The organism is Candidatus Villigracilis saccharophilus (assembly GCF_016711665.1).
The window spans coordinates 1-56321 of the sequence record NZ_JADJSO010000055.1 but is presented as its reverse complement, the minus strand read 5'-3'; the positions used below and the strand labels follow the sequence as shown (position 1 = coordinate 56321).

General features: G+C 49.5%; 66 protein-coding genes and 1 tRNA gene (1 of these 67 running past the window's edge). 57 read left to right on the top strand and 10 right to left on the bottom strand.

Translation table 11 applies throughout. From position 1 onward, the window contains the following. The 3 genes from IPL17_RS17670 to IPL17_RS17660 all read right to left on the bottom strand — a co-directional run. On the bottom strand, positions 1 to 240 hold the 5' portion of the coding sequence (locus tag IPL17_RS17670) for an ABC-2 family transporter protein (protein ID WP_345308408.1). 546 nt of this gene lie to the left of the window's left edge; 240 of the gene's 786 nt are visible here — the first part of the coding sequence; the start codon lies at positions 238 to 240; its stop codon lies off the left edge, out of view. Positions 241 to 243: 3 nt separating this feature from the next. After that, positions 244 to 1041, bottom strand: coding sequence for an ABC-2 family transporter protein (locus IPL17_RS17665; protein WP_345308407.1), 798 nt, complete (start codon positions 1039 to 1041; stop codon positions 244 to 246). Positions 1042 to 1115: 74 nt separating this feature from the next. Next, positions 1116 to 2096, bottom strand: coding sequence for an ATP-binding cassette domain-containing protein (locus tag IPL17_RS17660; protein WP_345308406.1), 981 nt, complete (start codon positions 2094 to 2096; stop codon positions 1116 to 1118). Positions 2097 to 2228: 132 nt separating this feature from the next. Here IPL17_RS17660 and IPL17_RS17655 point away from each other — a divergent pair, with 132 nt between their 5' ends. Continuing rightward, positions 2229 to 2636, top strand: a complete 408-nt coding sequence (locus tag IPL17_RS17655; protein ID WP_345308405.1) for an META domain-containing protein — start codon at positions 2229 to 2231, stop codon at positions 2634 to 2636. Positions 2637 to 2703: 67 nt separating this feature from the next. Here IPL17_RS17655 and lysS read toward each other — a convergent pair whose 3' ends face one another. From lysS to IPL17_RS17640, 3 genes are all read right to left on the bottom strand, one after another. Next, positions 2704 to 4239 (bottom strand): lysine--tRNA ligase, encoded by a 1536-nt coding sequence (gene lysS / locus IPL17_RS17650; protein ID WP_345308404.1) that lies wholly within the window; start codon positions 4237 to 4239, stop codon positions 2704 to 2706. A gap of 76 nt (positions 4240 to 4315) precedes the next feature. Continuing rightward, positions 4316 to 4786 (bottom strand): transcription elongation factor GreA, encoded by a 471-nt coding sequence (gene greA, locus IPL17_RS17645; protein WP_345308403.1) that lies wholly within the window; start codon positions 4784 to 4786, stop codon positions 4316 to 4318. 160 nt (positions 4787 to 4946) lie between these two features. Beyond that, a complete protein-coding gene (locus IPL17_RS17640) occupies positions 4947 to 5672 on the bottom strand; it encodes a PIG-L family deacetylase (RefSeq protein ID WP_345308402.1) in 726 nt (241 codons plus the stop codon). A 59-nt stretch (positions 5673 to 5731) separates the two neighbouring features. Here IPL17_RS17640 and IPL17_RS17635 point away from each other — a divergent pair, with 59 nt between their 5' ends. From IPL17_RS17635 to IPL17_RS17525, 23 genes are all read left to right on the top strand, one after another. Further along, on the top strand, positions 5732 to 6124 hold the full coding sequence (locus tag IPL17_RS17635; protein ID WP_345308401.1) for a PilZ domain-containing protein: 393 nt from the start codon (positions 5732 to 5734) through the stop codon (positions 6122 to 6124). A 107-nt stretch (positions 6125 to 6231) separates the two neighbouring features. Next, positions 6232 to 7248, top strand: a complete 1017-nt coding sequence (locus IPL17_RS17630; RefSeq protein WP_345308400.1) for a zinc-binding alcohol dehydrogenase — start codon at positions 6232 to 6234, stop codon at positions 7246 to 7248. Continuing rightward, positions 7229 to 7573: a hypothetical protein gene (locus IPL17_RS17625; RefSeq protein WP_345308399.1), complete on the top strand. Its 345-nt coding sequence runs from the start codon at positions 7229 to 7231 to the stop codon at positions 7571 to 7573. Before IPL17_RS17630 ends, IPL17_RS17625 begins: the two co-directional genes overlap by 20 nt. Continuing rightward, on the top strand, positions 7570 to 8247 hold the full coding sequence (locus IPL17_RS17620; protein ID WP_345308398.1) for a 2-phosphosulfolactate phosphatase: 678 nt from the start codon (positions 7570 to 7572) through the stop codon (positions 8245 to 8247). Before IPL17_RS17625 ends, IPL17_RS17620 begins: the two co-directional genes overlap by 4 nt. Before the next feature lie 37 nt (positions 8248 to 8284). Continuing rightward, positions 8285 to 8665 carry a 6-carboxytetrahydropterin synthase gene (locus IPL17_RS17615; RefSeq protein ID WP_345308397.1) on the top strand — a complete coding sequence of 127 codons (381 nt, stop codon included), beginning with the start codon at positions 8285 to 8287 and terminating at the stop codon, positions 8663 to 8665. Continuing rightward, positions 8662 to 9708, top strand: coding sequence for a glycosyltransferase family 4 protein (locus IPL17_RS17610; protein WP_345308396.1), 1047 nt, complete (start codon positions 8662 to 8664; stop codon positions 9706 to 9708). The genes IPL17_RS17615 and IPL17_RS17610 overlap by 4 nt, the downstream gene beginning before the upstream one ends. After that, complete coding sequence (locus IPL17_RS17605) at positions 9705 to 10589, top strand: DMT family transporter (protein ID WP_345308395.1); 885 nt, start codon at positions 9705 to 9707, stop codon at positions 10587 to 10589. Before IPL17_RS17610 ends, IPL17_RS17605 begins: the two co-directional genes overlap by 4 nt. 180 nt (positions 10590 to 10769) lie before the next feature. After that, positions 10770 to 12026: a DEAD/DEAH box helicase gene (locus tag IPL17_RS17600; RefSeq protein WP_345308394.1), complete on the top strand. Its 1257-nt coding sequence runs from the start codon at positions 10770 to 10772 to the stop codon at positions 12024 to 12026. 97 nt (positions 12027 to 12123) lie between these two features. Next, positions 12124 to 12708: a YiiX/YebB-like N1pC/P60 family cysteine hydrolase gene (locus tag IPL17_RS17595; RefSeq protein ID WP_345308393.1), complete on the top strand. Its 585-nt coding sequence runs from the start codon at positions 12124 to 12126 to the stop codon at positions 12706 to 12708. Between the two features lie 67 nt (positions 12709 to 12775). Then, a tRNA-Asp gene (locus IPL17_RS17590) sits at positions 12776 to 12849 on the top strand. 98 nt (positions 12850 to 12947) lie between these two features. After that, complete coding sequence (locus IPL17_RS17585) at positions 12948 to 13190, top strand: helix-turn-helix domain-containing protein (protein WP_345308392.1); 243 nt, start codon at positions 12948 to 12950, stop codon at positions 13188 to 13190. Between the two features lie 299 nt (positions 13191 to 13489). After that, entirely contained in the window at positions 13490 to 14047 is a 558-nt protein-coding gene (locus IPL17_RS17580) for a hypothetical protein (RefSeq protein WP_345308391.1), read from the top strand. 277 nt (positions 14048 to 14324) lie between these two features. Continuing rightward, complete coding sequence (locus IPL17_RS17575; protein ID WP_345308390.1) at positions 14325 to 15446, top strand: hypothetical protein; 1122 nt, start codon at positions 14325 to 14327, stop codon at positions 15444 to 15446. Positions 15447 to 15487: 41 nt separating this feature from the next. Beyond that, on the top strand, positions 15488 to 15736 hold the full coding sequence (locus tag IPL17_RS17570) for a hypothetical protein (RefSeq protein WP_345308389.1): 249 nt from the start codon (positions 15488 to 15490) through the stop codon (positions 15734 to 15736). Further along, a complete protein-coding gene (locus IPL17_RS17565; RefSeq protein ID WP_345308388.1) occupies positions 15736 to 16047 on the top strand; it encodes a hypothetical protein in 312 nt (103 codons plus the stop codon). The genes IPL17_RS17570 and IPL17_RS17565 overlap by 1 nt, the downstream gene beginning before the upstream one ends. Continuing rightward, complete coding sequence (locus IPL17_RS17560; protein WP_345308387.1) at positions 16047 to 16523, top strand: SH3 domain-containing protein; 477 nt, start codon at positions 16047 to 16049, stop codon at positions 16521 to 16523. The genes IPL17_RS17565 and IPL17_RS17560 overlap by 1 nt, the downstream gene beginning before the upstream one ends. Positions 16524 to 16532: 9 nt before the next feature. Continuing rightward, positions 16533 to 16838, top strand: a complete 306-nt coding sequence (locus IPL17_RS17555; protein ID WP_345308386.1) for a hypothetical protein — start codon at positions 16533 to 16535, stop codon at positions 16836 to 16838. After that, on the top strand, positions 16835 to 17587 hold the full coding sequence (locus IPL17_RS17550; RefSeq protein WP_345308385.1) for a ParA family protein: 753 nt from the start codon (positions 16835 to 16837) through the stop codon (positions 17585 to 17587). Before IPL17_RS17555 ends, IPL17_RS17550 begins: the two co-directional genes overlap by 4 nt. A 21-nt stretch (positions 17588 to 17608) precedes the next feature. Beyond that, on the top strand, positions 17609 to 18190 hold the full coding sequence (locus IPL17_RS17545; protein ID WP_345308384.1) for a hypothetical protein: 582 nt from the start codon (positions 17609 to 17611) through the stop codon (positions 18188 to 18190). Positions 18191 to 18473: 283 nt separating this feature from the next. Continuing rightward, positions 18474 to 20546 carry a DnaA N-terminal domain-containing protein gene (locus IPL17_RS17540; protein WP_345308383.1) on the top strand — a complete coding sequence of 691 codons (2073 nt, stop codon included), beginning with the start codon at positions 18474 to 18476 and terminating at the stop codon, positions 20544 to 20546. Between the two features lie 3 nt (positions 20547 to 20549). Continuing rightward, entirely contained in the window at positions 20550 to 22046 is a 1497-nt protein-coding gene (locus IPL17_RS17535) for an ATP-binding protein (RefSeq protein ID WP_345308382.1), read from the top strand. A gap of 3 nt (positions 22047 to 22049) precedes the next feature. Further along, complete coding sequence (locus IPL17_RS17530) at positions 22050 to 22457, top strand: GxxExxY protein (RefSeq protein WP_345308381.1); 408 nt, start codon at positions 22050 to 22052, stop codon at positions 22455 to 22457. Positions 22458 to 22491: 34 nt separating this feature from the next. Continuing rightward, the gene (locus IPL17_RS17525; protein ID WP_345308380.1) at positions 22492 to 22944 is read left to right on the top strand and encodes a hypothetical protein; all 453 of its coding nucleotides are present in this window, start codon (positions 22492 to 22494) and stop codon (positions 22942 to 22944) included. 440 nt (positions 22945 to 23384) lie between these two features. Here the strand turns inward: IPL17_RS17525 and IPL17_RS17520 are convergent, their stop codons facing one another. After that, a complete protein-coding gene (locus tag IPL17_RS17520; protein ID WP_345308379.1) occupies positions 23385 to 25004 on the bottom strand; it encodes an SIR2 family protein in 1620 nt (539 codons plus the stop codon). A 10-nt stretch (positions 25005 to 25014) separates the two neighbouring features. Continuing rightward, complete coding sequence (locus IPL17_RS17515) at positions 25015 to 25734, bottom strand: tetratricopeptide repeat protein (protein WP_345308378.1); 720 nt, start codon at positions 25732 to 25734, stop codon at positions 25015 to 25017. Between the two features lie 337 nt (positions 25735 to 26071). Here IPL17_RS17515 and IPL17_RS17510 point away from each other — a divergent pair, with 337 nt between their 5' ends. The 33 genes from IPL17_RS17510 (at position 26072) to IPL17_RS17350 (ending at position 53476) form a co-directional block, all read left to right on the top strand. Then, positions 26072 to 26623 (top strand): hypothetical protein, encoded by a 552-nt coding sequence (locus IPL17_RS17510; RefSeq protein WP_345308377.1) that lies wholly within the window; start codon positions 26072 to 26074, stop codon positions 26621 to 26623. A gap of 172 nt (positions 26624 to 26795) precedes the next feature. Next, complete coding sequence (locus tag IPL17_RS17505) at positions 26796 to 27284, top strand: hypothetical protein (protein WP_345308376.1); 489 nt, start codon at positions 26796 to 26798, stop codon at positions 27282 to 27284. Beyond that, positions 27281 to 27775, top strand: a complete 495-nt coding sequence (locus IPL17_RS17500) for a hypothetical protein (protein WP_345308375.1) — start codon at positions 27281 to 27283, stop codon at positions 27773 to 27775. The genes IPL17_RS17505 and IPL17_RS17500 overlap by 4 nt, the downstream gene beginning before the upstream one ends. 18 nt (positions 27776 to 27793) lie before the next feature. Beyond that, positions 27794 to 28489 (top strand): hypothetical protein, encoded by a 696-nt coding sequence (locus IPL17_RS17495; protein ID WP_345308374.1) that lies wholly within the window; start codon positions 27794 to 27796, stop codon positions 28487 to 28489. Beyond that, positions 28462 to 29115: a hypothetical protein gene (locus IPL17_RS17490; RefSeq protein ID WP_345308373.1), complete on the top strand. Its 654-nt coding sequence runs from the start codon at positions 28462 to 28464 to the stop codon at positions 29113 to 29115. Before IPL17_RS17495 ends, IPL17_RS17490 begins: the two co-directional genes overlap by 28 nt. Beyond that, on the top strand, positions 29112 to 29342 hold the full coding sequence (locus tag IPL17_RS17485; RefSeq protein ID WP_345308372.1) for a hypothetical protein: 231 nt from the start codon (positions 29112 to 29114) through the stop codon (positions 29340 to 29342). The genes IPL17_RS17490 and IPL17_RS17485 overlap by 4 nt, the downstream gene beginning before the upstream one ends. Beyond that, entirely contained in the window at positions 29339 to 29899 is a 561-nt protein-coding gene (locus IPL17_RS17480) for a hypothetical protein (RefSeq protein ID WP_345308371.1), read from the top strand. The genes IPL17_RS17485 and IPL17_RS17480 overlap by 4 nt, the downstream gene beginning before the upstream one ends. A gap of 139 nt (positions 29900 to 30038) precedes the next feature. Continuing rightward, positions 30039 to 31457: a hypothetical protein gene (locus tag IPL17_RS17475; protein WP_345308370.1), complete on the top strand. Its 1419-nt coding sequence runs from the start codon at positions 30039 to 30041 to the stop codon at positions 31455 to 31457. A gap of 30 nt (positions 31458 to 31487) precedes the next feature. Then, entirely contained in the window at positions 31488 to 34754 is a 3267-nt protein-coding gene (locus tag IPL17_RS17470) for a serine-rich protein (RefSeq protein ID WP_345308369.1), read from the top strand. Next, positions 34751 to 34948 carry a hypothetical protein gene (locus IPL17_RS17465; protein ID WP_345308368.1) on the top strand — a complete coding sequence of 66 codons (198 nt, stop codon included), beginning with the start codon at positions 34751 to 34753 and terminating at the stop codon, positions 34946 to 34948. The genes IPL17_RS17470 and IPL17_RS17465 overlap by 4 nt, the downstream gene beginning before the upstream one ends. Positions 34949 to 35023: 75 nt before the next feature. Further along, entirely contained in the window at positions 35024 to 35263 is a 240-nt protein-coding gene (locus tag IPL17_RS17460; RefSeq protein ID WP_345308367.1) for a hypothetical protein, read from the top strand. A 121-nt stretch (positions 35264 to 35384) separates the two neighbouring features. Beyond that, positions 35385 to 36338: an RcpC/CpaB family pilus assembly protein gene (locus IPL17_RS17455; RefSeq protein WP_345308366.1), complete on the top strand. Its 954-nt coding sequence runs from the start codon at positions 35385 to 35387 to the stop codon at positions 36336 to 36338. After that, positions 36338 to 37657 carry a ParA family protein gene (locus IPL17_RS17450; protein WP_345308365.1) on the top strand — a complete coding sequence of 440 codons (1320 nt, stop codon included), beginning with the start codon at positions 36338 to 36340 and terminating at the stop codon, positions 37655 to 37657. The genes IPL17_RS17455 and IPL17_RS17450 overlap by 1 nt, the downstream gene beginning before the upstream one ends. Further along, positions 37654 to 38886, top strand: coding sequence for an ATPase, T2SS/T4P/T4SS family (locus IPL17_RS17445; protein WP_345308364.1), 1233 nt, complete (start codon positions 37654 to 37656; stop codon positions 38884 to 38886). Before IPL17_RS17450 ends, IPL17_RS17445 begins: the two co-directional genes overlap by 4 nt. 2 nt (positions 38887 to 38888) lie before the next feature. After that, entirely contained in the window at positions 38889 to 39101 is a 213-nt protein-coding gene (locus IPL17_RS17440) for a hypothetical protein (RefSeq protein WP_345308363.1), read from the top strand. Next, complete coding sequence (locus IPL17_RS17435; protein WP_345308362.1) at positions 39098 to 40060, top strand: hypothetical protein; 963 nt, start codon at positions 39098 to 39100, stop codon at positions 40058 to 40060. The genes IPL17_RS17440 and IPL17_RS17435 overlap by 4 nt, the downstream gene beginning before the upstream one ends. A gap of 8 nt (positions 40061 to 40068) precedes the next feature. After that, positions 40069 to 40935 carry a hypothetical protein gene (locus tag IPL17_RS17430; protein ID WP_345308361.1) on the top strand — a complete coding sequence of 289 codons (867 nt, stop codon included), beginning with the start codon at positions 40069 to 40071 and terminating at the stop codon, positions 40933 to 40935. Between the two features lie 2 nt (positions 40936 to 40937). Then, positions 40938 to 41504 carry a methyltransferase gene (locus IPL17_RS17425; RefSeq protein WP_345308360.1) on the top strand — a complete coding sequence of 189 codons (567 nt, stop codon included), beginning with the start codon at positions 40938 to 40940 and terminating at the stop codon, positions 41502 to 41504. Next, entirely contained in the window at positions 41498 to 41773 is a 276-nt protein-coding gene (locus IPL17_RS17420; protein ID WP_345308359.1) for a hypothetical protein, read from the top strand. The genes IPL17_RS17425 and IPL17_RS17420 overlap by 7 nt, the downstream gene beginning before the upstream one ends. Before the next feature lie 134 nt (positions 41774 to 41907). Further along, positions 41908 to 42624, top strand: a complete 717-nt coding sequence (locus tag IPL17_RS17415) for a hypothetical protein (RefSeq protein ID WP_345308358.1) — start codon at positions 41908 to 41910, stop codon at positions 42622 to 42624. Further along, on the top strand, positions 42621 to 45440 hold the full coding sequence (locus IPL17_RS17410; protein ID WP_345308357.1) for an Ig-like domain-containing protein: 2820 nt from the start codon (positions 42621 to 42623) through the stop codon (positions 45438 to 45440). The genes IPL17_RS17415 and IPL17_RS17410 overlap by 4 nt, the downstream gene beginning before the upstream one ends. After that, complete coding sequence (locus tag IPL17_RS17405) at positions 45430 to 46005, top strand: hypothetical protein (protein ID WP_345308356.1); 576 nt, start codon at positions 45430 to 45432, stop codon at positions 46003 to 46005. The genes IPL17_RS17410 and IPL17_RS17405 overlap by 11 nt, the downstream gene beginning before the upstream one ends. A gap of 22 nt (positions 46006 to 46027) precedes the next feature. Continuing rightward, positions 46028 to 46432: a prepilin peptidase gene (locus IPL17_RS17400; protein WP_345308355.1), complete on the top strand. Its 405-nt coding sequence runs from the start codon at positions 46028 to 46030 to the stop codon at positions 46430 to 46432. A 67-nt stretch (positions 46433 to 46499) separates the two neighbouring features. Then, on the top strand, positions 46500 to 46685 hold the full coding sequence (locus tag IPL17_RS17395; RefSeq protein ID WP_345308354.1) for a hypothetical protein: 186 nt from the start codon (positions 46500 to 46502) through the stop codon (positions 46683 to 46685). Position 46686: 1 nt separating this feature from the next. Beyond that, positions 46687 to 47100: a TadE/TadG family type IV pilus assembly protein gene (locus IPL17_RS17390; protein WP_345308353.1), complete on the top strand. Its 414-nt coding sequence runs from the start codon at positions 46687 to 46689 to the stop codon at positions 47098 to 47100. After that, complete coding sequence (locus IPL17_RS17385) at positions 47097 to 47540, top strand: pilus assembly protein TadG-related protein (protein WP_345308352.1); 444 nt, start codon at positions 47097 to 47099, stop codon at positions 47538 to 47540. The genes IPL17_RS17390 and IPL17_RS17385 overlap by 4 nt, the downstream gene beginning before the upstream one ends. A gap of 31 nt (positions 47541 to 47571) precedes the next feature. Continuing rightward, positions 47572 to 48021 (top strand): hypothetical protein, encoded by a 450-nt coding sequence (locus IPL17_RS17380; protein WP_345308351.1) that lies wholly within the window; start codon positions 47572 to 47574, stop codon positions 48019 to 48021. A gap of 14 nt (positions 48022 to 48035) precedes the next feature. Next, on the top strand, positions 48036 to 49298 hold the full coding sequence (locus tag IPL17_RS17375; protein ID WP_345308350.1) for a hypothetical protein: 1263 nt from the start codon (positions 48036 to 48038) through the stop codon (positions 49296 to 49298). A 186-nt stretch (positions 49299 to 49484) separates the two neighbouring features. Next, positions 49485 to 50270 carry a hypothetical protein gene (locus IPL17_RS17370; RefSeq protein WP_345308349.1) on the top strand — a complete coding sequence of 262 codons (786 nt, stop codon included), beginning with the start codon at positions 49485 to 49487 and terminating at the stop codon, positions 50268 to 50270. A gap of 260 nt (positions 50271 to 50530) precedes the next feature. After that, the gene (locus tag IPL17_RS17365) at positions 50531 to 51688 is read left to right on the top strand and encodes a hypothetical protein (RefSeq protein ID WP_345308348.1); all 1158 of its coding nucleotides are present in this window, start codon (positions 50531 to 50533) and stop codon (positions 51686 to 51688) included. 328 nt (positions 51689 to 52016) lie between these two features. After that, a complete protein-coding gene (locus IPL17_RS17360; protein ID WP_345308347.1) occupies positions 52017 to 52142 on the top strand; it encodes a hypothetical protein in 126 nt (41 codons plus the stop codon). 235 nt (positions 52143 to 52377) lie between these two features. Next, entirely contained in the window at positions 52378 to 52995 is a 618-nt protein-coding gene (locus IPL17_RS17355; RefSeq protein ID WP_345308346.1) for a hypothetical protein, read from the top strand. A gap of 79 nt (positions 52996 to 53074) precedes the next feature. After that, the gene (locus IPL17_RS17350) at positions 53075 to 53476 is read left to right on the top strand and encodes a hypothetical protein (protein ID WP_345308345.1); all 402 of its coding nucleotides are present in this window, start codon (positions 53075 to 53077) and stop codon (positions 53474 to 53476) included. A gap of 985 nt (positions 53477 to 54461) precedes the next feature. On the opposite strand, the gene IPL17_RS17345 is transcribed toward IPL17_RS17350, so the two are convergent. Next, positions 54462 to 54833, bottom strand: a complete 372-nt coding sequence (locus IPL17_RS17345) for a hypothetical protein (RefSeq protein WP_345308344.1) — start codon at positions 54831 to 54833, stop codon at positions 54462 to 54464. A gap of 141 nt (positions 54834 to 54974) precedes the next feature. Continuing rightward, positions 54975 to 56003, bottom strand: a complete 1029-nt coding sequence (locus tag IPL17_RS17340; RefSeq protein WP_345308343.1) for a tyrosine-type recombinase/integrase — start codon at positions 56001 to 56003, stop codon at positions 54975 to 54977. Between the last annotated feature and the right edge of the window lie 318 nt (positions 56004 to 56321).

Below are 56321 nucleotides of genomic sequence, written 5' to 3'. Positions count from 1 at the left end.
CCATATCAGCGCGATCATCAACGTATTGACGAGACGGAAGACACCCAAAAGTGCGATCAACTCTCCCAGCCCCCAGCCGCCGAGAGTTGAGGTATTGCTAAAGATAATATTGAGGCTGAGCAATTCCCAGCCGAGCCACATCAAGTTGAGCAGGATATTGACGACCGTATCTGCACGATACGCAAGCGACATTTGAATATTAACTTTGAGAAATGAAGAGAGCAGTTTCAAGGTATGCATGGATCATGCTCCAACCGCAGAATAGCGCTTCACACCATTACGCCAAACCAAATAAAATAAAAGCCCAGAAATCCCAAGCCATATCAACGACATCACATACCCTTGAGCGATCTGTTGCGCAGATAACTTTCCCAGGATTAACTGGATTGGAAAATAGATAAGAAGTTGAAACGGAAGATATTGCGCGATATCTTGAACAACTTTCGGCATGAGCGTCAGCGGAACAAATTGACCCGAGAACAACAGGATCAGTGCGAAATAAAATTCATGGATTGAATATACGCGCGTCGTCCAAAAGGCAAGAGAGGTTATGGAGGCAGACAATAAATAACCAATGAAGAATGCCAGTATCATAGCTGGGAGTGCAAGAAGAATGTTTCTGAGCATCATGCTGCTGAAATCAGGTTTATAGAGAAAATATAAAATAATCCAGATGGGCGTCAACCCCATCATAGTCAGAGCCTTGAAAGCGATATTATTGACCAATCCATTTGTCAACATGGGATGGATCGGGCGCACCAATTCTCCTGACAGGGTACCATCTTGAATTTTGTAGCCAAAAGTATGGATGACAATATTACTGGTGACCTGATCACAGATTAACAAGACCATATAATATGTAATGAAATCATTGGCCGTAAAACCGTTCACACTGCCTTTTTGATTGGCAATGCTTGTCCACACAGCAAGGTAAATGATGGGGGAAACCAGCCAGTAAAGCAGATACATCAACAGATTGGCGCGGTACTGCCACTGCTCGGCCCAATTCACCTGCCAGAGTCGCTTAATGATAAGAAACATGGGTACTCCTTTTTAGTCAGTCGGCGAGTCGCCTGACTCTGAGCGCAAAAGTTAGCTCCTGCGTTCAAAGTCAATTACTGATTAAACGCTTGCTCAATAATATCTTCAATGGGCGGGTCAGTGATAGTAATATCGTGAATGGGGAGATCGGCCAATAATCTGGAAGTGATACGGGTGACATCCTCTGCCTTAACCTGAATGTATTTTTTATCCGCATCCTCTTCGTTTTGGACCTGGGTTCCGTATCCGCTTAAATCATGAGAGTCCGCATCTGCAAGCATGACACCAATTAACTTGAACGGTGCGATCTTGCGCGAAAGATCATTGATGCCGCCATCGTACTTAAGCCGTCCCTGATGAATGATAATAATGCGCTCGCACAAAGCGGTTACATCGGCCATGTAATGACTAGTAAGCAGGATCGTCGCACCTGTGCGTTTGTTGTACTCCCGTAAAAACTCACGGATACGCACCTGCCCGGTGATGTCCAATCCGATGGTGGGCTCATCGAGGAACAAAACTTTTGGACGATGGAGCAACCCCGCCGCGATCTCGCACTTCATGCGCTCGCCAAGGGAAAGATTGCGCACCGGTTTTTTTATCAAGGGCTCAAGCTCAAGCAGTTCGTCGAGTTCCTTATATGTCTGTTTATATTCATCATCCGGAATCCGGTAAATAGCCTGATTGAGTAAAAACGAATCCGCAGCAGGAATATCCCATGACAGGCGATTGCGCTGCCCCATGACCAGAGTCATGGAGCGCAGGTAGTTTGGATTCAGTTCCCAGGGAATGAAGCCAAGGACGCTGGCTTTTCCACCGGAGGGATGCAGCAATCCAGAAAGCATTTTCAGCGTGGTGGTTTTTCCCGCCCCATTCGGTCCCAGAAATCCAACGATCTCACCCTGTGCGATCGTAAAATTGACATGCTGCACAGCCTTGACATCCTTATACTTGCGTTTGAAGAAACTACGAACAGCCGCGCTGAACCCTGCTTCACGCTCTGGCACTTGATAATTTTTGCTCAATTGTTCAACAGTAATGGTATTTAATGGCATAAAACTCTCCTGTGGAGGAAAAATTATATCATTGATAGAACAAAAGTGCTAACAGAAATCCATTAATTTTCAGATGGAACTTATTTTAGCGGGCAGCGTCAAATAGAGTGAAACTAACCCTGGAGAATAATAATGAAAAAAATAACCCTACTCGTAATAGCTTTATTCATACTTGCTGCTTGTGCAGGCTCAAACTCAACGATCACCGGCGACTGGAAATTAATATCCTACGGTAATCCATCCAACCCGACCGCCGCGATATCCAATATTGACACAAATATAAAATTCGACTCAAAAGGCAATATGAGTGGAAACGTCGGTTGTAACGGATTCGGCGGAACATATGAACAGAAAGGAGACACACTCTCCTTCAGTGCGATCATGTCCACCATGATGTTCTGCGATGAAACCATGCTGCAGGAACAGGGAGTACTGAGCGTTTTTTCGGATGGCGTCACACTTCAAATTCAATTAAGCAGCGATACCTTGACAATCACATCCGCTGACGGGGCATCCGTCGTACACCTTGCGCGCAAATGATTATCACGGTTATTTATTTGACAACAAAAAACTGGCTCGAAATCGAGCCAGTTTTTTGTTGTCAATCTTATTCTTCTTTTCGCAAGGCTGGAAAAAGCAACACTTCGCGGATGGAATGTTTATTCGTCAATAGCATCGCGAGGCGGTCAACACCCATGCCGAATCCACCATTGGGCGGCATCCCGTAGCGCATGGCACGCAGATAATCTTCATCCATCGGGTGCTTTTCTTCTTCATCATCCGTGTAATCGCGCCCCATTTCCAAAAAGCGCTGTTCCTGATCTAGCGGATCATTCAATTCGGTAAAGGCATTACACAATTCAAAGCCGGCCACGTAGCCTTCGAAGCGCTCCACGGTGAGAGGGTCACCCGGCATGGATTTTGCCAGCGGAGAAATATCACGCGGATAGTTATAAAGGAAAGTTGGCTGAATGAGTGTTGGTTCAAGGAACTCGCCCAGCAGAAAATCAATCATCTTTCCACGTGTAGATTTGGGGTCGGGAGATTTGTTTCCATGTTTGGCTCGAATGGCTTTGAGCAGGTCTTCAGCGGTTTTGTGCTCGGCAATATCAATGCCGCTGACTTCCAAGATACCTGCTCGCATTTCCACGCGCTTCCAGGGCGGTTTGAATTCCAGTTCGTGTTCGCCGAATGTAATTTTTGTGGAACCTGCCACCTTTTCAGCGGCATAAGCAACCATTTGCTCGGTCAACTCCATAACCTGCAAATAATCGGCATAAGCCCAGTAAAATTCAAGTTGAGTAAATTCAGGGTTGTGTTTAAATGAGACGCCTTCATTACGAAAGTCTCGTCCAATCTCATAAACACGTTCCATATTGCCAACAAGCAAACGCTTGAGATATAACTCGAACGAGATGCGCAAATACATATCCTGGTCAAGCTCGTTATGATGAGTCACGAACGGACGCGCCGCCGCGCCGCCATATAACGGCTGCAGGATCGGCGTTTCAACTTCAAGGAAATCGTGCTCATCAAGAAACGTTCGCAGGGCTTTGATCAGCGTGGCGCGTTTACGGAACGTCTCGCGCACATCAGGGTTTACTGCCAGGTCGGCATAGCGCTGCCGCGCGCGGATCTCAGCCGACTCAAGCGCAGCATATCGGACAACTGTGCCGTCTTCCTGGGTCACATCCTTATCGGCAGGCAAAGGCGTCACCGATTTGGCGAGCAGCTTGAAGTCATGAACATGAAGCGTGATCTCTCCCGTTTTGGTACGGAACATAACCCCGGACGCCTGAATAAAATCACCAAGATCGAGCATCTTATTGAAGAAATCCACACGATCCTTGCCCAATTCATTAACGCGGAAAAACAATTGAATCTTGCCGTCACGGTCTTCAATGTGTGCGAAGGACACCTTACCCATGGCACGACTGGCACGAATACGCCCCGCAAGCGTTGCCGTCACTTCTGGAGTCGAATCAGGCGTAGCAGCGGCTGCTTCAGCAGATTCATACTCAGCGATAATCTGTGCACTGGTATGAGTGCGTTCAGCACGCGTGGGATAGGGATCAAACCCCTCGGCGCGTAGCTCTTCAATTTTTTGCAGACGGATCTTTTCTAGCGTGGTGTATTCTGACATGGGACTCTTCCTGTTTTTGATTAAAAAAAGCCCCGCGTTGTATGGACGCGGGGCAAAATGGTCGCGCCTTATTTATTTAGCCGACTTTGGTGATCTTCACATTGTAAGTACCGCCGGGCGTCTCAACTTTGACAGTATCGCCCAACTTGTGCCCCAGAATAGCCTTGCCGATCGGAGACTCATTTGAAATTTTGCCCTCGCGAGGATTGGCTTCCGCCGCGCCAACAATTACAAACGATTCAGGCTCGAAATTACCCTCTTTAATGGTTACTTTGGTACCAACCTGAATCGCATCATTCTTTTTTGGTTTGCCATTGTCTTCGATAATCTTTGCTGTGGCAAGCAAAATATCAAGTTCCTGAATACGTCCCTCAACAAAAGCCTGTTCGTTCTTTGCAGCTTCGTATTCGGCATTCTCGATCAATTCCCCACCCTCCATGGCCTCGTGCAGACGATTAGCCACTTCCAGCCGTTTGGCGGTGCGTAAATGATCCAGTTCCTCTTGAAGCTTTTGAAAACCCTCTTTAGTAAGGAAATTGGTTGTCATATTATTATCCTGCTAAATAGAATTTTGCATCTCCAAACTAGAGATGCAAGTGATTAAAAAGTTTCCGGTGGTAACACCCGGAAAAGTGGCGCTAATATAACACGATTCAAAATGAGATACAAGCCCCAAAAACTCTGGAGCTCTGACAACTCACAAATATCTATTCATTTGCCCATAAACGCAAACCGCCTTTTTCAGCCCAGTAGGATTTGATCTGCTCGCGCATGGCATCCTGGCTGTCAAACAGGGAACTTATTTGGGATTGATAAGCGGAAATCGCATCCTGCCAGCGCTTGAGACCCGTTTCGGTTATTTTATGATTATTTTCGATCATTCCAGCAGTTTTTAGGCTTAATTCCTCGGGTGAATTAAATAGATAGGGAATATCCACATCAAAGAGAACAGGCACTTTGAGTAAATCTACTGCACGGCGCACAAGGATATGGTCAACGTGCGAGCCAAGCCCAAGCTGGCAAACCAGTTGATCGGCTGGGTTTAGGCGGGCGGAAATGGATTCTGCTATTTGAGCCGGCAAATCCTTATCGTCAGCGTGTGGAGGCACAAAAATTTGAGAATAAAGCCAATCTCCGTTGCCACCGCGTCTATATATACAATCCAGGAAATCAAAATAAACTGTTTTGGCGCCAACGATTTTAGCGGCATTCCGATCTTCCTCGCGGCGAGCCCCTACCACCTCCGCTGCAGACGCTATTCCCCACTGATGGTGAAGGAGCTGGGCAAAAGGCGAAAGATCTTCTGTGGATGGAAAACCGCACATAAAAGTCCAAATCTCCACATCCAAACCCGCGTGAACCTGTTCGTAGATAAGGCCGCCTGCGGAAAGTACAGCGTCATCAAGGTGAGGTGAAATATAGATCCAGCGCATGAGTATTTTTACCACAAAGTAGTAATGAAAAACATTGTGGTTTGATGTAAACTATTGACATGCAGGAACGCAGAACAGAACCACGCAAAACTTTGATCTCTTATACACAGGTATTTGACCTGTATGGCGGCTATCTGATTGGTTATCTCGCTGATTTACATTTAAAAGGTGCAATGGTGATCGGAAGCAAGGCTGTAACAATCAACTTTGAAGTAACGCTTGCAATCGAACTGCCTGACCTACCCAAAGTAAAAGCTGCCAGAATGACCGTTCCAGCCCGCGTAGTATGGTGCCAAAAGGATATCAGCCCTGATTTTTTTAATATTGGATTTGAATTCAAAGCACTTCCAGACGAACAAAAGAAGGTTATTCAGGCGATCATGGACAATTATGAGTTCCGCCGCGATATGCCGAGCTATCCCTCCAAACCGCCATCTGCAACACGAAAATAAACTTCCGTGCATATACTCTTTCCTCAAGCTGACGGTCATACCGCCCATTTTCTGTACTGACAACACACGCGCATGACTGGTATTCCTCTCATCCCACCAAACCTCTGATGACATCAAAAGCACGCACCCTACACTTCACCTCCCCTAAAAAAATTGAAGTCCGCGAAGCAGCACTACCCTCTTTAAGAGAGGATGATGTCCTGGTTGAGACTACGCGTTCGGTTATCAGCGCTGGAACAGAGATGCTGGTCTACCGCGGACAATTTCCCAATATCACGGATAAGCACGATGGCGTCAGCAGTGAAATGAATTATCCGCTGGCATATGGGTATGCGTGCGTGGGACGGGTAGTTGAAATTGGCAAGGCGGTTAATGGAAAATGGCTGGGTAAGCTTGTTTTTGCTTTTCATCCGCATTCTTCTTCATTCATCATTCATCCATCAACCTTAATTCCAATTCCTGAATCCTTATCTGATGAAAATGCTTGTTTTCTACCGAATATGGAAACAGCTGTTAACCTGGTACAAGACGGCGCTCCGATATTAGGCGAAAGAGTGCTTATATTTGGTCAGGGAGTTGTGGGATTATTAACCACTTCATTGTTAAGCGAATTTCCACTTGAAAAATTAGCAACAGCGGATCTTTACAAATTACGCCGAAATGCATCCTCTGAAATCAGCGGTGTGACCTCCTTTGATTCCAACATTCTTGATTTCAAAAGCGAGCCAAATGTCTATACGCATGAAAAATTTGACCTGACTTTTGAACTCAGCGGCTCACCTGCAGCGCTAAATGACGCCATTGAATTAACCACTTTCAGCGGACGAATCATCGTTGGCTCATGGTATGGGGAAAAACGTGCTGAGATCGACCTAGGCGGCACATTCCACCGCTCACGCATCAGATTGATCTCCTCACAGGTCAGTACAATTTCACCAGAATTATCAGGCAGATGGGACAAAACGCGGCGCTTTGATGTTGCCTGGAAAGCCTTGGAAAGAATCAAGCCTGAAAAATGGATCACGCACCGTTTTCCAATTGAAGAAGCCGATCAAGCATATCAACTGCTGGATGAAAACCCGCAAGAGACGCTACAGGTTATTTTTGAATATGGAAAATCATAATCAAACAAGCTCAACTGAAAAAGGGAAAAAATACCTGGTTGTGGTTTTTCTCGGCATTTTCCCTATAATTTCGGGTGTGCTTGATATGTTGATTTCTCTTAATATGATCGAATACGTTGACACCCGTCCAAGCCGAATAGCAATTTTCAACGACCCTCATACTTGGAAAGTCTTCGCACTGGGCGCAACCTTATTGTTTTTTGGGATCGCGAACATTCTTCCACCCAGGATGAAATTTCTTGGCAGGCTTAACACCTGCTTGTTATTTCTTTCCTTCGTCGCGGTTGTTATCGGCGTAATTCTCCAAAAAATCAATTTGCCATGAAATTTCATTACGCCACACTCGAAACCTGTCACACTGCCCAGGGTGTTGTTCTGGTCATTGACGTTTTACGCGCCTTCTCCAATGCTGCTTATGCTTTTTCCCGCGGAGCAAAACAAATTATGCTGGTCAGCAGCGTGGAAGAAGCTCTCACATTGAAAACCAAGACCCCAAATTCAAAAGCCATGGGAGAAGTTGGCGGACTTCCGCCAGCAGGTTTTGAATATGGCAATTCACCTACTCAGATTTTCAACGAAAACCTAACTGGCCTAACCCTCATCCAACGGACGGGTGCAGGAACTCAAGGTGTGGTCCGCTGTGCGAATGCGGATATAATGCTCGCAGCCAGCCTTGTGGTGGCGAGCGCAACTGTCAATTATATTTTGATGATCGCTCCTCCCGAATTAACTTTTGTAATCACAGGCGGCTACAACAACGACGAAGATCTGTCCTGCGCTGAATATTTGGAAAAATTACTCACAGGTCAAAATCCAGAAAAAGCGCCCATTGTAAAACGCGTTTACGATTCAAGGGATGCCGTCCAGCACCTCGACCCAAATCAGCCTGAATTCCCCGAATCAGATCTGGATTACTGCACCCGCATCAGTAACTTTGATTTTGCCATGCCGATCACGAGAAAAAATAATATACTCACCATGCAGGCAGTCAAGCCATAGCCATTGACCCTGACACTTAAAAATGGAGCACGCCATCATGTACACCCTTGCTGTCCGCCGCGAATTTATAGCACGCCATTTTTTAATTGGCGGAGATTGGGGACCAGAGAACTTCCCCAACTCACATCATTACATACTTGAACTACAACTCAAGGGAGCAGAACTTGATCAACACGGTTACCTTGTGGATATCGTTGATGTGGAAAAGCATCTTGATGAGGTTGTTTGTCACTACAACGAACAAATGTTGAATGACAGACCTGAATTCGCGGGTTTAAATCCATCAATTGAGCACTTCTCACGCATCCTGGCAACGACCTTGAATGAACGCATCAACGCTAAGAACATATCCAAGCTAAAAGTGGTTCTTTGGGAACATGAAAACGCGTGGGCGGCCTTCAGCGTTAACCGCGCATGAAAATCGGCTTCATCATTTACGGTTCGATCAACACCCTCAGCGGCGGATATATGTACGACCGCAAATTGGTGGAATATTTACAGGTACAGGGCGACACCGTCGAGATCATCAGTCTCCCCTGGCGGTATTATGGTGCGCACCTTGCCGACAATCTCTCTTTTCGATTACCATCAAACTTTGATATTTTTATTCAGGATGAACTCAATCACCCATCTCTGATCAACGCAAATAGCGGCAGACACCCCTGCCCCATCATCAGCCTCGTACATCACTTAAGGTGTTCTGAACTCAGGCCCAAGTGGCAAAATGATCTGTACCGTATCGTTGAAAAAAAATACCTGCAAAGTGTTGATGGATATATTTTTAATTCCAAAACAACAATGGGGGTGGTTGATGGATTAATAAATCACGGCAAACCATCTATGGTGGCCTACCCGCCAACAGACAGATTTGGTGATGCAATCTCGGAAAAAGAAATAGAAACACGCGCTCAGAGCGAACCACTAAAAATTATTTTTCTCGGAAACATTATCGGGCGCAAGGGATTATTCACACTGCTTCAGGCCGTCAACAACCAAAAATCAAAGGTTGTAGTAAATATTGTCGGCTCGCTGACCTCTGAACCTGCCTACACAAAAAAGATTCAATCCTTCATCTCTGAAAACAATCTTTCCTCGTCAATATATCTTCATGGTCCGCTCGACAATGAACCTCTTATACAGAAGTTAAAACAAGCGCATATGTTGATCGTTCCATCCTCTTATGAAGGATTTGGCATCGTTTATCTCGAAGGGATGGGATTCGGCCTACCTGCCATCGGTACGACAGCAGGCGCGGCAGGCGAGATCATTGAAGACGGGAAAACTGGATACCTGATCAAACCAAACGATCACCAATCACTTGCAACTCACATCTCCCAGCTTGCATCAGATCGGAATCTGCTCACAAAGATATCCATCAACGCCAGAAATCGTTACACGCAACAGCCTTCATGGAGTAAGACAGCTGGGGAAATCCGGAAATTCCTCCAAAGCATGCTATGAAAAGAATTTTCGGAATCCTGTTGATCGTCATCTCCGCAGCATCCTTTGGGACACTCGCCATTTTTGGACGCTATGTTTACGACGATGGGATGAATATATACACTGTCCTCCTTTTGCGGTTTGGGATATCCGCCTCTTTCATGACCGTGATCCTGCTTCTGCGAAAGGAGCATTTCCCGCGCGGAAAGATCCTTGGACAGCTTGTCGGCATGGGTGCATTAGGATATGTCGGTCAATCCTTTATGTATCTGACCGCCATCAACTATGCATCCGCTGGATTGGTGGCGCTACTTCTATATTTGTATCCATTTTTTGTTGCCATCCTTGCGACCATATTTTTGCGCGAAAAGATCACCAGGGTAAAAATCCTTGCTCTGATCCTCGCCCTGACAGGAACGGCACTGACCGTCGGTCCTGTCAGCGGACAGCTAATAGGTGTGCTGATGGCGATCACAGCCGCATTAATCTATTCAATTTACATCATTGTCGGCACAAATGTAATGAAGCATGTCACGGCAGTCCAATCGTCGACCGTTATCTTCGCTTCAGCTGGCGCAGTGTACGGACTATTGACCCTCATCAACGGTGTCCAATTCCCCGCTAGCAGTTCAGGCTGGCTGGCCATGCTGGGTATCATCATTATCTCCACCATCATCCCCGTGGTCACATTTTTAGCGGGACTTGAACGGATCGGCCCCACCAACGCGGCAATGCTATCGACGCTGGAACCAGTTGTCACAGTGCTGCTTGCCGCCTGGCTGTTTGGCGAAAAACTATTGCCAATCGTTATGCTGGGCGGCGGGATAATTCTTGTCGCGGTGGTTTTGTTGACAAAGGCTGAGATGAGTCTACAAAAGGGTGCTTCATCACACCTTGCCTAATTTAAGGTCAGGCGCAACGCATTTCAGACAATTTTCAGTGCTATAATCTCTCTACAACCAAATTATCGAGTCCCTGATTTTAAAATCCGCTGACTCACTAGATCAGCAGTCCGCGTTGTTTTTATTTGAGCATTCGCTCACTTTCCCAACATTGATAGACTTCTGAAGAAAAGGAATATTTTGAACTTCGAACAATTCAGTCTCGATTCCCGCCTGATGCAGGGAATCAAAAAGGCGGGCTATGAAAAAGCCACGCCCATTCAGGAAGCCGCCATTCCAGCTGCCATCCGCGGGCGTGACATCATCGGTACCGCACAAACAGGCACAGGCAAGACCGCCGCGTTCGTCCTTCCTATTTTGAACAAACTACTTGAAGGTCCGCGCCATGTTTCGCGCGCGTTAATTGTCACCCCCACACGCGAACTGGCTGAACAGATCCACGATGTTGTGAAGGAACTGTCAGCTGGGACCAAGCTCCGCAGCGCAACCATTTACGGCGGCGTCGGACCCGCACCCCAGGTCAAGGCACTGCGTGAAGGCGCAGAGATCCTGATCGTCTGCCCGGGTCGTTTTCTAGACCTCGTCAACCAGGGTCAAGCTCGTTTGGATAAAATCGAAATCCTCGTACTCGATGAAGCTGACCGCATGTTTGATATGGGTTTCCTACCCGATGTAAAGCGCATCATCAAAGTTCTACCGACCACCCGACAGACCATGTTGTTCTCGGCGACCTTCCCAGGCGAAGTTGAATTCCTTGCGACTAGCACGCTCAAGAATCCACAAAAGATCGCGATGGGTATCAGTCGCCCGGCCCATACCGTGACGCACGCGCTCTATCCCGTGCCATCGCACTTGAAGTCACAATTACTATTAGCGCTACTAAAGAAAACAGACACCAACTCTGTATTGATCTTTGCGCGCACAAAATATCGCGCGCAAAAAGTAGCGCAGCAAATTGAACGCGCCGGACACAAAGTTACCAGCTTACATGGTGACCGCTCACAGGGACAACGACAATCTGCGCTCAAGGGTTTTAAAGATGGAACGCATCAGATCATGGTCGCGACCGATATTGCCGCGCGCGGTTTGGATGTTGAGAGTATTTCACACGTGATCAATTACGATATGCCTGACACCGCAGATGCATACATTCATCGCATCGGACGCACGGGCCGCGCGCAACGTACAGGTGATGCGTTCACATTAGTCACGCACGAAGATAACGACATGATCCGAATTTTGGAACGCATCATGGGAAGTCCGCTTAAGCGAGAGACGCTGGAAGACTTCGACTATACGGCCCCCGCCCCGCCAAAAACAGATTCCGGTGCAAGAGGCAGGGGCGCACCCCGGGAAGACTCGCGTCGCCCGCCGCGCCCCGCTCCCACGCCAAAGAGTTATGGCAGGAATCGACTCGCGCCACGAAAAACCAGATAAGTTTTAGACTAGAAAGATAGAAATCCGTCTCATCAGAGGCGGGTTTTATTTTTGAAACGTTTGAGATATTTTCCCGTATAATGAGTACGAATTAATTATGATCTACACATTTGAAATCGAAGGCTTGGTCGTACAAACAGGCGACATTATCTGCACCAGTAACGGGAAACCCGACATCCTACCGGGCGAATTCTGGCGTCTGGTGGGTCGCCTTGTTCCAGGTGATGTAGACCATGTAATGATGTATGTTGGTCCAGAGGGACGCTGTGTCGAAGCTGGTTCACGCGGAGTAATTACATTCGATGTGCCTGATTCAATATGGGATGCCGAACGCATGGCCCGTCAACGCGGATTATTGTTTGACACTTTTTACGGCATCGCCTCCCCGCTAGAGGGACAAGGTCTCACGGAAAACGAGGAAGCTGAAATGCGTACGACAGTCGCAAGTTATTGTCTTGCACAAGTAGGCAAACCCTACAACCTAAATTTCCTCAATGCAGAAACTGAAGATACTTTTTATTGCAGTCAACTGATTTACAAAGCCTATCAACAAGTTGGGATTGATCTAAACACAGGGTTGTCTATTGAGCAATTACCTGGAACAAACTCAATTGTCTATCCACAAGAGATATGGGGTGAGTGTATGCACAGACGGGCAAATGGCAAGCGGGAACTATCATAAGATTGCTCAAGGTTTTTTATTGACACGACCTTACCCCCATGGTAAACTATCGCCCGCTCAGTTAGTTGGTCCCGTGGTGTAGCGGCCTAACATGCGGCCCTGTCAAGGCCGAGATCGCGGGTTCGAATCCCGTCGGGACCGCAGTGCGTAACATTTTGACAAAGTGGCAAAAAGCCGACTTTTGATGAGAAAAATCATCGGAAGTCGGCTTTTTGTATTCCGGCTTCAGGAGGACATTTATGTCAGTCGGAAAATCAGATTCAGATCAAGAAAAACTTTTCAGCATTGAGCTCCTAACCATTCAGCAAGTCGCCGATTGGGCGAAAGTGAGTACCAAAACCATATACCGCTGGATCGAGACGGGACAAATCCCAGTGGTAAAGTTTGGAAATCGTACATACCGCATCCCCGCAGGCGCAGTCATTGCACAACTTCGGCAAGCCGGATATGACCATTTGATGGAGCCAAAGACTCGTGGATAATTTTTTCACGAGTCTCTATATGCGCTTCGCATTGACCTACCATCTTATAAGAAATGTTTCAGCTGAATCATTTTTTAATGCGGCGACAAAGACATGCCAACAAGAATTCCAACAAACAACATAAAACTTGCAGTTACAGAACTCCCCTCCCCTATTCCAGGAAGGGTTATCGACATTCCAATTTCCCTCTGGCCTGAATACCAGCGCTTTCACAATCTGAAAGTGATCGGAAAAAAGAATGACGTGATCCTGGTGCTTCCATTGTTGGAGGAAACGCATGAAAGCAGAAAAGTGGAATCATGCTGAACATAATCTCAACGCTGCTCACCTTCGTCTTCAACGCCATCAAGTATTTATTGGAATTTCTTGCGATCGTCATTCTGGGAATAGTGGGTGCAATCCTGTATTCCGTACCCTGGTTGTTGCGAATTGTGGCGTTGCTGCTCTGGTTGGGCGGTGACTACTTGGGCATCACCAGCATCCAGACAATCTACTCCCCCATCTCACCCGCTATTCCAGTGATTGCCCTGCAGTTTGCGGTCATCCTGTTGTCAGTTGGCTGGTTGCTCTTCGTTCTGAACAAAAACACTAGATTGGTTTGGGGTGGTATGGCCGCGGGCGGACTTTTCATTGGCAGCGCATCCATCGGATCCATCTGGCTGCTGGCTCACTGGCAATTTGCCGATCTATTCTTTCGAGTCCTGCCTCCTGCCCTGTTTTCGGTTCTTTTGATCTACGAAACGATTCGCATGCGTTCAATTCGCCGCAATGGAAATATGAAGCTTGAGAGTGGTATTGATGAACCAGATGAAATCGTGTCAGACTTGCTTGAAATCAATCCTGTAGCTATTCAATAAAAAATGACCGACGTGCGTCGGATAACAAAATCTAATTGGAGGTATGCGAATGAAAATGTTGGACCTTGTGCTTGTGGCGGTCATTTTTTGTATTGATGCAGCATGGTTGTTATGGAAACGAGATGCGGAAGATACCGTTCCAGGTTCCAAAACCGTCACCAGAAAAGAGACTCTTAAAAATCAAATAAGAAGCGATGATGATTTCCCCACAACTTGGAGGTATGAATGTTCCCGAAAATCCGAATCAATTTCTTTCAAAAACTTTTGGAGGTAAACCATGAGTAACACAAGTACCCTGACTGACGAACTCACCGGCAAGGTTGGAATACAAACCGATCACGGTGGTATTGGCATCGGCGATCTGATTGTTCTTCTTCTTGACGCAGTGCTATTGGTCTACACCGCCTGGCGCAGCTATGACTTCCTCACTACCACTGTCCCGACTGGCTTTGAAATTCTTGCATTGGTCGGTCTATGGGGGTTGGACATTGGAGCTATTGCCTGGTCGCTGGTATGGATCTTTGGCTCATCCACAAAATATCAGGACTGGACTTCGATGACTTTCTTCATCATCGACCTGGCAGGCGTGATCCTGACCTCGATCACCGACTCCCTGATGTACGGCGCGAAAGATGGCGCAATGACCGGTGTTCTGTCAGGCGTTGCCACGGTCGCCATCCCTCTGGTCGTGGTCTCAAACGTGGTAGCAGGATTTATCTATCACATGACATCACCTGAGACCAAAGCCCGTCGAGGAGAGCGCAAAGCAGACGCCCTGCACAGAGAGAAGATGAGCGAAATCACTGCAATGGAGCGCGATTTGTTGTACGCAGAGTCCTATCTTCTGGCAAAACAGGACACGCTCGACAAGGCAGTCCTGCTGGCCGAAATCAAGAAATCACAGGATGCTGTTGAGAAATCCACACGTGATAGTTTGCGTGACCAGATCGGCATTCGCAATGCGGCCAGTACTGGTGGCGGCATTAGCAGCAACATTGAAGAGATGAGGGCTCGTTTGGCGGAGATGGCTAAGAAAGTTATCGAACCTCAATTTGACGAACAGCCGGTCACTTCTGATTCATCTCAAACAGCCAGTGTGCCGCAAGCGACGATCATCCCTTCATTACTGGTTCCGCCTGCTTTTGCAAATAGTGAGCTGATCCGCTTCACATCCAAAATTGATTGCGTCCTGAACTGGCAGGCGATCAATACCGGCGATGAGTTGGTCGCAAAAAAGAATGCTGACCGATATGACATTGGCAAGCCCAATGCACATTTTGCTTTTGCAAATGTGAGTGAAGAAGATTTCAATACTCTGCGTGATGGGCAATTGAATATGCCTGAGCCATTGTTAGTGAAAGGAAACGGTTTTAACAAGACGGAACTGGACCCTACCTAAGCCGGACAGCGAAACGCTCCTTTGAACTGAACCTGGATGGGATGCGGCGGATTGTACGCCCGGGGGCAATCCAGGTTCAGCGGCGGGGAGTCAGCCGCCTGCCCCACCTGTCTGAGGCGCTGGCTCTTGTGCTCGGAGCGTTGGCAACGCTCAATCGCTCGTCCGGCGTGCAGACCATCAACATGGAAATGAATGGAAAACCGGTCGCTCTGGCCATGATCGAAGGCGCTCTGTTTGGCGAAGATACTGAAGGCAACACCACTCTCGACGAAATTACTGATGGTAAATGATGGCGAAAAATATAGATCAAACCTATTACAACTTTCTGACAGGCGCATGGGTACTTCCATATGATTGGCAGGAGAAGATCAGAAAAGGCGACTACTACGAGATCGTGACGGAAAATCTGCCGGTAATCTATGGCGTGGTACTCGAAGCCTCACATAAAAATGGGTACTTTCGGGTGCGGGCATACAGCGCATGGTGTCTTAATGGACAGGAAGGAACCATGTGTGTTGTGGAGCCAACCCGAATTTTAACCAGACAGGAATTTGAGTATGCAAGGTTCCAACGTTGGAAAGTTGAAGAAGTGGAAGCCTGATGACTACACGAAAAAAACTTGAAGAAATTCTCGCAGCCCAGCGTGTTCAAAGAGCACATTCCCCTGCCAATCTGCTCCGCAAAAGAGGCAGAGATCTGTTTGGTGCGCTGGCGGTCATAGTGATCCTTATCGCGAGCGGAGCAGCGATGTTCTTTGCAGTGCAAATGACCACTCCCAAAACGATTGCAACAGCAGTCTCTTCACCATCAGCGTCTCCAGCGCCGAGTGCAACCTATACGACCATCATGGCGACCCCTGTTGCCATGATGGTCTGTACCGACATCCCCAACGGACGACTGCATGTGCGCTTTGCAGCAGGTGAAGGCAGTGAAGTGCGCGGGTATTTGGCTGAAGGTGAAACAGTCCAGCTTTTGCTTGAATCTAATAACCAAATGATCCAAGCTGAACTATGGCAGCGCATCTCGGTCCCCATTGCAGGCTGGGTCAATGCTCGATATCTATGTAATTCGGAGTAAGGATAAATAATGAACAATCACTTAACTGCCCTACACCTTCTTATAAAAAACGACTTGTATCGCTTTGATCCGAAATCATGCCGCAACGCAAACGTTAGTGTCATGGAAGCAAGACTATTGCGCTGGCTCTTCTTGGATGAACATAGCAACACAGATGTCATCAATAACTTTGGCAGAGGGATTCCATACAAACTACTCAAACAAGGTTTTGTGGAAAACTCACTGGATGATTCTGAAGATTCTCAGACGAATACCTGGAAGCTAAGCGCTGATGGACTGGAATTATTGAAAACAATTACAGGAATGAAATCATGAGCATAAATATCGTAACCCCAAACGGAAAAGGCGGGGTCGGAAAAACAACTAGCGCTTCCTCCCTCGCGCATGGACTGGCGTTGCGTAACCGCCGCGTCCTGCTGGTAGATTTTGATCCACAAGGACAATGCGCGACCGCACTGGGTATCAATCAGGAGCCTGGTGTATTCAACGCGCTCGTCAACTCCCACTCAGACATTCACCAGTGGATCCGCGATACGGGACGTACTGGCTTGGATTTACTACCCGGTGACCGCTCGACTGCTACGGCACAGATCGTGATCAACGCCGAGAACCGCACGATCAACTCGATCCGTATATTGTTCAAGCAGCTGGGAAAAGAATATGACTACATCATCTTCGATACAGCTCCCTCCGTTGGCGGTATCCAGGAACGCGCCATTTATGCCTCAGACCTGGTTTTGATCCCGACTGCGACTGAGTTCCTGTCAATGAACGGTCTGGCGCAGATGACAGAAGTACTCAACAGCCTTCGCGATCAGCATTCTTGGCCCGGCAAGCTGGCTGGCATCTTGCCTACTTTTTATGATGAGCAAACTAGTGAAAGCAGCAAGTCATTGGCTGAGCTAAAAGCCAACTTTGGCGAAAACGTTCTATCCCCCATTCATCGCGCAACGATTCTGCGTGAATGTGCTGCCGAAGGCAAGACCATCTTCGAGATGGATCCCGCCAGCCGCGCTTCACGTGAGTATGAAGAACTGAGTCGCATTGTTGTGAAGCTATCGTAATCACAGGAGAGAGGAAAAATCATGTCTCGACAGGATGCATTTGCTCATCTAAAAAAGAACCCGCAGGAGCCCGTCAATATCATTCCACAAGCGCGGACACAAAAGCGGGACAATCGCGCCTGGGATAGAGCGCACCGCGGGATGTCATATCGCATTCCATCCTCCCTTCATGTACAAGCAAAAGATATACGAGCCACCATTCTCGGCCTGGCTCATCAACACATGACAAGCTCTTCAAGCGTTGCCAATGCTCTGATGGGTTTTTCATTGGCGCATGTACGTCAAGGTAAGTTGGTAATCGAAGCCCGCCCAAACGCCAATCGCAGAAAAATGACTTTGACATGGGCAGAGTCCAGTGAATGGCCGCAGGAAATTCAACCTGCGAAACACACGATCAAAATGGGCAATTCAGAAATTGTACTAACGTATCGTTGGGGAAAGGATGTGGGTATGCAGATCAAGGCGCTTGCTGGAACGGAAGTCTCCGTTGGGGAAGTGGTTGTGTTCCTCTTGAGCTACGCAGTTGAAGCCCACAAGCAGGGGCACTTAAGACTAAAAGAAGAGGCCTTTGTTGTGTCGCAAAAAGTGAGTCCAACATGGTAGCCCAAAATTCACCTCACCTATTCCTCACGAAAGCACACAAGTTTTTTGATATTAACAAAGTGTGTAAGCGACATCGCTTACTTGTCGTATACACCACGCTTACACACGCATACACAGTCGCTTATGCCAGCGCTTACATAGGCTCAATATAAAGCAATACCAGCCGCCCTTATTTCTTTATAGGTCACTTGGGTCATTCTGAAAAAGTCGCCCGTCCTGAGCCTTCCTGGGCGTTTTTCAAAATTCGCTATAAAAATATTTTCGTTCCAAATAACAGGTACACATGAACATCGAAGAAACATGGAAATCCGTTCTTGAACAACTTCAAACCGACATGCCGCGTGCATCCTTTGAGACCTGGGTGCGCGATACCAAAGCCTTGTCCTATTCAGACGGTGTGCTAACCATTGCCGTGCGCAATGCGTATGCGCGTGACTGGTTGGAGAGCCGCATTGTGAGCACGGTCAATCGTTTGTTGGTTGGAATTCTCAATGAGAACGTGCATGTGGATTTTGTAGTTGCGCAGGATGATTTTTCTGTTGAAGTTGAAACCAATGATAGCTCTCTGGATGAAGAACAAATTCACGATGATGAGGCTGTGGATATTTCCCCCGCTGATTATGACTCGGCATACGAACAGGTCGTTCGCCCGGATCGAGCCGTGTATCTGCCCGGTTATTTTCGCCGCTGGCTTAGAGGCATTGGTCCCGATCTGGGATGGATGTATGTCAGTTTTCGTCAGGCCGCATATCTCGCAGGCGCTCGGTCAGGAATCAAGTCCAGCCGTTTCTCCGGGAAACAGCTTGCATCCATGAGCGGCATTTCGGAGCGCACATATTGGAACCGCGTCAATAACCCTGCTACTTGGGAAAAACTTTCCGGGCTGGTCAAGATCATTGAAGGCGGCGATGAATGGGTCAAAGGATCAACGCCCAGACGCCTGCCTCGGCGCTACACGATTGCCATGACCATGCCGTTGACGCCGGTCGATACAAGCTCACTGCGTCTTTGGATCGCTGCCCATATCCAGGAGCATGGCGAAGCAGAAGGTGTTTTGCGCGCGGCGGCAACAACTGCACTGGATGAATTGATCCCGATGGATGCACAACCGAAAGACACAGATCGGCCATTGACTGTACGCGCATTACTGCGAGAACTATTCAAGGACGCTCTGGCAGACGGGTTGTTGGATAGTCTAGCCTCTGCGCTTCAAGCCCACATAATGCCGCAGAATGATCTGATCGTGATCTCGCTCTTTTTTATTCAGCATGTCCTGCCGCATTTGGATGCAGGACCGGGTTGGATGTTGATCCTCCTGCGAGATATGTGCTTTGAAAACCCTCAAAACGGCGAGGTGCGTAATCGAGTGAGGGTCAAAGGCGGGTATGCCGAGGTTGCTGGCTGGTTGGGGATGTCACGTCCAAGAACTGTATGGGATTGGTTCAACCAGAAGAACGCAACAAAACATAGCGAGCCTGGAATGTTTAGAAATCCGGTTGTTCGTGTTTTCATGCGCGAAGTGGCTGGTCCAAAGAGCGAGGACTTTGCCAGATCAGCACGCACGTTTGATGTATTGCTCGAAGACCTGCCTCACGAAATCTTGGAGGCGGCATTGACCGACAACCTCGCAGGGTTGACTGCTGTTGGTCGTGACGCTACTTTCACAATTGGCATGACGCCCCTTGCACACCATCGTGACGCTACTTTCACAATCGTCGTGACGCCATTTGCACACTATCTTGACGCTACTTTCATGATCGTCTTGACGCTGCTTGCACACCAACGTGACGCGACTTGCATAGTTAAAAGCTCTTTAACTCTTAAACCAAACCCTTTAACTCTTAAACCCTTAACTCTTAATCCCCAACCGTCTCAGGAAGCCGAAATTGAATCAACGCCTGCCTTGCCAAAGACAGGCAAGGGCGGACGGGTGGGGAATATGGCTTTTTGGGATTTTGATTTTTTGATGAGTAACAATTCGGTCAACCCCGGCAGCAAAGTAAATCTTCTCAAAGCCAACAAGAAATTTGGACGCAGTATTGCAAGTCTTTCCGCAGGTTTTGTCTCCTGGCTCCTATACGCTTACTCCCCCGCGGGCTCTAAAATCTCCGACCCGATCGGATTGGCTGTCAAACGTCTGTGCGTGAACGTGAATGCCGGTGCAGGCGGTGAATTTAATCGCCTTGCAAAGTTGAGCCCATTCGTGTTGAAAACACTTTTTGATACAGATCTGGCTGGAGTGGATCATGGTGAAAATCTGGAGGCAGGAATCTACATGCTGAATTTCCACGATCTGCAAGCTATCCACAAGCAAGAACTGTATCGCCGTTTGTTTGGCGATCTTGAGGACGAGTAATCCATGAAAGCAACTATCAACAATGTGCTGTCCCAGGTACGCTCGAATATAGAGTGTGCTCCGAGTTCGGCCAGCGAGGCGAAAACACTGGGTGACCCGAATTGTCCACACTGCGCGGGTGCGGGGTACGTGCGTTTTGATGTGCCGGTCGGACATGAAAAATTTGGCAAAGCGGAATCGTGTATTTGCCGAGCAAAGGATGTGGCTCTGAGCGCTCGCAATCGCTTGTTTGCTTTGAGCAATCTGGAACGCCTTGGCAATTTAAGTTTTGAAAACTTCAACGCTTCCGGAAACGAAAAAGCAAAGTTCATGACACCGCAGGAAAGAGAAAGTTTGCATCAAGCTTTTGAAGTCTGCGAAAAGTTTGACGATGGCTGGCTCTTGCTCGAAGGTGGATATGGCTGCGGGAAGACGCATCTGGCGGCAGCAATCGCAAACAAGGCAGTCAGCAAAGGCGTGCCCACTTTGTTTATCACCGTCCCCGATCTGCTGGATTCTTTGCGCTTTGCTTTCAACGATCCTGAAACAACGTTCGAGCAACGCTTTGACGAGATCCGTTCGGCTCATTTGTTAATTCTCGATGACTTTGGCACACAGAATGCCACGCCCTGGTCGCAGGAAAAAATATTCCAGCTTTTGAATTATCGCTACATCAACAAATTGGCGACAGTGTTCACAACGAATTTGATGTTGGATGCCATCGAAGGCCGTGTCCGTTCACGCTTACAGGATGCTGAATTAGTGACGCATTTGAAGATCAGCGCGCCTGATTATCGCCGTCCTGAGCAAACCAGCAATCCTGGTATTTCCATGCTTCTATTGCCCGAGATGAAGACGATGACGTTTCAGAATTTCCAAACGCGCGAAGAAGAGCTGGGCAGTGAAGTGATGGTAACCACGATCACCGAAAGACAGGATAAGTTTGGCGGGAAGTATAAAGACAAGGCTGTCACACGCGTCAAGATAACAGCGGGTGATATTCAGTCTTTGCATGAATCCTTCAGCGCCGCAGTTCGATTTTCAGAAGAGCCAAATGGCTGGTTGTTATTTTTAGGCCAATCGTTTTGTGGAAAGACCCATCTCGCGGCGGCGATTGGTAACCATCGGATCGCCTTGGGCGGGCAGGCGATGCTGGTTGAAGTTTCTGCGCTGTTCGATTACCTGCGTCAGACTTTTTCCCCGAGTTCAGATATTTCGTTTGATCGGCGCTTCCAGGAAATCCGCGCAACGCCGTTATTGATCCTGGATGATCTGAAGGAAAGCACAGTGAGATCTGCCTGGGCGGAGGATAAGCTGTATAGCCTGTTGAACTATCGCTACAACGCGCAGCTGCATACAGTACTGACTTCCACTTTGAGCGCTGATGCTTTTACTCTCAGCTATCCCAATTTATGGAACAAGTTATTGGATTCTTCCAGGTGCCAGATCCTTTCGATCAACATGCCGCCGTATCGCCGTGTGCTGAAGCGGACTCGCACAAGGCAATATGGGAACCGCTAAAGAATGACCCTATCCACCTCACCCCTAACCAGCCTTGTGATCTCCCTCGCGACCAGCGTGTGGACCGATATGGGCTGTCATTATCCAAAGCCAGTCTATTTGAAATCCCTGCTGCATGCCATGCGCGCGTCCCGCCTGCTTGTGCACGAACATCCGTTGTTGATCCTGCGCATCAATGACAAACCAATTTCAGAACACAGCCCTGACTTCATAGTGCAGGATAAGGATACTTTGATCGTTAACCTGCTTGTCGTTTCAACGATCACACAAGCAGACGTCAATTGCGTTCGGGCATGTGTAAACGCACACCGCGGCGCGGCAGGCGGTGTGCTGATCAATTTTGGGGATCAGCGTTTGACCTGGATGAATATAGTCCAAAGCCATCATAATTATTACAGGAGCAGCGTGTGAGCAATTCAATTCAATGCAGTCAAGGGAGTTTCCAATGCCAATAACATACGCCACATCCAACATCGATGGCGGCTTGGATTGCTCCAGTCTTTCAATCGGCGTATTAATAACCATACCCGAATCCCCGATCGTCAAAGTGATGGTAATCGCTGGGCTGCAGGCGCATCCTGTCTGGGCGATAGACAGGCTGGCTGTGGTGATTTACTGCTACGTGCAGTCTGCGAAATACCATTACCCGCGCGGTCCCCGTCCAATACAAGTCAACGTCAGGGGTTCACTGATCAGTAATGATAGTACATCTTGCGTCATGGCAGGCTCCTTCAGTTGGCACACCTCTGAGGCGATTCGCATGAACGCCGAACGGTTGATCGCCAAAATGACCTCAGGCAAGCAGTTGACAACCCAGTGGCCCACGAAAGCTACAATGATTCTGCCGGTACAAGGTGAGACTTTATATGAGGCAAGCGCTCTGACTTCGTCGGGCTAAGTGTCCAAAACATATTGCCTCACATCCTTGTCGTTTGCCTACACCAGTACCGTCTACTCCAGGCATCCGCCCGTATTTATGGAGCATCATGCTATTTTGCTTTCAGAATTTTTTGGGGTAGCATGATGAGCAAATTTCTTCACTCGCTGTTCTTTGTATAATACCGAGCTCACCTGGAGAGAAAAGACCAGCCGTTTGATGAAAGCCCTGCGTAAAATCTAAAAAATCTAACGGATGAATCAAGTAGCCAGCACAAGGAGTAACGGGAAAAATAATACGGTAAATTGTTCTGCAACTTAAATGAATATCCTTCGAGGTTTGAAAAATCTCGAAGGATATCTATTGCTAGTCTTTCTTCAATTTATCTAATTGTTGTTCCAGTCAAAGTATGTGGATATCAGCGACACACAAACATTTGGAGTTATTTGTGGTTTTTATGTTCAATACGATTTTATTTGTTCCGACAATTGACGGCATTCAGACATCAATTTCTCGTTATTTGTGATTTTGCAAATGCCAATCAATTCAGGAATGCGTTCTTTTACTTCGCTGAAATCTTTTTTCTCGATTAGAAGATCCAGCAAGAATGGCAGGCAAATGGAGAGGCTTTCCAAATTTCCATATTTTCTGTGAATACCGACAGATTCTTCAACGAGGGAAAGCGCTTTCGGAAAATTGCCCATTTTTCGCATGACACGCGCCTCCTCATAGAGTCCGCGCGCATATTCGATGGTATCTTTTTGACATTCGGCTTTATGCAGGATTGCCAATGCGCTTTCGAAGTTTCCTAACTCGCTGTGGCAAATCGCGAGCTGTTGTTCGTATTCAACCATATCCCTACCAACGCTCTTCAGAATTTTTTGCTCGAGTTGAAAATATCGGCTTTTCTGGCCTCCATTTAGAATTGAATATATCGTTTCCAGATAAGCAAGGGCTTCCTTCGGCCTGTTATCTTTAATGCATGTTCTTGAAAGACAGAATAATACATAAATCTTTGGCGACAGCTCTTTCGTTTCTTCAGATTGAGATAAAGCCAACTGAAAATAACTTTGTGCTTCCCCGTAATTCCCAGCAAGCAGGAAATACTTCCCGGCAAAACTCAGATTGCGCCATTCCTCCAGCGCGTGTTTGAAACTCCAATGTAAATAATAATGAGATGGAATTTTGTATTCAATTTCGTAATGGTCAGAGCCGCTGTTTTTAATTAAAATATTGTGAATTGCAGATAAAACTTCCGAAGTTCGCCCCACAATGATATATAGCTGTTCTTCCTTCCAGTTTCCCTGGGAAAGGATCTTGTATATGGCATCAGGGATAATTTTACGTTCTTTTTTAAATGTGGCAAAGTCAAACACTTTGAATGGCGATATTTGTGTATCATGGAAAACCCAGAATATTTTATGACGGCTTTTTATTTGACTGATCATGGGGACTATGTCGTAATCGTCTGACCCTGAATAGCCCAAAATTATTAAATCTTGATGCTGAATTCTATCGAAAAAGATCTCCTTTAAAAACGGGTCATTGCTGAACGATTCCCCTTTTTGCCCCAGCCTGGTGATTGTTGCAACTATGCTTTTCCTTGTGTCCAAACCTTGCTCATCCTGCAGGGAGCCATGAAGTTTCCAGACAATTTTTGTGTTGGTTCTGCATTTCTGTTCGTTGGAGAAAACTGTTTGAACCGGTATTCTTTTTTGAGTGCATGCCGTTTCAATCAAGCAGTCAAAATTGGTTGTAAATATATGATGATCGTTATTCGCGATCTCTGCCAGCAGGTTGTGGAGTAAATTTGGAGAATCGCATTTTGACAGATGGTTCAAAACTTGAAGATCCCTGTCGAAAATTTCAGATATTAATTCCATGAATTGTTCAAATCGCAGATTTCCCCTGTCAAACTGTCCTTTAATATCAACTTTGAGGCTTTCTTCGATCGATAGGACTTCCACAATTTTATAGACCATATCCCTGGCGAGCGGTAAATTAGAGGGGGAATCAAAGGAAACTCCTGCACCCGCAAGAAAACAATAAGTTCGGTCTGAAAATATGTGTTCGGACAGCATGGCTTGGTTGTTATTTTGAATTTTTTTGTTGAATTGCTTTTTGTAAATTTGCCTGCGTCAGATTGATTAGCCACCTGGTGTCGTAATTAGATGTTGACTGCAAGATTAAAAGAGCCTCTTGATATTTTTCTATCGCCTTGTCGTATTCCTCGACCTGGAGATGGACATTGCCAATTCCGCACAATGCGGACCCTAGTATGAGGTCGTTGTCGATTTTTTTTGAATATTCGATCGACTTTTTGAAAACGCTCATGGCTTGCGAATTTTTGAAATCGTTTTTGTATAAATTTCCAAGATTTAAAAGGCTCGACGCGACCCCTTCTATGTTGTCCATTTCCAAATCCAATTCTATTGCCTGATTAAACAACTCTTCAGATTTTGTAAATTTTTCCTTTGCCTCTTTAAGTTTGCCGCTTTTAATTAATTCACTGCCTTGATTTTTGTAAATAATCGCTATATTTGACGAAGCGCTGGCCTCCTCAACTGCAGACTTGATTTTTCGGGAAAGATCCAAAGCTTGCTCATAATATATGAGGGCTATGTCAAAATCAGCAAGCTTCTTATGGCACACTCCCAAGTTTTGCAGCGCTCCCAGGTAGTTCTGGTCTTTCTCCCCTGTACACTTCTTGATGTATTCTTTGTACAATTTTATCGCACCCTGAAAATCACCAATACTGAATTTGGAGTTGGCTGAACTTAGGAGTGAATCTTTGGTTTTGTTGAAGAACATTCTCGTCCTTTGGATCAATCGTGATTTTATTCCTTGCGAAAACCAACTTTTATCACGAATGACATGTATGTGGCGTACTCCACATGATTTATTATACGATATATGTTTTGCGGCTTACGCTTGTCTCCACTTCTTATGGTAAAGATGGCCATGAGGTATCCATTTCAATGATCCCCGCAATCAGGATCTCTGAATTGGAATTCAGATTAGGGTTCGACGATACTATCTCTGAAAAATCCCTGTTTGCCGGGGACTTGACTTTTGTATGTTCCTGGGGGTAATATGGAACATATGTTCTGTATCTTAGAACATAAAACACAAGGAAAAACAAATAATCATGAAAACTATTCTCGCAGGCCTTGCCCTGCTGTTCAAAACCACTTTACTCACATTGCTAATTGCGACGCTGATCCCGATCCTATATTTTACCTGGCAGATGAGCCAACCGCTGCCCCAGCCTGAGTTCAAAGGACTGTCCTATTACCAGTTTATGGAATGGCGCAAGATGGCGACGGAAGATGTGATCGCAAAGTACATTGTTTCCCACCCCAGCTTTGAGTACAAAGGAATTGGTGAACCGATAACGGCCTGTTATTCTGGGGTTGTTTTCGGCGGTTATATCTTCCTGCCAGCCCAAGCGCTTTCTTATACATTTGCTTCTATGGCTGGGGTGATGCCAGATGAACTACATGCAGTCCCAACTGGAGTGACACTATTGAACTTTATGCCAAAATGGTGGGAGACCTTTGAGTATCTCTTTTGGTACAACGAAATTCACCTGGATAGTTTCGGCGGTCTTGTCGAATTCTGCCGCCTTCAACCAAACATCCCAACTCCCGAAGAGTTTAAAACAATGAAGCTGGAGCATCAAATAATTACAAGAAATTAAAAATTAAATCACCTGCTTGACAGTTCTGACATAAGGCGAGTAAACTCTGACTTGCCCCTGCTGTGATTATTCCAAAGGCAGGATTCTATCTTAAAATAAAATACAAAACGAAAAGACCCCTTCCACCTCGGAAGGGGTCTTTTCGTTTTCCCAATATGGAGAAAATGAAAGTATGAAAAAAATAAAAGTTCTTACTACGCTTCTTCTCGTTCTACTATCAACGTCATTGCTTGTGTCTTCTGCACAGGCCCAGAATGATATGGACGTTGATCCCCGCCATGCTTTGGAGGCAGTTGTATCGATGTACTCCCCAATGCATGGACTGCATTCATTTTGGCTGGATGCGGTTTGTGAACGTATGACCCAAGGCGGATGCGGTTACTTCACAGAAAACCTCGATTCTATTCTTTGGCAGGCAGGCCAGGATGTAACAGGCGATCAAGCCGAGCTCATCGACGTTGTCGCTACACTCGATGATGGTTCGCAGGTCTGGAAAGCGGTGCTGACGATCCATGAAAATTGTCAGATCGCGAAAAATTGTACAACCAGCGAAAGCGATATTTATCTGCATGTCGTGTACGACGGAGCGCAAGGGAAATGGCTCCTGAACCGCGTGCTGTATGGACCCTATATAGACTTTCCAAAATTCGAGGAAAAATGAATATCACAATTTCCAAAACAGCCGCACTGCGTGCCATCACAATTTTCACGGCGCTTGTACTTTTAGTCTGGGCCGCAAGCCTGGCACTCTCCATGGGATTTCCCGCCCGCCTGTTTGCCGCCCCAACACCTCCTCCTCAGGACGAACCTGCAATGCGTGCTGTTACCGCAATGTATTCAGCAGATCCCGCAGGTGAAAGATCTGAATGGGAAAACACAGTCTGTTCCGGCATGACAGAAAAAGGATGTTTGTTATTCCAAAGCATGTACGCGCCTGCGATATGGGATGCTGCCTCTCAAAAAAATGATGCCTCGACAACCATGCTTCAAGTTGCTGACACACTCGAAGACGGATCGCAGATCTGGAAGATCAACATTGCCTGGTCTGACACAGCTGCGGATATTTTTATTCACGTCGAAGCTGACCCAACATCAAGGCAGTGGCTGCTTGAGCGTGTCCTCTTCACTCAGGAAGCGGCAAAGTACACCTAATAACACCAGGAAATCATTATGAAAACTCGTATTCAATTTTTGTTTCTGATCTTTGCGTGTTTTATTCTTCTTTCGAGTCTGACACCCGCGGCATTCGCTCAGGGAACAACTCCGCCGGTCGACCCCAACAGTTCATGGGCGGAAGTAGTCAATCCAGACGGATCGATCAACTATGCCAGCCTGACGGATGGCGGCGTGGTCAATCAACCCGCCGATTGGATGCCGAACATTCCGTTGATCGGCTCGATCCCCGCCGAATTCCATGTGTATTACACACCCAGCGGCAACAGCATCGTTATGCCCACTGCCTCGACCCTGTTTTTCATGGCGGCAAATGCCAACGAATCAGGCTTCCTGTCTGCCGCCAGCACAATGGGGACCAGCGGACTCTCAACTGTAAATTCAGATAACGGGAACGTGGTGGGCTTTGCGAGCCTTGGCGCGTTTTTTGGCGCTCTGGTTGGCAATCAGGATATTGGATTGCCAACGAACACAAATGCGACCGATTTCTTTAACCAGGTCATTTCCGGACAAACAAATCTTTGGAGCCTCGGTCCAACCGGGTTATTTAATTTCCTGCAAAGTCTCACGGTCAATCTTTATCTGATGGCAGCCTGTATAGCTACATGCTTCTGTATACCCCGGGGCAATGTGCAACAGTTCCTGGGGGATGTACCGCAGCTCAAATGGCACTGCTTACCTCGCTCACACTAACCCCGCCGCCAACCGAAATTGTCACCCCACTGCCACCAACCGCATGTCCAGACCCGAGCATCAAGTTGGGAGCGATCTCTGCTTCTGCCAGCTTGCTTGATCCTCCATATCCGCTGGTAGTGGGACAAGACCCAGACAAGCGCGGGGTGGATGTCTCATTTTCCGCGTCTGTCTCTCCAACGATCTACACATACTACACACAGGAACCGATCGAGGAATGTGTTCCAGGCACGACTGCCAGCGGTCAATACAACTGCACAAAAAAAGGCGTGCGCGGCCACAGTGAACAAACTGGTTTTCAATGTGTATCTCATACACAGAGCTACTCCGAATGTATTACATCCGCCTCGGCATCCATATCTCTCTCGAAAGAATCGCGCAATTGGATCTTGAATGAATTATCCATTCGATACCCCGAAGCCTATCTCCACCATCCATATTTTTCATTCAGTGGGGGCGGCTGCGCATGGTCTGCTTCAAAAGATCATGTGCAGGTCGCGGACCCTGGCAATTGGAACATGCTCTTTAGCGGACGCACATCCGGCACGCCAGTCTCAGGAGCGCGCAGCTTTAATCGCGCCAGTGTCTTCTCCGTCTGGTTGAAGGAAGTGGTGATCATCAAATGACAACAGCACCAGGAACAGAAGTCAAGAAACAGGAAACAGAAATCATCGCCATGACCTGCAAATACATGGGCGAATGGATATCAAGCATGGATGATCTATCAGCGGATGAACAGCGCATCGTTGATGATTATCTGCTCGCGAAGAAAAACTTCCTTATCAAAACGGACTCGTTGCTGGTCTTGTTTTTCAGTCATGAAAAAAATAAATATGACAAGGCGGATGAGTGAGCGACCCTTTATCAAATATCGTGGAGGGCGTTATTTGGACCATCAATGGTTTTCTGGTGATCGTATATTACGCCGCCGATCATATCCAGACTCTTGCCCTGGCAGTCGCCACCATCCTCTTCGCGGCATACACATCCCAGGAGCAAAGAATATGGGCGATGGGTTCGGGCGGGATGGCGATTCTGGCTTCCCTGCTCGCGCCCGCGCCTGTCCCGTTGTTTCTGCTGGTCATGTCACTGGCAGGCTGGGCAGGGACATGGCTCGAGCAATACAACAAACCAGCCCAACATTGGAATACGATCCGTGGCCAGGCATTGTATGCGGTGGCGGGATTGGGATTCGCCATGTATCGCCATTTCGGGCTCGGCAGTTCGATCGCGAGCGATCCGATGATGTCACAGGGAGCGGGTTATTTGAACGCATTGATCGGTATTGGCATGTACGTGATTCCGCTGGGCTGGCTGGCGATGCTGACCCAGTCCATCTGGGCACACCCGCCCGCGCAGGGAACGCCCGACGCACTGATCACAGCGATCCGAACACGAGGAAAGCAGTGAAAAAACTGTCAAAACCTCTGGCGTCCTGGCGCATACGCCAGAAAGCCAGGCTTAAAAATAGCGATTTTTTGCCTAAAAACATGTCAAAACTGGCTGTCAAAACCCGAGTAAGAAGGGATAGAGAAAGGACTTTTGAAAAATGAGTATTTCTGAAATTGAAAAACACGCCCTTGAAGCGCTGGGAAAAAAAGGAACGATACGAGAGCAGACGTTGAGAACATGCAGACACTGCGGGATCACCAATCAAACTCTCGCCCAGTTGGAGTGTGGCGAAGATGTCGAATTGCGCGTGATCCGCACCACACTTAACTGGCTATCCAAACCTACGAAGGATTTTCCCGCTCTACTGGAAGCCATGCCCATGCGGTTGGCTTCCAGAAATGGTCGCCCTCAGCAGGCATACCTTCTTACTGAGTTCGGTAGAAAAGTTTTACTTCTTCTGGTACCGCCAATCATTGCACGTGTGAATAAACCCAAAGACGAGAAGGATCTAAACCATCGATTTGCGCAATTGAACATTCTGACCAATGCTTTTCAGAACAAGTGGATGCATTCTACCGTGGAGAAAGTTATCCCATACCAAAGCGGGGAAGTCCGATGCGACGTGGTGATCCCCCGAGTAAACGGGATACTCTATGTTGAAATCGAGCAGGAAATCACCCGCAATAACATCGAACGCGCGCGGGAGAAGTTCCGCAACTGGCAGGCATACGCGCTAAGCAAGGATATTGTCCCAGACCTTTTGTTCGTCTTCAACCTAGCCGAGTCAAAGCTAGGACCCACACTCGCTGTCTGGCAGGAAGCGTTGGGATGTGTGAGCGAAGCGCATGATTTCGCATTGGATGTGCGATACATCCTGATCGGGGCTCTTGAGGGAAGATCGTTTGACACAGCGCTGCAATCATGCAGCCTGTGGATGGAACCCATTGTTCAAATTAGCGCGGGCAGCGGCGCAGCGCTCGAAGCGTCTGGTCAAATCACCGCGCCAGATCATTTGTTGCCTGAGGCCAACGAATTGCTCCCCGAGTTTGAACGCCGTGTGCAAACGTATTCTGATGCCCGTCATTCTGCGAACAGAGTGAAAGCTTTCTTCGAACTGATGCTGTATATCTACAACGCTTCATACGGGAAAAACAGCGACATATTCAACTACAGCCTGCTACCCGAGAAGTCACTCTGGCTGCTGCACCACTACCTGAACCTGCCGCAAAACCAGGCGATGTATGAAGAGTTAAAAAAGGCAATGGTCTGGCTGAAGAGCAGGAGCAACATGGGCTTGATCATGATGCGCGACACACTGTGCAGCATCTTGTGGGAAACCTTTTTGAAGCATCACAAACTGGCGATCGGCGGCAATTTGAGGGTCTCTCTTGAAGTCCCAGATTACGTTAATAACAACTCAACTTTTGAAGTCAAAGTTGTGTTTTGGAATACGAACGATGAAATGAAACACGAAGAATATTGCAAAGCGCTGGCATGGGTGATGACAACTTTCCTTTGGTATTCGGAATATTTGAAAACTGGTGAACAGTCATGGAAGAAGAAAAGCAGGAAGTGAAACATCCACTTCCCATTATTTAGGTGATCAATGTTAAGTATTTTGAACAACGGACTGACGATCGATGACGGCGACCTGCGATACGCGTGGTTTGAGCTGAAAAAAGATACACGGCGCTTTTTCCGCTGTGTGGCTTTGCGCGAATTGAAAGTGATCCCCGTCAGCGTGCGTGAGGACTATGACCTGCTTGGAAAACAGTGGGCGGCAGTGCGCGGCTTGCACAATGCGGGTGTCAATTTTGTATACACTGCCATGGGCATCTACGCTCCCGATCACATCGGCATCGTCCAACTCTTTGGCGCGGCGGGTGAAGCGGACAGTCTTGAAAAAGCGGCGGAGCAAGCCTTGATCGGCGCTTCAACGGTTGAGGCGGTACTTGCCAACTTCCCGCAATCACAATTGGGATATCCAAATCCAGACTGGATGCAGTGGTATCTCGACTTCATCACTTCGCGCGGCTGCAACATTGCCGCAGTGCTTGGACATCCCGACCCGCGCCAGGGGAAACGTGGCACAGATAGTGAAGGCACGATCGGGGATGACTCTGACGAAGACCTGGCAGAGGAACAAAACGAGATCCTCTTTCGCGGTCTCTCCAAGCTGCGCCAGAATTTTGTCTTTCAAGTCCTCGCTGAACATATCGCGAGATCGCGCATGACACAAACCCTGATGCGTATCAGCGAAGCGGCATCCAATGTTGGCTCGCGTCGCAAAGGCGCGATCGGCATCGGATTCAATCTTGGTATCCCGATCATGGCCGCACTCTCGCAAAGTAATGCCAGCGGGATTGGTGTTGGACAGGGATCGGCACAAAGCGCACAGGATGGCGTTTCGCAAGGCTGGGGCAACAGCCATACCGTTGGGCAATCACACTCGCAGGGGACAACCGTATCCGATGGATATTCAGACTCGGTGGGCACCAGCCACGGAGTTTCGAATGGAACCAGCCATGGCGTTTCAGATGGAACATCGCATGGCACGATGAGTTCTGAATCCAGCGGCACGATGTCTTCGCGCGGAAGTTCATCAGGCGGCGGCTGGTCGGAAAGCTCGGGCATGGGCGTGAATGCGGATCTTGGAAAATCGGTACTGGGCGGCATCCCGCTTGTGGGCGGTTTGCTCAAAGGTGTATCGGTTGGATACAACGAGAGCAGCGGGGTCTCTGGATTTGGTTCAACCAGTTCTACGACTGGAAGTTCACACTCGAGCACAGAGGGTGTCTCTGACTCGGTCATGCACAGTACCTCAGATGGTACATCGCAAGGCACGAATGATGGCACATCTGCTGGGCACTCCACCATGCACTCCGTGTCAACTTCTTCGATGGACACCCAAAGTGAATCTTTTGGAGACAGCCGTAACTGGGGGCAGAGCCACGCCCAGGGAGTGACTGCTTCACAACAACAATCACGCAACTTTATGCAAGGTATCTCAGGCGGGATGAGCACCGGCCTATTACCAGGTATCAGCATCAATCGCAGCTGGCAGACTGAAGATGATGTAGCCGAGAGACTGGCGGACGTTTTGCGCCGATTGGAATCACTCGCCAATCAAGCTTCGATGGAGGGAGGATTCATGACCAACGCCTTTCTTTTCACGGACACACAACAAGGCAGCGCCGCAGCTGCCGCGCTTGTGCCGCAGGCATTTCATGGATCAAGTGTACCGACTCCTGTCTTGACGATCCAACCGCCTGAAACTGATGAAGTTGAACTGCGAGCACACGCTTTCACGTTCACGCCCTGGACAGAACTTGAGGACGGCGATCCGTTCAGTGGTGAATTATGGACACGCTATGCCACGCTCCTGACTGCGGGTCAACTCGCGGCGTACACAGCGCCTGGTCTTTTTGAAGAAGGTACAGCTGCCACCACCATGGCAGCCATTCCCGTTGGCATGGGCTTTTATCCAAACATGCCTGGCGATGTGGTGCTCGGTCATCAGTACAGTCCTGAAACTGGAGACCTGACACCTGCTCAGGTACGGCTTGACCTGAACACGATCATGCACACAATGGCGGCTGGCGATACCGGCTTTGGCAAATCGGTGGCCATGATCCGCATGGCGTATGAGACGACCCTGCATTGGAAGACCCGCACGGTTGTGCTTGATTTTGGCGCGGGCTGGAGATCATTACTAAATGCTCCTGGACTTGAAGGGCATGTCGAGATCCTACAACTCTGGCCGGACGCGGTACGCCCCCTGAGATGGAACCCGATGCAGATCGGACGCAACATCGCTCCAGAAACCCAATGGCGGGCATTCGCGGATGTGTTTGGCGGCATCGCGCAGCTGGGTGTGAAGCGGCAGAAGCAGGAGTTGTTGGAAGCCATTCGTGGTTTGTATCTTGCCAAAGGCGTAATGGTGGATGACCCGGAGGTGCGCAAACATGAACAATGGGGTCATGTGCAGGAGGATGAAGAAGCGCTTGTGGGTGCCAGGGCAGGAACACTTTTGGGAAATTTGGATAACAAACAACGCCAGGCACTTGCAGTTCATCGCAGCGTGATGATCGGATTGACAAGTGTACATGAAGCAGTTGCCAAGAAATTAAAAAACGTATCTTCCCGAGATGTGATGTTGACAGGGGTTCTGGAAGGAATTCTGTTCCGTCTGAATCCACTCGTGCAAGGCTCGGCTGCACGCCAATTTGCGCCCGGTCCTGGCACAGTACCCGTTGAAGATCTGAGCAAGAATGGCGGCTGGGGAATCACCATCATCGAAGGCGGTATGTTCCTGGACGACTTTGGAAAAGCATTCCTATTGGGATGGACCGGCTGGCATCTATATATGGACATGGTGGCGCGGCGTGTGCATGAAGTCAATACCGATGAGCCATTATTACAAATCTACTACGAAGAAGCCAACAAGATCTTTGTGAAGGAATCAGGCGGAAGCGGTGACGAGACTGGCGGGGTGTCAGCTACCCAGCGTTTTGCAGACATGTTCCGCGATGCACGCAAATATAAATCACGCCTGCATGTGATCACCCAAGCTCCGCACCTAATCGCCGATGACATCATTTCATCCTGCAACAATGTCATCGTCGGGTATCTCAAAAACCCGAAAGACAAGGACTTGATCCTGTCCGCATTGGCGCGTTCCGAGAAGGGCTTTCGCGATGAAGAATGGCGGCGGTTTGTGGATGATATGCCGATTGGAATGGCAATAGGTCGCTTCCCATATACGACGAAGCGCGAGATGCAGAGACCGATCCTGTTCATGCCGCTCATGCTGGATGTGCCTGAACCAACCGATGCAGAAATCGCGCACAAGCTTGGAAGGATCCCTCTATGAAAAAGAATTTAGTGATCATATTGTTCGCACTACTCATCTGCTTTGGAATTGGCTTGTCTGCCTATTTTGGATCGAACGACTCTGGCATCGACAAACACTGGAGTGTGTCGATCACTCATTCGCTATCCACTCCAACAAGCACGCTTGTTCCCGACACAGGCTGGTGGACAACGATCACTACGCCAGAGAAGTGAGGAGCAGAAAGCGGAAAGCAAAATGCAGCACGCAGGAAAACAAGAAGTTCGAATTCAATTGATAAGGATAACAAAATGACTCAAGCAGCAAAGAACGGCAACATTGTATTTTTTGAGAAAGACAGCCCACAGGCGGTTGAGAGCCTGAAGAACGCACTGGCCAACACGGGAGATGTCCCATTGCTTGGTTTGGTATTGAAAGTCGAAGTGGATCCCGAAGGCGGAGACCGTGTCGTGAACTGGATGTTCGCCGAAACAAGTTTCATCAAGTCTCTGGCATTGATCCTGCCGGGGAAGAAGAATAAGAAGGAATGAGAAACAAGATATGAGAAATGAGGTTTGAAAGCTCATCACTCGTCATTCATCACTTGTTACTTATTCAGCCTTCACGCGCAGCGTTCATCATTCATCCTTTGCATTTACCCAGGAGTAACCCATGAAAAAAGCATTTCCTCTCGTTATCGCCGCGATCGTATTCGTGATCGCCCTTGTTCTACTGCGACCCGCGCCAGCGCGCATGGTCGTGGTGGCCGCCTATGACCTGCGCGCTGGCCATGTATTACAGGAAGCGGATCTTGAACTGATGTCCGTGCCTGATGATGTCCTGGCAGTGGACGTGGTCACCGACAAAGCCATGTTGATCGGTCAGCCGTTGCGTATTGATCGCGGTCAGGGTGATGTCATTCGCGCTTCGCAGCTGGGCAACCTGATCGCAGTTGAAGCAAATGAACGCGCCATCGCTGTGCATGTCACCGATGCCAGCGGTGTTGCTGGTCTGCTTGTCCCAGGTCAAATGGTGGGCGTGATCGCATCCATTCCACAACAGGATACGAACGGAACAGACACAACCGTCAGCAGCGCGTACACAGCCGATGGTGTCTATCCAGGCGGCAATGTCTGGAACGAAAGTGTGACACCGCCCGATCACACCAATTCAGATAATGGCGCATATCTCGGCAGCGGCACATTTTCGAAATCCACCATCGAAGGACTGCGTGTACTTTTCATCGATCCACGCTTTGCCGCCAACATGGACGCAAATGTAGTCCCACAGGCAACGCAGGAAAACAGCATGTCCGGGATCAACACCAACGAACGCGCACGTGAAGGTACCGTTCTTTTGGCTGTTCCGACCAACCTGCAATCCATCTTCTACGACTTCGGCTCCAGTGGCGGCGTTTCACAAACACGATCTGTGAACGCATTGGAACTCCTGGCCGCCCTGTCAGGGTTGGATGGTGCCACCATCACACTATATCTGATGCCGCAGGCGGGTGCTGAACAATTTACATCCCCTGGGCTCTGGCTGCCTGACTTGATCCTGGCTCCCAAGACTCCGCCGCCACCCACCGCAGTTGCTCCATCTTCAGCGCCAGTCGCGGTTCCGTAATGAGCTGGACTAATCAACCAACACCGCAGGGCGGGCAGGATGCGCCTGTCAGTTTGCTGCTGGCTCACAAAGACATGGAGCGCACCACCGCCTGGTATCAATCGCTGCAGGTGGACACGCGTTTTCGCGTGACATCCATGGCGAACACTCATCAGGATTTTCGCGCCAAGCTCGCGTCTTCGCCAGAAATCATTTTGCTGGACGCGACCGTCTTCGATGGACCCGACCAATTGACAGAAGCCTTGACCTCGGTCAGCGGCGCAGTCTACCTGATCGTACCTGGCGGAGTGAACACAGAATTGATCGAACAGTTCAAAGCCATTCAATCCGTGAAGTCAGTCTCTGTTGGCGATGTGAATATCGCGGACTTCATGACGCGCGCTTATGCGGACGCACTGGCACTTCGAAGAACGGTATCGGCCATCTCCCCCACCGCATGGTCGGGAGGATCGCAGCGCGGTGGATCAGGTGCGGGTGGACTGCGCATCGTCACTGTCTGGAGTCGCTCAGGCGGAACAGGAAGAACAACGATCGCGATCTCACTGGCACAGGCTGTTGCAAGGCGTGGCTTGAAAACTCTTTTGATCGGACTAGGAGCGCCCGATGTGATCCCACTGCAACTCGGATTGAGACCCGAACCAAATATCGTTTCTTGGATCTCAAATCCAAATGATGAAGGCCTGCGCTCCAGCATTCAAAGTGTTGGAGAACTGCATGTGTTAGCAGGCTTCCCCGACATTCTTTCCGAGTCACAGGGTGACAGGCCTGCCGAGGCCAGTGGCTCGATCAATGAGCTGGTCACTTCCGCCGCGTATGGTGGGTATTCCGCCATCATCCTCGACACACCCTCAGCAGGAGGAGTCACCCCGCGCGCATTATCCGCTGCCAATACCTGGCTGATGGTGGCGCGGCCAACGGTCTCGGATGTTTGGATGTCCGCTGAATCGTTTCGGACCGTGACACAGAAGATCGCGGGACAACACCGTATCACGCCAGGCAATATTTTCGTGGTGCTCAACCAGCGCGCCAACGGAATGTTGACTGCCGATCAATGGCATGGCGCAGCAGACGCGGCTTGCCGCAAGATGAATCTCAATGTGGGTTTTCCGCCGGTCATGGCCACCATCCCGCACTCGATCGATGTATCGCTTGCACAGGACAGTGGTAGATCCGCGCTGGACGCATCCGATGATTTTGCGCGTCCCATTCACCGCTTATCCGAAATGCTCTTTGGAGGCGTTGTGGTGCCGGTCGGTCAAACCGCGAAAGAAGACGGCATCTTCCGACTTGGTCCCTTGAAGATTAGGACGAAGAAATGAGTTGGGATTCTGTTGTTCCTCCATTCAATGCCGCAGATCGCGCGCGCGTGATCGAGGATGTCGCCAGCCAGCTTCAAAAACTTTCCCTGGCGGAAATGCGCGGAGAGCGCGAGAAATTAGTTGGACGCGTTGTACCGCTGGTCCTGTCCGTAGTTTCAAAGTTTGGATTACAAGCATCCTCTGACCAAGTACATGAGATCGCGCGTGATGTGGTTGCGCGTGTCGGAGGTCTTGGATTCCTTGAACCACTCCTGCGCATTGATGCGAATCTATCCGAGATCGCGGTCACGCCCAATGGAGACGTATGGGTGCAGCGCAAAGGCGCGGGTAACTTCGAGAAGCTGCCGGTCTCACCGTCCTTGACGGATGTCTGGCGCGCAACCGAAACCTTGCTTGCGCCGCTTGGTCGAGCCGTGACCGAAGCCTCGCCATCGGTGGATGCAAAGATCCCTCGACAGGAAGGACTGCCGGGCGGAGCGCGCATCAAGATCATCCATCCAGTTGTGGCACCAGGACTAGGTTATCCCAGTATCAACATCCGTTTGTTCGAGGACAAGCCTGTGCCGCCTGAACTGCTGATCAAGTGGAAGGTCGCTCCTGAGAAAGTAGTTTATGGACTTGTAGATCTGGTTTCAAAAGCGTTGCGTATTCTCGTGATCGGAGGCACGGCATCGGGCAAGACTACTTTGCTATCGGCTTTGTGTAACGGGATTCCCAAAGACGCGCGCGTCGTGAAAATCGAAGACCCCGAAGAGATCTGGCTTGATCATCCGCATGTGGTCACACTGGAAGCCCGCCCCGCACAGGTCGGTTCAAGCATTGTTCCGTATAGCCTCGCTTCCGCAGTGGATGATGCCATGCGTATGTCACCGAGGTGGTTGATCGTGGGCGAGATGAGACGCGGAGATGCGGTGGCCGCGTTGTTCCGCGCTCAAATGTCCGATCATCCAGGACTGTCCACATTCCACGCCGAGGGACCTGAGTCCGCCATCACACGTTTGAATCTATTGCTCTTCAACGATGTTGGAGTTCGTTCGGAAGGGGCAAAGGAAATGTTCGTGCAGGCCGTTGACATGATCGTGCAGGTGGGCTGGTCTGAAGGCGGACGCAAGATGATCGGTGTCTGGGAAGTGGAGAAGACTCTTAAAGGCGGCAACGTGCAGTTCCGCCAGTTGTATAAGCACGGAGATGCGGAATTACTTCCCATAGCAATTGAGCGGAGAGTGTAACCATGATCAACATACATTTATTTGATATTCGACCGATCCTTGATAGCTGCTTTGAATGGATCGTCTGGATCCTCAAAATTCTATTCATATATTTCTCGATCATGTTCTCAGGAATGGTATTCGGTTTGTACTTTGAACGAGGCAACATCGCGCAGCTCAAAGCGTGTGCCGCCAGTCTGGAAGTTACCAAGAAAAATGAAAGGAGTTCACAATGATCAACACAAATCTATTTGATATTCCCCCGACCCTGTCCATGTTCCTGCCATATATCGGCGCGGGCATGCTGGCCTGGATCGTTTGGCGTCTGAGCGGAAAACTAACAATGCCGCGCATTGGCAAACCCCAAGTTACGCGCATTGAAGCTTTTGTTGGCGGGAAACGCGGCATCAACAAAACAACGGTTGCGGTGGTGGGCAGTATGGAACATCGTGTCTGCATTGCCTTCGCGAAGATTGGCATCGACGCTGGTGATAACGAGGAGTACTACATGATGATGGCGCGCATTGTTGCTGGCGCTTCCATGACCCTTATCTTGATGATCGTGGGGCTGCCATTCTTCACCAGTCTGATCGGGATCATTGCTGGCTATATTTTTGTAAACGGCTGGGTGGCGCGAGCCTGGAACAAGACCCGCACCGACATGGAATCTGAACTGCCATCTTTGTTACTACGTTTGAACGCAACCATTCAAGCCGCGCCAAATGTTCCTTCCGCGCTGGAGACGGTTGCAAAGACCCTGCGTTCAGACGGACCCTTGCGGGCTTGGACTTTGGATACCGCTGCGAGAATGCACACCGAAGGACATGGGGCAGTCGAAGCGATCCGTGAGAGCGCTGCTGGAATTTCAACCTCACTTTCGATTGCGGCGGATCTGATCGGACGCATGTGGACAACTGGTGGTGAGGGCTATGCCAAGGCATTTGGCACAGCTGCGGACAATCTTGAATCAGTGTTGGATGCGCGCGTACTGGCACGAGCTAAAGGCGGCAGTGCGCAAGGCACTGTCAATATATTGACCGTGATGACATTCGTGATGATCGCATTCATGAGCCGCTCAGGCGCGATGGCGGATATCGTGAAGTCGCCTCTTGTTCAAGTTCTATATTCGTTGATCTGTCTGGTGATCGTATATGGCCACAGTCAGGTCAGCAATATTATCGACAACGCGGTGTAGGAGATTCCATGACAACAGTTATTCCATTTTTAGCCGCAGGCTTGATCGGCATTCTTTTTCATCAATTCCTGCGCAGCTTTGATTTCATATTCGGAAGCTCAGCCACAGCTCGACTTGAACGCTTTGCCTCCACAGATCGGCGCGGCGTCACGGACCGTGTTGGTGATTCGATCGTGGACAAGCTCGGGTTCAGCTTCGACTCGTGGAAACATGAGTTGATGTGGGCACAGCTGGGCGGATTGTATGAAGGACGAACGGTGGGTAGTGTGCTCGGGAAGTCGGTCTTGTTCGGCGCGGTTGGGATCGCCTATTTGTTGATCTTCAACGCGCTCAGCCCGGCCTTTGTGATCGGCGTCGCGGTGGCTGCGTACTATCCATATCTGCAATTACGAGGGCGAGCCAATGATGTCCGTGAGATGGTCAAGCGCGGCTTGCCCGAAGCGGCAGCCTTGATCGCGGCTGAGATGAGCGCGGGCAGTTCCGCTGAGACAGCTGTCGGACGCGCGGCGTCCCTACCTGGAGCGCTTGGCAATCTGTTGCGCATTGTGACTCAAGGCTCGCAGCAGGCTGGCCGCTTAATCTTCTCGCGTGACTTGCTCGACGGCGCGCTGGTGGAAGAGTTCACCAAATATCGAATGCCGCACCTTGAAGCGTTTGCACGTCAGATCGACTTGGTTGCAACCAAAGGCGCCGAGGGTCCACGTCAGATGGGTGAAGTGGCGCGCGGACTGGCACGCGAATACCGTTCGGATGTCGCGCGCTCTGCGGAGCAGCTGGGCAACAAGCTCTTGTTCCCTATCTCGCTTTATATCTTCGTGCCATTCATGCTCGCCATCTTTGTGCCACTCATGGTTAGCGTATTCGAATCGTTCTAACTATGAACATCCTTCTTTCTGAAATCACCAACATGCTCGGTGCTGCCTTCTTTGTTTTTCTCTTCATCATTCGGGTGATGCAATTTTCGGATGGAAATATTACCGCCATCCTGCTCGCCCTGCAGGCTGCGCTGGCTGCGTTTTTATTGGTAATGCATAAACCTGTCGAACGCATCGGTCATCCATTGATATCGATGATCGCCTGGCTGTGTGCTCTGCTTCCGCTTGTATTCATGGTGGATAGAGCGAATGTTTTGTATTCATTGCCAGGCTTGCTTCTGGCGCTGTGGTCGTTGATCGTACTTGGCTTCTCCTTCTCCATTGCGCCTGAAGACCGTGGGGTTGTTATACGGGCTCCATATTCTTTTATCCGTCATCCGATGTATTTGGGCGAGAGCCTGTCACTGCTTGGCTTGTGCATCTCCTCAGAAAATCTGTGGAACTGGTTTGTTTTGCTCTTGTTCATATGTTTGCTCGTGGTGCGGATCCATGCTGAAGAACGCGTGATCGCAAATTATGAGCGGTACGGGAAATCCGTCCGCTGGAGGTTGATCCCTTTCATATGGTGACAAAGGAAGCCGTTGCTATCTATGTGGACCTGCTATACGACTGGCTAAATATGCTGCTGCGCGGAAACGCCCGCTCGCTTTTTTTCATCTGGTTGAGCGACCACACGAACGCGCACATTGAATGTGATGACAAACAGAAATTGGCCGAGTGGCTGCTGGAATTCAAAGAACCGAAGAAGTTGTGCGGTGAGGTGCTGATCATCCATGCCGAAATCCTATGGTGGTCGCATGTGCCGTGTACACAAGAGATTGAAATCAATGCGACATAGATCTATTTCTCCATATTGGTTATTTTTTAACGCGCTCCTGTTTTGGGGTGTTATTCCCTGGCTTTATCTAAATTGGGACAGGCTGGTCTCACGCTACGCTGCCCTGGTTGTTTGTATAGGATGTTGAAAAGAAGATGATAAGAAAAATTCTCGACCCCTACAAAGTCTTTATTTCATTATTGATTGCGATCGCGTTTTGGATCGCTCCATTTGGAGTTGATCGAGAATCGATTCCTGTCGAAGATAGTTATACAACGATCGATGAATTTTCCCTATACCCGAAACTGATCCAGGCCATTGTGCCAGAAGTCTCTGCGGCTTGCGCGCCCAGTTGCATGGAGGCAGTCTGCCTAAAATGGGTTCCGATTGGAGGAAGCTGCCAGCCTGAAAATCCCTGGGATATTGGCTGTTGTACGAGATATGGATCGGTGTGCAACGAAGAGCTGCCCGGCTGCGGACCCGAAGAACCCCCGCCGCCACCTCCCCCAACATATTCACCTCCAACTGTGTCCGCCGCCCTGACCTGCACCAACTGGGGCAATTCGAGCTGGTGTATCAATAACGGAAAAGTTGTGCTCAGCGCATCCGATCCTCAAGGATTTGCTGTGACCCTCAGCGGGAACTTCACGGTCAATGGATCCAACACACCATATTCATGCGCCAACCCGTGCAGCCTGACAATGCCATCTGGAAGCGGGACAGTGACCTACACCGCGACTTCTGCGACATCGGGGCTGTCCAGTGGGACGGGAAGTATCGCGTTCTATTTCGATCCTGGAACCCTGTCATCACAAGCAGCACTTCGGGTGCGCAAAGTGGAAGCTGGCACACCAGCGCAAGCCCAACAGTGACTGTGGCATCAAGCGACGCGATTTCAGGCCTGGCATCTCTTTCCATTACACGGAATGGGACAGCTGTTACCTCACCTTTCTCCCTGGCAGAGGGTACGCATAATATTTCAGTCATCGCGACGGATGTTGCGGGGAATCAATCCTCATCCTCTTTCACTGTCAAAGTGGACAGCCTCAAGCCCGTCATTTCATTCAACACCACTGGCTTATTGAATGGAGCCTGGTACCGAAGTGCGACGGTTGCTGTTTCTGCGACCGATGCCACTTCGGGATTACAGACACTGCTCATCACCGATAACGGTTCTGCCAAATCCTCGCCGATCGCACTCTTTGATGGCGCGCACACCATTTTTGCAACCGCTACAGATTATGCCGGTCATGTTAAGGCGGCATCATTAAACATTCAGGTGGATGGAACTCCTCCGAGTATTGTCCCATCCATCACTGGCACAGCAGGGAATGCGGGTTGGTGGGTGTCGCCTGTAAATATTAATGCCGCGTTCAGTGACGCATTATCGGGCGTTGCCACTCAATTGTTCTCGCCGAACGCAGGGACAACCTGGATGGCACTGCCGTCCAGTATTTCAACGGATGGCATTCATCAAGTTGTATTCAGGTCTTCTGACAACGCCGGGAATTCAGCGGAAATAAATAACACAGTGAAAGTTGACAAGTCTGCGCCAATCCTTTCCGTTTCACCGACAGGTACGCTTGGCGAGAATGGCTGGTATGTCTCCACGGTGCAAGTGAGTGCGACTGCTTCGGACGCAACATCTGGACTTGCCCTGTTCAAGTACATCCTGGATGGAGTTTGGAAAACTTACACCAGTCCATTCATTCTTGGAAATGGCATACACACTGTACAGTTTCAGGGATTGGACAACGCAGGCAATGTTACGACGACGAGCTTGCAAACATTTCAAGTTGATACGACAGACCCAGTAATCACACCGACAGTTAGCGGCACGAGCGGTTCGAATGGCTGGTATACCTCGAATGTGCAAGTGAGCGCTTCTGCGACTGACGCCGGTTCGGGAACTACCCCTTTGAAAGTATCAGTGGATGGGAGCGGATGGCAAAACTATTCTGCGCCGATCACTCTGACTGATGGATTGCACACCGTCCAGTTCCAAGTGACAGATATCGCTGGTAACTCGACCACTACAAACACCGCGCTGAAGGTTGATACAACCGCGCCGCAAATGCTTGGCAATGTGACAGGCACAGCCGGTGACAACAGTTGGTATGTTTCAGGAGTAACAGTACAGTCAACAAACACGGATAGTACATCCGCGATCGCTTCTGAGAAATACCGTCTTGATGGCGGTGCGTGGCAGACTGGAACGAGTATCCCCGTCTCGGAAGATGGTTTTCATACCGTTGATTTTCTGGCGATCGACAAGGCGGGGAATCAAAAGACGATCTCTCAATTCTTCAAGATCGATCAAGTTCCGCCGCAGATCACACTGACACCCACGGGAGATTCAGGCAGCAATGGCTGGTATGTCTCCAGCGTTTCGTTGGAAATGCTTTCGAATGACACAACCTCGGGGCTGTCATCGGCGGAATATGACCTGGATGGAACAGGTTGGAAACCGTTAGTAAATTCGATCACGCTCACGGATGGCAGGCGCAGTATTCTGGCGCGTTCAAAGGACAAAGCGGGCAACTCGACAACGGCATCGATCCTGATCAAAGTGGATACAGTTCCACCAGTGCAGGCGCTTGTCCTGGACGGCGTAACTGGATCAAATGATTGGTATGTCTCGGATGTGCTCGCCGATGTATCGACTTCGGATGTCACCTCTGGAAACGTGATCACAACCATCACGGATAATGGCGGGGATGCGAGTTTCGATCCGATTACGTTGACCGAGGGGATCCATACCCTGCACTATATGGCGGTGGATGAGGCCGGAAACAGTGTCTCCGCATCTGATGTTGTTTCTGTTGATACCACCATTCCAACAAACATACTCTCATCGCCTTCTCCCAATAGTGTTGCGATCGACACAGTTCAAGTTGGCGGTCAGTCTGCCGATCTGACATCAGGACTCTCCACTAATCAGATCTCTTTTGACAATGTCACCTGGCTTTCCCTGCCGAGCGCCATTCCCGATTGGTCGTATGACTGGGAAACGGCAGATCTTCCGAACGGTTCATTATCCATCTTCGCGAGGAGTATTGACCAGGCGGGGAATACAGGAACTCCATCTCAGATCAAAGTAGTGCTTGATAACCATCCGCCGTTCCTGGAATTATCGAATTCATGGAATGTCTGGGAAAGCGGAATCTTGTCGGTCGAACCGAACGTAACGCCATTGGAGAGTGTCAGGATCGTAGTGCATGACGCATTGCAGCGCTACCCGGATGAAGTCATTTACTTCGATCTGCCTGCGCCAGAAGTAGTGACGTGGGATCGCGTGATCGGACCTGGTAACGCGCCTCCAGGTTCATATCTTGTGGAGGTCGAGGTGTGTGACATTTATGGTGTGTGTTCGAAAGCCACCGCCACGATCATCGTTCCGGAAGGTGATCTCATTCCGACCGCAGAGCCATTCGTATTTCTTCCACGTATTAATCAGCCGCCTGTCATTGCGCCAACCCAGATTGTGATCCCGACCCAACTTCCACAGGCGGTTGCGATTCCCCCGCAGCTGGAACCTGTTGTTGTCCCGCTTCAGCCTCTTTGGACTGCGGCCCTTGTGACCATGTTTCTCTTCATGTTCGCTGTTCTATTGTTGCTCGATCCACGTCCAACGGCCTTGCGGTCGCTGGCGAAAACCATTCAAGGAGTAATAAATCATGACCGTTGAAATCTCTGTTGCAATACTTGTCTTCTTTCTCACCATTATCCTGGCGGTATATAACCAGCGCCAGGCTTCCGCGCTGCGCGGTATGGAACGCCTGGTGCAGGACTTCGTCGCCATGCAGATCCGCGACCGCCGCACTCGGCACATCGATGGTCTTGCCGATCGCATTGATCCGCTGGATTGGCTTGCGCGTCAAGCCAGTTCGGAACTTGATACACCGCTGATCATCAGCGATGTGATGCGCGTGGTACAGGATATTCAGGCTGTTGAATTGCGCGCCTCCGACGGCTTGCGTGTGATCGTGTCCACCTTGCCCAAATCAGATGTGATGAGGTTTGACCGTCGCCTGCGCGCAATGGGTATAAAGAAGAACGCGGCGGAGCGCGTGGCTTCCTTTGCTTCGCGTCCCTTGCTTGGAAAGTCGCGCTGGGGCTGGGGAGTGCAGACGATTGAACGGGTCATGTCGCAGGCCAATGAATTCTTTGACATCGAAGCGGACGCGGTGTCTGAACGGCTCGGTTTGAAATGGGGCAAGCCATCCCGCTTGTATTTCTATGTCGTCAAATGACATTTTTCCTGGATACGCAATTGTGATATTCATCCTGACCATCGGCGGCGTGCAGGATTGGCAGCATGGCGAAGTCAGCAACTGGATCAGCATCCCACTCTTTATCATGGGTGTGCTCGCTTCCATTCTGCGCGTGTTGTTTTTGGATGACATGCTCGCTAGCGCTCTGTCCCTTTTTGCGATAACGGTCATAACGGCTGCCGCTTTCAAAGGCTGGATGGGCGGTGCGGATTGGAAAGTGTTGATCGGTCTTTTTGGGCTATGGCCGCTGGCAGGATTCGCGGCGTTGGTCGTTGCGGGTGTATGGGGCAGTCTGGTCATTTTATTCACAGGAGATCGCAATGCGCGTTTTCCCGGTGTGACCGCGTTCGCTTTTGGAGCCTGCTTGACTTTTTTTGTGAAGGTCTCTATAATCCTTTTTGAATGAGGTGTGATTTTCCCTTGGGAAAATCGCGCCTTTTTTTGTTTCCATTTTCAAATTTCAAGGAGTCGCTATGTTAACTAAAATTCAATTCAATCTCTATCCTCAATTATGCCGCATGCTCTTCGATCGTCGCGGAGATGACTACGGTGAAAAAGCCGTCATCCTCGTGCTGGTTGTACTGGGCGGTGTCGTTGCGTTCGCGGCCTTCGGTGGCAGGATCGTGGATTTGATCGGTCAAGCCACCACTGGAATCTAAAATGTTCCTGCGCCTGCTTCATTCACGCCGCGGTGATGAATTCGCCGAGACAGCCATTGTCATGCCTTTGATCGTATTGGTCACGATCGCGCTCATGAATCTCACTATGGCCGGTTTTGCCAGTGTCAACGCCAACAACGCCGCGAATTATGGTGCGCGTGTCGGAAGCGTTCATCAGCAAGGTCCAGCTGGCGCGGCATACACCGCAGCCATGCAATCCACCGCGTATGCAAGTGTGGGGGATTACTCGGTGTCTGTTTCAGGCGGCGGCTTTCCTGGTGCGCAGATCAATGTTCAGGTGGACTGGAGCGTCCCCAACCTGATGGGCGGCCTGCTGAGCTTCATCGGTGGAGAAAGCTCAGACGCCGATATCAAAGGCAAGGCCATGTCTGTGTTTCGTCAGGAGGGTTGGTGATCGGTCGCTTGTTGATGTCACGCAAGGGTGACGCGTATGCCTGGTTCGCAGCCATGCTGGTGTTTGTCTTCATCCCGCTCGCGTCTCTTAGCATTGATGTGACACGCATGATGTACGTCAGAGGACACCTGCAAACCGCAAACGATGCGGCCTGCCAATCGGCTGCAGACGCGCTGGATACTAGCTTGTTCATTGCGACCAATCAGAAGCGCATTGAGCCTGGGCTGGCTCGTTCCCAGGCAGCGCGCGAGTTTTCCGCGACGTTGAATGATGCGGGCAGGATCCGTTACACCATTGAAGGATTTTCCATAAATTTCCCCGCGCCTACTTTCGCTCATTGCATTGCGACGGCGAATGTCCAGCACATCATTCCAATGACCCCAAATATGCGTGTGGTGATCGAGACCACTTCCGAGATGCGCGCACTGACAATGCCGTGATAGTGGATAGTGAGAGGTTCCAGAGGTAATCGTGCCATTTGAATTCGATTTCGATTTTCGCAAGAAGGAAGACCTGCTTTGGCTGATCGGGTTTGCGTTGATTGTCATTGCCGCGCTGGTTGGCATGGCTCACATGGGCCAGAACGCAACTCCGCTGGATACTGGCGAACCGCGCTTATTGGAATGGTCTGATTGGAGACTGCTTCAAGCGCAGCGAGCATACACCGAGGAACTCTCCGTTTTGCGAACAGATGCCATGCGGTTGACGAAGGCATTGGAGCAGAAACCTGACCCCGTCGCGACACAATTTCTGATCGAGCAGATCACGCAACACACGAAAGAAGGAGATCCGTCTCTTGAGAGTGCGCGTCTGGCTTTGGGAATCGCCGCATTGAATGTGCGCGACTGGTCCACTGGAACATTGGATCGCGACACAGCTATCCTATCTGTTCAGGACGCGCTGCCTCTTCTACAACAATAATTATGGACACAACCTTGAACACATCACATCAACGCGCCATGGACGATCTTCTGCAGGCCGAACGCGATCTGCGTACCAAGAGCGAAGAAAACACCCGCGCCATGCGGCAGGTGTTGATGGTGACTGCCAACCGCCTTGATGGGATCCGAATGCAAGCGCTGCAGCGGAGCGACCCTTCCATCCCTGCCAGGTGGGGGACGTTGGAATGGAAGAAATTCTTCGATGATATTCCCATTCCCTCAAAAGGCTGGGGAGACAGCATAACAACTGCCCCTGACAAACGAGTGGAACGCAAACTTCAAAAAAAGATCACTGAATTACAAGCCGCCCTGGATCAGGCTGAGCTTGAACGGACAAAGGCCATCCTTGTGGAGACACCTGTCTCTTTGCCAGAGGAAATCAAAAATCCAGAGCAAGTATTGGTTGTTGCTGATGAGATCGGAAATATTCCGCCAGATGCGACACCCGCGCTGACCGTCATTGTTGAAGATGCCAGGAGGATGCATGAAAAATATCCAAAGGAAACTCCTTCTGCTTTCTCTAATATCTTAAGTGGCGGTGGACGAACTGGGGGCGACCTAACACGTGTGTTCAAACGCTATTGGCTGGTCCTCTATCTGATCGGGCGTTGGAGATTGGCTGCGACCATGGAGTTGGAAGAAGTGCTCGCGGAAACGGTGAAGGTATCAGCTGGCTCCGGTTCGATGCGGCGTGTAATGTTGGATTTGGAAAAAGCCAATGTTCTGATTTCCGAGATCCTTGAACTTAACTCGTCGCAAACAGCGTTGAGACTATACCGATTTTCAGCCGAGGGTGAGAAGTTATACCAATCCTTATTTGGATCACGGCCATTAGAAAATGACTGGTCACGTCTGATCCGCTTGCATGAAGGCGCACGTTTCCCTGCGCACACCCTGGCAGTGCTTGCTTTTAGTATGCACGCGCGGAAGCGCGGTTGGGCTACGAAAGTGCTGCCGGAAGTTTCTGGATCGAGATCCATGGCGGACGTTTGGCTTATGCGAGCCAATGAACATTTTTATGTTGAAGTTGAATTATGCGAAAAAGAACGTGACGGCGCCAGGTGGAAAAACCTTTCTTCTCTTAATGAGGGACACGTGGCGTTGTGTGCGGTGAATCAGAAAGCGCACACACGGCTGGTTGCTGAATGCAAACTTGAAAAATTTCCAGGGTTGGCGACTAACCTGGAAACTCTGGTGAGTGGCAAGTTCAAGAATATCAACTCGGAGTCGCCGCTCTGGTTGGAAATTTGGAAGTAAGGGAGGGTGTTCTGCGGAAGACCATCTGAACTCAGACGATCTGCCGCAGGCTACCCGCCTGACACAGAACCTTACCAATTGAAAAGCGCCGGACGGAAGCCTTCGTTCGCGCGTACTGAATCAAACACCCAGACATTGCGTCCTGGTGTTTGCCAGGGCGCGCATTTTTTCTCACGGAGGTATTCCATGGATATCAAGAACCACAAGACACTGACCGGCATGCTGCTGGAAAGTGTGGCGGCCAGGCTCGATGCTGAACTGCCGAAGGACGCTTACAAAGCCGTGCCTGGCGCGGCAGACCTGACCGACATCGACCCCAACTACATGCGCAAGATCTTGAACGAGGTCTTTGGCTTGTGCGGTATCGGCTGGGGCTACAAGTATGACTCTGCCGATATGCACACCGAGATCGAGGAGCGTAAACGTTCCAGCGGTCAAGGCACACGCCGCGTGTATGTGGCCACGCTCAGACGCCTGACCTTCTGGTACAAGCTGAGCGCCGCGGACGATAGTGTTGTGACCTGCGAGATCGACGCCTCAGGCGGAAGCGACAACGATGTTGAAGCCTACGCCATGAAGGGCGCGATCACCAACGCGCTCGGACATGCTTCATCGAACCTCGGCTTTCAGGAGTCAGTCTACCTGGGCAAGCGTTCTCACAAGACGGTTGGCAAGGCGACCGCTTCAACAAAGGTCGCTGTCCCCGCAGCTTCAAAACCTGCGCCGAAGGTCGCCAAGCCCATCGTTGTTGCTCCCGCTCCTGTTCCGACAGGGATCGATCCCGCTGGTTTTGTGATCCAGGTTGGGCAGCGCGCCGGGCAGAAGCTTGGTGATCAGGATCGCACGGTGATCGAGTGGTATGCGAACTCGATGAAGGCCAGCAATGATCTTCAGTCCACCTTGCAGAACGCGGCTCGTTCACTCTTGAGCGCCCGTCCCAACGGGCACAAGCCTCAGCCTGTCGCTGGCTAGTCCAACGGCTCTTTCATAGGTTCTGCTTTTCCTGGGAGGCTTTGCCGCCTCCCAGCTTTGCAAGTTCCCTCCGTGATTTGATCGCGGGGTTACTGATGTTGAACTTTAACAATTTACAAACGAGTTTTATACAACAGACATTGGTCTGTTAGTTTTACTTGGAATCCATCCCCGGCAGGGGACGTGGACGCTGTTCCCCTGCCTGTTAATTTAGATACAAAAAAGAAAAATCTGAATTTCGCACAATAAGGAAAATAATCATGCCCGCAAAAAAAACATCAACAAAAAAAACTGCCATCGCTCAAAAGACTGCTGAAGAAAAGATTGTCATTGAGCAAGATAAGGTCGAAACATTTGAGGATGCTTTTGATAGAGTTGTGAAGCAAGCCATTGCTGAACCTGTATCTCTACAATTGATACCTCGCGAAGAAGAACAAGTTGAGATGGAAGCGATTGCGAAGCCTGTACTGACACAACAACTCATGCTTGCAGCGCCAAAACATCTTGCACCGAAAAAGGAGCATCCTGCTCGCCCACTTCCACAAGCCAGAGAACAATACGATCTTAACCAAGTCGTTGTCAGCGGCGTGATCGGTTCAGTATGGGGCAAGAATAACGATGTCTTTGCCCGCATGGCTTTGTCCTTGCGCGGAAGACTTGTTGAAAATGATGACAACTTCGCCTCCCACATCACATTGCGTTTCGCGGATGGAATGATCGCGGGTATGCCAATCTCTATTCAGCCCGGTGATGTCTTGAAGATCCGGGGCTATCTGGTTCATAGGGAGTATCACGAGACATTGAGGAAATTTCTGGACGAAGCCAATGCGATGAATTTCCTGGATTACGTGGATCCCGCTGATCTGCAAGCCTGGCGCGCTTTGACATTGGAGCGCCGCAACGGTCTGGTAAATGCGCTCTCGATGTCACTGATGGACGGAAATGGAAATCTGATCGAGCATTTTGGTGATCCCATCCAGGAGAAGTGTAGCAATCGCGCGCAGGTGGAAGGGATCGTTGCGCGGGTTTGGGAGTATCGTCACGCTGAAGGCATTGACCTCTTTGCCCGTATTGCCATCTACGATGAACACACACCTGTTGACTCAAAACACACCGGCAACTTTGGTCGCGCGCGCAGAATGGCGCACTACATCACCATCCGTTTTTCAAACGGAAAGACTTCCTCCGGTGCGACTCTGCGTTTGCAGGAAAAGATGCGCATCCGCGTGGTAGGGGAACTGCGTGACAAGGCGCAGCTCGTGACCTTGCGCGATGAACTGCTCAAGACTGGTTCGTCTGCGGTCGCAGCCATGATGCAGCGTGTTACCGACGCGGGTCAATTATCCGAGATCAAGAACCAGCAGGAAAGCCTGCATGTTCTCGCTAGCGCGGTGGTGGTGTACTCCTCGAAAGGATGAATTATGATGGATGAATAAGGGCGAGAGCAAAAGAACAAAAGACCTTCCTTGCCTCTTTCCACTTCTCATCACACGTAGCATTTCGCCTTTGCCTTTTTTCTTTGCTTTCTTCATCCTTCATCATTCATCCCTCATCCTTTTCTCTTCTCCTTTCCTCTTCGGCATAAAGCGCCCATCCAGGTTCGCGACCTGGGGGAGGACCTGCCCGATAGGGCAAACAAACACTTCTCCTTTCTATCTCCTCCTATCCTCACCTTTGGCAACGGGTCATTCACATCTCGCGTTGCCCTTGGGCGAGTCTCTTCATGGAGGCGATAGCCAGGCGCAGATGTTTGTCGGGAGCGGCTATTCGTCGCTCCCATCTTCATCCCGTGCGAACTTGTATTTCCTGATGGAACAGTTGGGCGATGTTCCGGGTTCGATGCCCGGCGGGATGACTGAGTTGGTCGAATGACCTTCTCCGGAAGATAGTAGACCGTTACCTGAAAATAATTGGAGCGAACCTTTGATGATGCCTGCACTTGGCTTGCATCTCTTTGGCTCGCTCTTTTTGTTTTCCTGTACCGTTTTTATTGTTTTCTTGAAGTTTGGGCTAACCGCCCCATCTGCATTTGGCGCTTTGCGCCTGTGATTAGAGTGGCCTTTCGGTCTCTACTCACTACTTTCAAATCTATATGAGGTGAAATCTAATGAAACGTTCCATGTTCGTATTCCTGTCTTTGCTTGTGATCGCCGCGCTTTCCGCCTGCGCTCCGAAAGGGACTCCCACGCCGTCTGTCGCAGATCTTCAATCCATCGCGATGGCGAATGCCCAGACGCAGATCGCCTTGACCGCTGCTTCCATCCCAACCGCCACGCAGCTGCCGCCCACGCTGGCGCCAACTCCCATTCCCGTGCTGCCAACTGAAATACCGCAAGAGGTGATCGTAGTGCCGCCTGAACTTGCGCCTGTCGCGCCGCTTGCCATTCCAGAAGATGTCAGTGTGTCCAGCGATGAAAACCCATGTAATGAGCCGCTGAGCAAGATGAAAGGTCCGCACGTTGAAGTGACCTTCAGCAACAAGACCAAAGGCAATGTGTCGCTCTATTTATATAGTTATACAAATGTATTTGGATGCGGCGTCGGTGATGTCACCCTGGCTCCCAGCGAATCTGTGACGACCAGCGTCCCGAAGGCTTGTTATGACTTCTATGGCTGGATCAGCGGTCCCAAGGATTCAACCCCTACAAGTTACGGCTGCTTGAATTTTGATCAGACCGTAAATGTTCGTCAGGATGATCTAGTTTTCACAGATCAAATTCAGTAGGGCAAAAATATGAAGTTGCCATTGCTGCCTTGGCCAAGCAAGAGGTATGCAATGGCGGCTTTATTTAATAGAGGTTGATATGACTGAAACGATTCATTGTGCCGTATGCGGCAAACCCATTCAGATCTGCGCGTCGCATGTCCCCAGGCGTGCAACCTGCTCCGTGAACTGCCGTATCCCGTGGCAGCGGAAGTTTGAGATCGATCCCGAAGAACTGCTGCTCGCTGTTTGGACTGAACCTGTGACGACAGTTGCCGCATCTTTCGATGTCAGCGACAAGGCCATTGAGAAACGCTGCAAGCGGCTTGGAGTTGTCAAACCGCCGCGCGGATATTGGGCGAAGATGCAATATGGCAGGTCACATGAACAATCCCTGCTTGCGCTTGGTTGGGCTAAAGAGAAGATTGAGACGCTGGGTGAAAGCCTGGCGGTCGCCGCGGATAGTGTCCGTGCGCAAGAGGTAGTTTTAATTCCTGTTTGAGAGCGCCGAATGTTGTATTAATAAATTAGAAAAGGAAAAAAATGGGTAAAAAACTTACCGACCTTCAAAAAAGTTATAAGGCATCTCCCCAATTGGTTCATACTATGTTGTCGTTGAAGATGAGGGCGAATATGTTCTGCGGATTGTGGATAAATTTATTTCACTGAACTCGCATAAGATGATGTTGGAAATAAAGGAAATCCTATGGTCAGACACGATGCGGAAACCTTGGACCAATGTCACTTACCTGGAATTGGAAATGCTCCAAAACGGCAGATACTCCTATGCTGACGAGGAACAAATCCAAAAGTTCGAGGCATGTGAGCTACAGGAATTGAGAAAGGTAAAAAAAGCGAAAAGAAAAAAACGATAAGGACATCCGAGGTGCGATAACTTGTATGTTTGCTCCTGCTGCGAAATGCGCACACCAGGTCCGTGACCTGGCAGGAGATCTTCGGGCATGTCCCGAACGTCCGCAGCCGGTGACGTAAAACGGCTCTAATAGTTTGCTGCGGAGGTTGTTGGATGTCCCAACCGTATAAACCGCAGCGCCCCGCGGGCACAGGAGAGTCTTGACGAAGACCTCCTCCCAAAAAGCGAGGAGAGTCTCTTGATGGGACTCTCCTCCAGGGGAATTTGGATTATTGAAAATATCAGACAAAAGCGGCGATCAAAAATATTACGACAATGACGAAGATCATGATTGGTTTGCCTTTGTCGTTTTTGAAATGGAGATTCTAATCATTGCTGAGTCGTGGATGCTTTTTTGAAAACGATTGGCAAAGGTTGAACTGAAGCTGTTATCCTAACAGACAAATAATCAGGCGGTCCCTGCCTGATAGCTGCAGGAACTGCCTGTGAAGTGATCAGTTAGACCGTCGAATTTTTAATGCAAAACCAGTTAAGGAAGTTAACTGGTTTTGCATAGCTAAATCCCTGATTAATATTTCCAATAAGCCAGTAGCCAGTCTAATGTCTTGAAACATTATTTACTCGGAATGCGTGCTGCGGCAGATCGTAAGAGTTCGGCCACGCGCTCGGGGAATTCCCCTTTACTGATATACATATCAGCGCCAACTGAGAGAGCAACTTGCTGATGGGAATCCAGATGGCCGATGAGTACAATGGCCAACGCGGCCAGGCAAGCCTTTCGGAGTTCATCCAACGCTGTACGTTGCTCCACGGGGAGTAAATCCCATTCCACCAATAACATATCCAAGTGGCTGCTTGGAACTTGAGTTAACGTGGTTGACCAGTCCGCCGCTTCACCAATTACTTCCATTTCCAGGTCGAGTAGGAATAGCTTCAGTGCAGAGCGTTCTTCACGCTTGGAATTGCCTAGATATACGCGAGTCATAGCTTCATCTTAAGACAAGCACTTTACCAAAGCAACACCCATCTGGGGAGTTTTGTTCTCCCCCAAGTGGGGGAGAACCATTGTTGAAAATATTACACAAGCCATAAAAGAAAATTCCCTTTTTTATTGATGCTCACGCGCTTACGCCGCTTCCGCATGATCCAGAAGAGCGGCAGCTTTCTCAATCTCGTTGCTTCCAGGCGCGCCATATTTTGATGCGGTTTTTACCGAATGGCCGAGCATCTTGGCCCTGGTCTCGATATCAACTCCAGCGGTGCGAAGCATGAAAGCACAGGTGTGACGCAGAACATGAGGGGTGACATCCTCGACGCCAGCATGTTTTGCAGCATCGGATACCATATCCTGTATGGCTCGCACCGACAACCGTTCACCATGTTTTCCGCGCACGCGAACGAACAACGCTTTCTCCTTTTCATTGCCAACACCCAACTCATCACGCAGATCCAACCATGCTTGCATCGCCTTGCGGGCGGGGAGCGGGATGGCGGTGTGTCGCTCCCTCAGTCCCTTGCCTTTGCGGATGTGGAGTGATCCGGACTTTTCCTTTAGCGCAATATCGCCTACATTTAGATTGCAAGTCTCGTCCACACGCGGACCGGCGTACATCATTAGGAACACAATAGCGCGGTCGCGAACTAATCGGTGATCAGCATTCTCGAAAACATTCTTTTCCACAGTGCCGTTGCGCTTTCGTTTTGGAACACGGGGAAGCCACGGCTGCTGGAAAGCAGACTCGAAGCGTGACCGATCGCTGTCGCTTAGTCCGCGCGGTTCAGGTTCCGCTTTTTCAGGCAGACGCAAGCCGTTCGTGGGTTCATGCTCGATGAGTTTCTCCGCTTGAAGATATTTCGAAAATGCCCGCAGGGAAGACACCTTACGCAGGACGGTGGCGTTCCCCACTCTTCGCTCCAAGTAATAGATGTAATCCTGGATCAGTTTTTTGTTCAAAACAAATGGATCGCGCTGCAGGACAGCGACAGTCAGCGGCTGACCTTCGGTCTGCTCCCACCAGGTGAGAAATTCGCGCATGTCGTAGACATAGCCGCGGATCGTATTTTCAGATGCGCCAGCTCTGATGCGGGAAGGTAAATGTGAGGCGTGCAGGTGATCTTCAAAGGCTTCGAGGATGCTTTTTTGTGTTGTATCCATAGTTTTATTCCCGGTATTTATCATGCTGTTGTTGATTTTGCGAAGTGAGAATGACATCATCCTGACCTCGTTTTCGTGGATTATCGCCTTAGATTATACACTATTGCTACGTATAATGTAAGTTGTACGCGGTGAGAACTACACAGCAAAACACGTACTTTTGACGTGTTTTACTGTCCTTGTAGTGTCTCAAAGATAATGAGACTGGCTTCAATCCCTTCGTAGAGTGCCTTCTCTTCTATATAAATGCGAGATTATTTTATTTTTCCGAATTAAACGAAGTGGAAATGTCATGTTATTTGGCTGATTTGAGCTGTT

Bases quoted from the DNA above. Each gene is read 5' to 3' on its own strand.
- IPL17_RS17495 (WP_345308374.1), top strand. From the start codon at position 27,794: ATGAAAACTCGTATTCAATTTTTGTTTCTGATCTTTGCGTGTTTTATT.
- IPL17_RS17545 (WP_345308384.1), top strand. From the start codon at position 17,609: ATGTCTCGACAGGATGCATTTGCTCATCTAAAAAAGAACCCGCAGGAG.
- IPL17_RS17525 (WP_345308380.1), top strand. From the start codon at position 22,492: ATGCCAATAACATACGCCACATCCAACATCGATGGCGGCTTGGATTGC.
- IPL17_RS17570 (WP_345308389.1), top strand. From the start codon at position 15,488: ATGCGGCGGATTGTACGCCCGGGGGCAATCCAGGTTCAGCGGCGGGGA.
- IPL17_RS17660 (WP_345308406.1), bottom strand. From the start codon at position 2,096: ATGCCATTAAATACCATTACTGTTGAACAATTGAGCAAAAATTATCAA.
- IPL17_RS17515 (WP_345308378.1), bottom strand. From the start codon at position 25,734: ATGTTCTTCAACAAAACCAAAGATTCACTCCTAAGTTCAGCCAACTCC.
- IPL17_RS17630 (WP_345308400.1), top strand. From the start codon at position 6,232: ATGACATCAAAAGCACGCACCCTACACTTCACCTCCCCTAAAAAAATT.
- IPL17_RS17640 (WP_345308402.1), bottom strand. From the start codon at position 5,672: ATGCGCTGGATCTATATTTCACCTCACCTTGATGACGCTGTACTTTCC.
- IPL17_RS17575 (WP_345308390.1), top strand. From the start codon at position 14,325: ATGAGTAACACAAGTACCCTGACTGACGAACTCACCGGCAAGGTTGGA.
- IPL17_RS17355 (WP_345308346.1), top strand. From the start codon at position 52,378: ATGAAACGTTCCATGTTCGTATTCCTGTCTTTGCTTGTGATCGCCGCG.
- IPL17_RS17360 (WP_345308347.1), top strand. From the start codon at position 52,017: ATGTTTGTCGGGAGCGGCTATTCGTCGCTCCCATCTTCATCCCGTGCG.
- lysS (WP_345308404.1), bottom strand. From the start codon at position 4,239: ATGTCAGAATACACCACGCTAGAAAAGATCCGTCTGCAAAAAATTGAA.
- IPL17_RS17510 (WP_345308377.1), top strand. From the start codon at position 26,072: ATGAAAACTATTCTCGCAGGCCTTGCCCTGCTGTTCAAAACCACTTTA.
- IPL17_RS17520 (WP_345308379.1), bottom strand. From the start codon at position 25,004: ATGCTGTCCGAACACATATTTTCAGACCGAACTTATTGTTTTCTTGCG.
- IPL17_RS17440 (WP_345308363.1), top strand. From the start codon at position 38,889: ATGATCAACATACATTTATTTGATATTCGACCGATCCTTGATAGCTGC.
- IPL17_RS17445 (WP_345308364.1), top strand. From the start codon at position 37,654: ATGAGTTGGGATTCTGTTGTTCCTCCATTCAATGCCGCAGATCGCGCG.
- IPL17_RS17555 (WP_345308386.1), top strand. From the start codon at position 16,533: ATGAACAATCACTTAACTGCCCTACACCTTCTTATAAAAAACGACTTG.
- IPL17_RS17580 (WP_345308391.1), top strand. From the start codon at position 13,490: ATGCTGAACATAATCTCAACGCTGCTCACCTTCGTCTTCAACGCCATC.
- IPL17_RS17620 (WP_345308398.1), top strand. From the start codon at position 7,570: ATGAAATTTCATTACGCCACACTCGAAACCTGTCACACTGCCCAGGGT.
- IPL17_RS17595 (WP_345308393.1), top strand. From the start codon at position 12,124: ATGATCTACACATTTGAAATCGAAGGCTTGGTCGTACAAACAGGCGAC.
- IPL17_RS17610 (WP_345308396.1), top strand. From the start codon at position 8,662: ATGAAAATCGGCTTCATCATTTACGGTTCGATCAACACCCTCAGCGGC.
- IPL17_RS17395 (WP_345308354.1), top strand. From the start codon at position 46,500: ATGTTAACTAAAATTCAATTCAATCTCTATCCTCAATTATGCCGCATG.
- IPL17_RS17405 (WP_345308356.1), top strand. From the start codon at position 45,430: ATGACCGTTGAAATCTCTGTTGCAATACTTGTCTTCTTTCTCACCATT.
- IPL17_RS17665 (WP_345308407.1), bottom strand. From the start codon at position 1,041: ATGTTTCTTATCATTAAGCGACTCTGGCAGGTGAATTGGGCCGAGCAG.
- IPL17_RS17655 (WP_345308405.1), top strand. From the start codon at position 2,229: ATGAAAAAAATAACCCTACTCGTAATAGCTTTATTCATACTTGCTGCT.
- IPL17_RS17470 (WP_345308369.1), top strand. From the start codon at position 31,488: ATGTTAAGTATTTTGAACAACGGACTGACGATCGATGACGGCGACCTG.
- IPL17_RS17425 (WP_345308360.1), top strand. From the start codon at position 40,938: ATGAACATCCTTCTTTCTGAAATCACCAACATGCTCGGTGCTGCCTTC.
- IPL17_RS17390 (WP_345308353.1), top strand. From the start codon at position 46,687: ATGTTCCTGCGCCTGCTTCATTCACGCCGCGGTGATGAATTCGCCGAG.
- IPL17_RS17565 (WP_345308388.1), top strand. From the start codon at position 15,736: ATGGCGAAAAATATAGATCAAACCTATTACAACTTTCTGACAGGCGCA.
- IPL17_RS17585 (WP_345308392.1), top strand. From the start codon at position 12,948: ATGTCAGTCGGAAAATCAGATTCAGATCAAGAAAAACTTTTCAGCATT.
- IPL17_RS17415 (WP_345308358.1), top strand. From the start codon at position 41,908: ATGATAAGAAAAATTCTCGACCCCTACAAAGTCTTTATTTCATTATTG.
- IPL17_RS17540 (WP_345308383.1), top strand. From the start codon at position 18,474: ATGAACATCGAAGAAACATGGAAATCCGTTCTTGAACAACTTCAAACC.
- IPL17_RS17535 (WP_345308382.1), top strand. From the start codon at position 20,550: ATGAAAGCAACTATCAACAATGTGCTGTCCCAGGTACGCTCGAATATA.
- IPL17_RS17465 (WP_345308368.1), top strand. From the start codon at position 34,751: ATGAAAAAGAATTTAGTGATCATATTGTTCGCACTACTCATCTGCTTT.
- IPL17_RS17560 (WP_345308387.1), top strand. From the start codon at position 16,047: ATGACTACACGAAAAAAACTTGAAGAAATTCTCGCAGCCCAGCGTGTT.
- IPL17_RS17550 (WP_345308385.1), top strand. From the start codon at position 16,835: ATGAGCATAAATATCGTAACCCCAAACGGAAAAGGCGGGGTCGGAAAA.
- IPL17_RS17475 (WP_345308370.1), top strand. From the start codon at position 30,039: ATGAGTATTTCTGAAATTGAAAAACACGCCCTTGAAGCGCTGGGAAAA.
- IPL17_RS17350 (WP_345308345.1), top strand. From the start codon at position 53,075: ATGACTGAAACGATTCATTGTGCCGTATGCGGCAAACCCATTCAGATC.
- IPL17_RS17615 (WP_345308397.1), top strand. From the start codon at position 8,285: ATGTACACCCTTGCTGTCCGCCGCGAATTTATAGCACGCCATTTTTTA.
- greA (WP_345308403.1), bottom strand. From the start codon at position 4,786: ATGACAACCAATTTCCTTACTAAAGAGGGTTTTCAAAAGCTTCAAGAG.
- IPL17_RS17345 (WP_345308344.1), bottom strand. From the start codon at position 54,833: ATGACTCGCGTATATCTAGGCAATTCCAAGCGTGAAGAACGCTCTGCA.
- IPL17_RS17530 (WP_345308381.1), top strand. From the start codon at position 22,050: ATGACCCTATCCACCTCACCCCTAACCAGCCTTGTGATCTCCCTCGCG.
- IPL17_RS17430 (WP_345308361.1), top strand. From the start codon at position 40,069: ATGACAACAGTTATTCCATTTTTAGCCGCAGGCTTGATCGGCATTCTT.
- IPL17_RS17490 (WP_345308373.1), top strand. From the start codon at position 28,462: ATGGCACTGCTTACCTCGCTCACACTAACCCCGCCGCCAACCGAAATT.
- IPL17_RS17450 (WP_345308365.1), top strand. From the start codon at position 36,338: ATGAGCTGGACTAATCAACCAACACCGCAGGGCGGGCAGGATGCGCCT.
- IPL17_RS17460 (WP_345308367.1), top strand. From the start codon at position 35,024: ATGACTCAAGCAGCAAAGAACGGCAACATTGTATTTTTTGAGAAAGAC.
- IPL17_RS17340 (WP_345308343.1), bottom strand. From the start codon at position 56,003: ATGGATACAACACAAAAAAGCATCCTCGAAGCCTTTGAAGATCACCTG.
- IPL17_RS17420 (WP_345308359.1), top strand. From the start codon at position 41,498: ATGGTGACAAAGGAAGCCGTTGCTATCTATGTGGACCTGCTATACGAC.
- IPL17_RS17605 (WP_345308395.1), top strand. From the start codon at position 9,705: ATGAAAAGAATTTTCGGAATCCTGTTGATCGTCATCTCCGCAGCATCC.
- IPL17_RS17435 (WP_345308362.1), top strand. From the start codon at position 39,098: ATGATCAACACAAATCTATTTGATATTCCCCCGACCCTGTCCATGTTC.
- IPL17_RS17370 (WP_345308349.1), top strand. From the start codon at position 49,485: ATGGATATCAAGAACCACAAGACACTGACCGGCATGCTGCTGGAAAGT.
- IPL17_RS17505 (WP_345308376.1), top strand. From the start codon at position 26,796: ATGAAAAAAATAAAAGTTCTTACTACGCTTCTTCTCGTTCTACTATCA.
- IPL17_RS17455 (WP_345308366.1), top strand. From the start codon at position 35,385: ATGAAAAAAGCATTTCCTCTCGTTATCGCCGCGATCGTATTCGTGATC.
- IPL17_RS17500 (WP_345308375.1), top strand. From the start codon at position 27,281: ATGAATATCACAATTTCCAAAACAGCCGCACTGCGTGCCATCACAATT.
- IPL17_RS17635 (WP_345308401.1), top strand. From the start codon at position 5,732: ATGCAGGAACGCAGAACAGAACCACGCAAAACTTTGATCTCTTATACA.
- IPL17_RS17485 (WP_345308372.1), top strand. From the start codon at position 29,112: ATGACAACAGCACCAGGAACAGAAGTCAAGAAACAGGAAACAGAAATC.
- IPL17_RS17365 (WP_345308348.1), top strand. From the start codon at position 50,531: ATGCCCGCAAAAAAAACATCAACAAAAAAAACTGCCATCGCTCAAAAG.